We start from the raw sequence: 56797 nt of genomic DNA on the forward strand, positions 1-56797 counted from the left end.
GCACGCCGCTCGCCGGAACAGGAACTGCTGATGATGATGCCGAGTTCCAGTGGCGATCCCTGTTGCGAGGCATAGGCCCGTGCGCGCGAGCGAAGGCATTCGGTATAGGCCTGGCCCTCCGGGTAATCGTTCAGATCCTTGTGCGACCGGCTGCCGCCGGCCGTCTGGCAGCTGGCAAGGCAGGCAGAGCAGAGCATCAGCAGGACAAAGCGCTTCATTTCATTCCAGACATACGGAAAAAGGGTGTTGGCGTGCAATTTCAATCTGTGGTTTAAACGATTCCGTCCGTTTGGCAAGGGGGCGGCATTGGGCGACGATCCCGGAGGAGCAGGGCAGGGACGCATCGGGCGGGAACGCCGGGAGGGCCGGACGGAGCTTGCTGTCTGTGCGCGGCCCTGTCACACCGCTGTAAAACACCCCCAATAAGGAGGGGCATCACCATCCGAGGATACCTTCCATGAAAACTCTTGTTTCTGCCGCCGCACTGCTTGCAGCAAGCCTTCTCGCGATCCCGGCTTCCGCTGCCAACCTCGTTCTCTATACCAGCCAGCCGAACGAAGACGCGCAGGCGACCGTGGACGGCTTCATGGCCGCCAATCCCGATATCAAGGTCGACTGGGTGCGCGACGGCACGCCGAAGATCATGGCGAAGCTCCAGGCTGAAATCCAGGCCGGCAACCCGGTTGCCGACGTGCTGCTGATCGCCGATGTCGTGACGCTCGAGCGCCTCAAGGAAGACGGCAAGCTGCTCGCCTACAAGTCGCCGGAAGCCGCCCAGTATGACGCCGCCCTCTACGACGCCGACGGCTATTACTATTCGACGAAGCTGATCACGACCGGCATCATGTACAACACGTCGGCCGCCATGAAGCCGACGAGCTGGAAGGACCTGACCAAGCCGGAAGCCAAGGGCCTCGTCACCATGCCGAGCCCGCTTGCCTCGGGTGCTGCTCTCATCCACGCCCAGACGCTTGCCGCCGTTCCGGGCCTCGGCTGGGACTTCTACAAGTCGCTCGCCGATAATGCCGCCGTCGCTTCCGGCGGCAACGGCGTCGTGCTGAAGTCCGTCGCCTCGGGCGAAAAGGCTTACGGCATGGTCGTCGATTACCTGCCGATCCGCGAAAAGGCCAAGGGTGCCCCGGTCGAGTTCGTCTTCCCGAGCGAAGGCGTTTCGGCCGTGACCGAGCCGGTCGGCATTCTCGCCAGCGCCAAGAATGTCGATGCCGCCAAGAAGTTCGTCGATTACGTTCTCTCCGAAAAGGGCCAGGAAGGCTTCCTGAAGCTCGGCTACATTCCGGCCCGCAACGGCATGAAGCTGCCCGACGGTTTCCCGGCACGCGACACGATCAAGGTTCTGCCGGTCAACGCCGCCGAAGCCCTGAAGAACACCGACAAGGATCTGAAGACCTTTACGGATCTCTTCGGTTCGAAATAATAGACCCATGCAGGGCTATATACGTCCAGGAAACAGCCAGCCCGTCTGGCTGTTTCCTTTTATCGTTTGCGTGGTGCTTTTCCTGAGCGTGCTGCCTCTTGCGCGGCTCGCGATCGTCGGCATTGCCGCTTTCACCAATGGCGGCATCATGGTGGTTCTGTCCGACCCCATGGTCTGGTCGGCGGTCTATTACACCATCGTCACGGCGGTTCTCGGCACGGTGATCTCGCTCGCCATCGGCTGCGCTTTCGCCTATCTGCTGACGCTGACCGATATTCCGGCCAAGGGGCCGCTCAGCTTCTTCTTCGTGCTGCCGATGATGATCCCGCCGCAGGTCACGGCGCTCGCCTGGGTGCAGATGTCGGGGCCGTCGAGCCCGCTTCTGAAAGCGCTGCATATCGCGCCGCCGCTCGGCTCGCCGCAGCCGCTCTATTCGGTCGGCGGCATTGCGCTGCTTTACGGCGTGCAGCATGCGCCGCTCGTCTATCTGGCGCTGAGGGCAGGGCTGATGACCCTGCCGCGCGACGGGGTGGAGGCGGCGCGGCTTTCGGGGGCGTCGAGCCTGCGCGTCTTTCGCGATATCATCCTGCCGCTGTCGCTGCCGGGCGTGATTGCGGGGGCGGCGATCTCCTTCGTGTCCTGCACCGGCAATTTCGGCATTCCGGCGATCCTCGGCATTCCCGCCTCGATCTTCACGCTGCCGACGCTGATCTTTTCCAAGTTTACCGCCTTTACCGGCCGCACCTTCGGCGACGTGGCGCTGCTGTCCGCCATTATCGCGCTGATCTCGGTCGCCGGCCTTGCCATTCAGGATCGGGCGCTGCGCGGGCGCGACTATCGCGTCATCGGCCTTTCGGGCGCGACCGCCGCTTTCGAACTTGGCGGGTGGAAGCTTCTCTTCACGCCGCTCCTCTGGATCATCCTGTTCTTCATGCTGGCGGCACCCTTCTTCGCGCTGGTCGCCGGCGCGCTGGTGCCGGCCTATGGGGTGCCGCTCACCTTCAAGACGATGACCTTCCATGCCTTCGAGGAAATCCTCTTCCGGCAGGCGGTGACGCGCACGGCTTTCGTCAATTCGCTGTCGCTGGCGAGCGGGGCGGCCGTCGGGCTGCTGTTCGTGACGGTGCTGACGGCCTATGCGCTGACACGGCGCCGGGACAGGCTCTCGCGCATCGTCGCCAGCCTTGTCGAAATTCCCTATTCGCTGCCCGGCATCGTCATGGCGGTGTGTTTCATCCTCGTCTTTGCCGCCCCCGTTCCGGTGCTCAACGTGACGCTCTACGGCACGGTCTGGATCATTCTCATCGCCTATTTCTCCTCCTTCTTCGCCGTCAGCCTGAAGCCCGTGGTCAGCGCCTTTCACCAGCTCGATCCGGCGCTGGAGGAGGCGGCGCGACTTTCGGGGGCCGGCTTCTTCCGGCGGCTCAAGGATATCATCGTGCCGCTGGTCGCGCCGGCGGCCGGCGCCTCGGTCATCCTCGTCTTCCTGATTGCCTGCAACGAGCTGACGATTTCGGCGCTGCTCTGGTCGGCGGGCACGCAGACGCTCGGTGTCGCCATCTACAATCTCGACGACAGCGGCAGTTCCGACCTTGCTTCGGCGCTCTCCGTGCTTGTCGTCTTCATGGTCGTCGCCATGATGCTGCTTCTGGAGCTTCTGGCGAACCGTCTGCCCAAGGGAGTGGTGCCGTGGCGAAGCTGATCCTCAACCAGGTGGCCAAGGATTTCGGCACGGGCAGGGCGGCTGTCAGCGGCTTTTCGCTCGATGTGCGCGAGGGCGGGTTCCTGGCGCTGCTCGGCCCCTCCGGCTGCGGCAAGACGACGGTGCTGCGCATGATCGCCGGTTTCGAGACGCCGAGCGACGGTTCCATCCATCTCGGCGAGCGGCTGCTTGCGGACGCCTCGCAATCGCTGCCGCCGGAAAGGCGCAACATGGCGATGGTGTTCCAGTCCTATGCGCTCTGGCCGCATATGAGCGTCGCCGACAATGTCGGCTATCCCCTGAAGGTGCGCGGCATTTCGGGCGAGGCCTACAAGACCAGGGTGCGCGAGGCGCTGTCGACCGTTCGCCTCGTCGATTATGCCGAGCGGCGGCCGGCCGATCTCTCCGGCGGCCAGCGGCAGCGCGTGGCGCTCGCCCGCTGCCTCGTCACGTCGCCCGATGTCGTGCTGCTCGACGAGCCGCTTGCCAATCTCGACCGGCATCTCAAGCAGGAGATGGAAGAGACCTTCCGCGAGTTCCACCAGCGCTCGGGCGCGACGATGATCTATGTGACACATGACCAGAGCGAGGCGATGGCGCTGGCGACCGATATCGCCGTCATGTCCGAGGGGCGCCTGCTGCAGGTGGCGCCGCCGGCGGAAATCTATGCGCGGCCGGAAGGGCGCACGGTTGGCGGCCTGATCGGCCGCGGCGCGATCGTCACGCTGCCGGTCATGGGCCATGAACGCGATCTGGAATGGCACGAGCTGGAGGATGCACTGCACGCGGCGAATACGGACGGTGCCGATATTCTCGTGCGGCCGGAAGATGTGGTCATCGGGGTCGAGGGGGCTGCCGCAACGGTCGAATCGGCCCTTTACGAGGGCGAGCGTTACGCGGTGAAGCTGATGCTCGGCAACGGCCAGGTGCTGCGCGCCTTCAGCCGCGTGGCCGTCGTGCCCGGCGAGGCCGTGCGCGTCATCATCCGGGCCGGCTGGCGGCTTTGAGGGACAGGCGGCTTCATCTGCCGCGCAAAACCGCTGCACACTTTTGCTGGAATTGCTTTACTAATGGCCTGATGCCAACCGGGAATGCCTGATGTCGCTTCGCCTTGCCACATTCAATGTCGAGAACCTGCTTACCCGTTTCGATTTTACCGGTTATCGCAACCAGCTCCGGCAGGACCGCGTCATCAAGCTGTTCGAGGTCAATAGCGAAGGTGTCTACCAGCAGCTGGAACAGGCGCGGGTGATCGCTTCCACCGACGACACGCGGCAGATGACGGCGCTGGCGATCGCGGACGCGGATGCCGATATTCTGTGCCTGCAGGAGATCGACAACATGGCCGCCCTGCAGGCCTTCGAATATGGCTATCTCTACCGCATGGTCGGCAACGGCTACCGGCAGAAATACCTGGTCGAGGGCAATGACAGCCGCGGCATCGACGTGGCGGTGCTGATGCGCGAGGAAACGCGCGACGGGCAGAAGATCGAGCTTCGGGACATCAAGAGCCATGCGATGGCAACCTACCGCGATTTCGATCTCTTCGACGAGGAACTCGCCACGACCAACCGGCCGGACGACAAGATCTTCAAGCGCGACTGCCTGGAACTGGACCTGCGGATCGGCGGCGTGCCGATGACGCTCTATGTCGTGCATTTCAAATCGATGGGCAGCCCGCGCGAAGGGCTGGACGGCCGGCAATCGACCCTGCCGATCCGCCGGGCCGAGGCGCGGGCGGTGCGCCGCATCATCGAGGACAGGTTCGGCGCAGGCCACACCGCCAGGAAGAATTTCGTCATCTGCGGCGACATGAACGACTATCAGGAGCGCGTCGACGTGATCGGCCGGCGCGGCGCGGGCTACCGGTTCGAGCATCAGGACGAGGCCGAGAGCGCGCTTGACGTTTTCAGCCATGACGGCTTTGCCGAAAATGTCGTGCGCCGGCGCGATCCGCTCGACCGCTGGACGCTCTATCATTCGCGCGGGCCGGAGGAGCAGTGGCTCTGCCAGCTCGATTATCTCTGGCTGTCGCCGGCGCTTGCCGCTTCCAATGCCACGCGCATCCCGGAAATCATCCGCCACGGACAGCCCTATCGCACCATCTTCCCGCCGGGGCAGGAGGTGGAGCGCTATCCGCGCACCGGCTGGGACAGGCCGAAAGCATCCGACCATTGCCCCGTCGTCATGACCCTGGATCTCTTATGACCGCATATTTTTCAGAAGACCTTTCCGCCTTTCCGCCGGAGCAGACGGTTTTTCCGATCGCCGGCACCAATCTGCGCGTGCTTGACGGCGAGCATCCGCTGCTTGTCGCCAACCGGGCGGCGATCCGTGAGAACTGGGAGCGCGAAATCGCCGCCAACCCGGCGCTCTTCGACGGCCGCATGGTGCTGCAGCACCGGCTGAAGCTTTCCGAGGAGGGCATTGCCAGCGAGGCGCATACCGTTCCCTTCTCGACCTTCATGTGGTGGCGCAGGCAGCCGCAGCGAGAGGGCGCCATCCATCTCTTCGCCTATCCGGTGCTGGAATCGTCCGACGGCGCGCTGGTCGCCATCCGCATGGGCGCGCATACGGCCAATCCCGGCCAGGTTTATTTCGCCGCCGGCTCGCTGGAGCCCGAGGATGTCGTCGACGGGCGTTGCGACATCGACGGCAACATGGCCCGCGAAGTGATGGAGGAGACGGGGCTGGATCTTGCCGATGCGGTGGCGGGCGAGGGGCTTCATGCCAGCCATATCCGCCGCTCGGTCTCGATTTTCCGGCTGTTCCGCTTCGGCATGACGGCCGACGAGATGGTGGATTTCATTGGCCGTCATATGCTTGTCGCCGAGGATAAGGAAATCGCCGGTGCGGTCGCGATCCGCTCGGCCGATCCGCACGCGCATCCCTACAATGCCTCGATGCTGCCGATCATCGACTGGTATTTTGGAGGCAAGCGGGTCTGAAGCTTGCACTTGTGCCGTCTGTCGGGCAGTTTGACGGTTCGATGACCGATTCAGGGAGGCCGATGTGGCGTTAAGCTACAGCGTCTATGACGTGTTCACCGACACCAAGCTTGCCGGCAATCCGCTGGCCGTGATCTTTGACGGCGAAGGGCTCGAGGACGAGGCGATGCAGGCGATTGCCCGCGAAACCAACCTCTCCGAGACGGTTTTCGTGCAGCCCGCCGACAATCCCGCCTATACGGCGCGCATCCGTATCTTCACCCCCGGCCGGGAGCTGCCCTTTGCCGGGCACCCGACCGTCGGCACGGCGATCGCTCTGGCGGAGCGCGCGCACGGGGCCGCGCGGCTCGATCTGGTTTCGGTGCTGGAGGAAAATGTCGGGCCGGTGCGCTGCGCCGTCAGGTTGCGCGAAGGCGAGGCGAGCTTTGCCGAATTCGACCTGCCGCGCAAATCCCAGCAGATATCGCTGCCGCTCGACAAGGCCGGCATCGCCGACGCGCTTTCCCTGAAGACGACCGAGATCGGCTTCGAGAATCATGTGCCGTCGATCTGGAGCGCCGGCGTGCCCTTCCTGATGGTGCCGGTCCACGACGTCGGCGCGGCCGAGCGGCTGGAGTTCGACCCGCAGCTCTGGGAGAAGACGGTGCCCTTCGTCGACGGCGCGCTCGCCTCGGCCTATATCTACTGCCGCGGCGGCGTGAACCATGTCGCAAAGTTCCACGCGCGCATGTTTGCAAGCGGCATGGGCATTTCCGAGGACCCGGCCACCGGTTCGGCAGCCGCTGCCCTGTCGGGCGCGATCAACCATTTCGACCGGCTGACGGACGGGCATCATCCCGTGCTTATCGAACAGGGCGTGGAGATGGGCCGCCCGTCCTTCATCCACCTGCATATGGACATCGAAGGCGGGGCCATTTCGAACGCCCGGATCGGCGGTCAGGCGGTGCGGATTGCGAGCGGCACGCTCGACCTTTGATTTCATTGGATTTCCAGCGCCTGACAAAAAAACTTCGCAATTAACCAAAGAAATTTCGAGAGGGCGCTAGACAAGCCGGACGATCCTATTTATATGCCCCGTCACACCGCGCAGCCAAGCTCGGTACGGGTGATTAGCTCAGTTGGTAGAGCAGCTGACTCTTAATCAGCGGGTCGTAGGTTCGAGCCCTACATCACCCACCACTTCTCCTTTCCAGACGAGATGAAGGCGATATTCGCCACCGGATTGCCGGTCGCGATCCGCGATAAGCCACCGAAGTTCAAGCCGCCGGGTTATCGCCCGGCAGATCGTTCGAAGCTGCAGGTGGCGCGGGAGAAAGCGCTCCGCTCCCACGCCCGCGAAAGAATTCGCATCAAGGCACTCCCTGGAATGGCCGGGTGAATGTCGGCCGCAGCCGGCATGCATCTGTTTTTCCCAAGATTGTTGCAGAGGGGGGGCTCTTTGCTTTGCGGCAGAGAGATCAAACCAACGTTTAATTGCTGCTCCGGCGGGATTTCCGTAGTTTAATCCGCGGAACATCGATGTATAAATCAATTATACATTGGGTTTTTCTGATTTTATTATTTCAATACTCGGATTCCAACCTCAACGGGAAGCGGAAAAATGTTAAATGTTCGGATGAGCAACTTGACGTCGGCTATTCTACTTTCGAGCCTGATGGCTTTTATGGCCCCCGGCACCCCCTCGAATGCGCAGCCGGCCGCTGATCCGTACATGGACCCGGCCAAGCCGGCACTCACCAAGGGCAACATGAAACTGGACGTTTCAAAAGCTGCGCTCGTGGTCATCGATCCCCAGAACGACTTCATGAGCCCGAAGGGGCTTGCCTGGCCGGTCGTGGGCGAAAGCGTAACGGAGCACCAGGTTGTTCCGCATCTCGGCCAGCTTTTTGCCGCGGCGAAGCGGGCGGGGATGGTCGTCGCCATTTCGCCTCACCACTATTACAAGTGGGACCATACCTGGAAGGTGCAGGGTCCTCTTGAGATTTTCCAGCACGAGGTCGGTATCTTCGACCGGGAAGGGCCTTATACGCTGGACGGATTCGAGGGGTCGGGCGCGGATTTCCTGCCGGATTTCAAGACGTATATCGAGGACGGCAAGACAATCATCGCCTCGCCGCACAAGCTTTACGGTCCGCAGGTGAACGATCTTTCGTTCCAGCTCCGCAAGCAGGGCGTGACGCAGATCATTCTCGCGGGAATGCTGGCGAACATGTGTGTCGAATCCCATCTGCGCGAATTCCTCGAAGAGGGATTTGAAGTCGCGGTCGTGCGGGATGCGGTCGCCGCTCCCAAATTGCCCGAGGGCGACGGGTATCAGGCGGCACTGATCAATTTCCGCTACATGGCGAACGGGCTCTGGACCACCGACGATGCGGTCAGGATGATGCTGACGCATTAGGCAGCGCGCGGACAAGAAAGAGAGGGCGGCCCCGTGCCGCCCTCTTGCTGTTGCGCATCACGATGCCATTCCCGGAGGAGGCAATTTCTGCCCTTGTGCGAAATTGCCCGCGGTATTTAACTCCTGAACCGGCAAAGCCGTTGCCGCGGTATCCGGTGCCGCCGGCGAGCGCAGGAGGACATGCCGATGAGCGACAATCAACAGGATCGTGCCGCCCTGGTCGGGGAGAGCAGGCTGGATGACAAGGTGCTCGATGTGCTCGGCGCCTATCACCGGCGGATGGACGAAGAGCGCCGGGCGCCGCGCCAGGAGGCGCCGGGCGGGCGCGACGGCGGGCAGGACCAGCGGATGCGGGCAGTGGGGCCGCAGACGGGGCGCTTTCTCAATATTCTCGTGCGCAGCCTGACGGCGCCGACGATTCTCGAACTCGGCACGTCCTTCGGCTATTCCGGCATCTGGCTTGCGGAGGCGGCGCGCGCCACCGGCGGCAAACTCGTCACCATGGAAGTGCATGGCTATAAATCCGCCTATGCGCAGGCCATGGCGGAAAAGGCCGGGCTTGCCGAACATATCGATTTCCGGGTGGGCGATGCGGTCGCCATGATCCGCGAATTGCGGGGCAAGGTGGATTTCGTGCTCGTCGATCTCTGGAAGGATCTCTACCTGCCGTGCCTCGAAGCCTTCTATCCGAAGCTCAATGCCGGCGCGATCGTCGTTGCCGACAACATGATCTATCCCGCCACCGAGGACGTGAAGATCTATGCGCGGGCGATCCGCGCCAAAGCGGGAATATCGAGCGTGCTCCTGCCGGTCGGTTCGGGGCTGGAGGTCAGCCGGTACGAGCCGGAGTGAAAATCGAGAGCGGAGTTCACCATAGGCCCGCAAACAGCCGGTATCTCACCTTGCGGCAATAATCCTCGTAGCCCGGCAGGTCCCGGCGCAGGTGGCGCTCCTCGTCGATAAGGCGAAGGATCAGGCCGAGGAAGATCAGCGGCACGACGATCAGCCCCCACAGGGAGGAGAGCGCCAGCGGAATGCCTGAGGCGAGCGGCAGGACGGCGGCATACATGGGGTGGCGCACAAGCGCATAGGGGCCGGTTGAGACGACGTGCTGGTCCGGCGCGACTTCGATGGTGGCGGAGGCGAAGCTGTTTTCCTTCAGGACGAAGAAGACGAAGAGGAAGCCTGCCGAAATCAGCAGGTTGCCGAGGACGATTGCCCAGACCGGAACGGCCGACCAGCCGAAGCGGTAATCGAGCGCCGAGGGGATGACGAGCGCGATCATCACCACGCTGGTGAAAAGCTGGATGCGCTTCTGCAGCGGTTCCGTTTCGGCGGACGGGCCGGCGCGCATGCGCTTTTCCAGAAGCGCGGGGTCGCGATAGTAGAAATAGACCGAGGTGCCGGCCGACCAGGCGGCGAAGGTCGCCAGGAACAGCCAGCCCTGCCAATAGGCAAGCGTGCCCGCCGCCAGGAAGACCATGACGGCGAGGGCGACGAGGAACTTGGCGTTGGCTTCGGCGGCCCTGCGGCCGAGATCGGGTGCTTTCTCCTGCATGACGCCTCCCTGCGGCCATGCCCCGCAATCCATTTTGCGGCCGGGCCTTTAGAATATGCAAAGCAAGGCCATGATATCAAACCCCTTGCCGGCGGCGCAGGTTCCGGCCCTTCGGGGGCGAGGGGCTCTGTTCCAAGTGCCTTCCGGCAGTTGGTCATGCCGGTCTGGGGCGGCGAGGAGCTTGATGGATATGGGCAAATCCTTTGGTGGCGTCGATGTGCAGACGAAGCTTTCCATCGTCGCGCCCTGCTACAACGAAGCCGAGGGGCTGGACGAATTCTGCCGGCGGGCGAGGGCGGCGGCCGAGGCCGTTGCCGGCCAGTCCTTCGAGATCATTCTCGTCGACGACGGCTCCAGCGACGATACGTGGGGTGTGATATCGCGGCTTGCGGCCGCCATCCCGCAGGTGCTCGGCGTCAAGCTTCTGCGCAATCACGGCCACCAGCTTGCGGCCACCTCCGGCCTTGCCGTGGCGCGCGGCGAGCGCGTGCTGCTCATCGATGCCGATCTGCAGGACCCGCCGGAACTGCTTGCCGAGATGATGGCGATCATGGACCGGGGCGCCGATGTCGTTTACGGGCAGCGCAGCGAGCGCAAGGGCGAGACGAGGTTCAAGCTCATCACCGCCTCCGTCTTCTACCGGCTGCTGACGCGGCTTACCTCCATCTCGATCCCGCAGGATACCGGCGATTTCCGGCTGATGAAGGCGCGCATCGTGCATATCCTGCTCAACATGCCGGAGCGGCACCGCTTCATCCGCGGCATGGTGAGCTGGATCGGCGGCAGGCAGGTGGCGCTGCGGTATACGCGCGATGCCCGTTATGCCGGTTCGACGAAATATCCGCTGAAGAAGATGATCCGCTTCGCGATCGACGCGATCACCAGTTTCTCGATCATTCCGCTGCGGGTCAGCGCATGGATGGGGCTGATTGCCGCCGTCTTTGCGGTGGGGCTCTTGATCTACACGCTGGTGCAATGGTTCGAGGGCAACGTCATCACCGGCTGGTCGAGCATCATGGCCGCCATTTCGGCGCTCAGCGCCATCCAGCTGATTGCGCTCGGCACGCTTGGCGAATATGTCGGCCGGCTGGTGCAGGAGCACAAGCGCCGGCCGATGTTCATGATCGACTGCGTGGTGCAGGGCGAGGTCATGTCCGAATTGCCCGACGATTTTTCCGAACTCGATACGGCCAGCCGCAGATCGGAACTCGGCAAGCTTTCGGCCGCAGGCCTCGGCGCGCAGCCGGCCGGGAGCGCCGCCGGCCGCTGAGCGCGGATTGTTGCCGAACATGTTGACAAAAAATTCCGCTGCGACGGCATTTGACCTTTCCGATCCGGGCCAAGGGGCGTATGCAGGTTGCTTATCCCTCCGCGCGGCTTGCCTGTCGGTCTTCCCGCCCTTTCCCGCGCACCCGAAATTCGCATTGGCAGATCGATGACGGCAGTTCAGACGAGTGAGAAGGCAGACGAGGCGGCAGGCGCCCGCCAGGCGAAGATCGTGGCACTCGTCGTTGCCGTTTCCTTCTTCATGCAGATCCTCGACGGTACGATCGTCACCACGTCGCTGCCGCAGATGGCGGCAAGTTTCGGCGTGCAGCCGGTCGCCATGAGCATCGGCATCACCGTCTACATGCTCACCATGTCGGCCTTCATTCCGCTTTCGGGCTGGCTTGGCGACCGGTTCGGGGCGCGGCGCGTCTTTCTCCTGTCCATCGCCGTGTTTACCGGCGCCTCGCTGTTTTGCGGCCTGTCGGGAAGCCTTGCCGAATTCGTCATCGCGCGCGCGGTGCAGGGTATCGGCAGCGCGCTGATGACGCCGGTCGGGCGCATCATCGTCTTGAAGAACGCCCGCAAGTCCGAACTGGTGCAGGCGATCGCGCTGATCACCTGGCCGGCGCTGACCGCACCCGTCGTCGGCCCCGTGCTCGGCAGCTTCATCACCACCTATGCCAGCTGGCACTGGAATTTCCTCATCAATATCCCGATCGGCATGATCGGCATCGCGCTGGTGCTGCGTTTCGTGCCGGAGCAGCGCGAGGAGCGCGTCGGGCCGCTCGACGTCAGGGGCTTTTTCCTGAGCGCGGCGGGCCTGACCTTCCTGCTTGCCGGGCTCGAACTGTCCGTCAAATGGCAGGGCGGTTTTCTGCCGCTCGTTGCGCTGCTTGCCGCCGGCATCGCGTTTTCGGTCATGGCGACGCGGCATTTCCTGCGGGTCGACAATCCGCTGCTCGATCTCTCCGCCTTCAAGGTGCAGACCTTCTCGATGACGACGCTTTCGGCGGGCACGGCCTGCCGGGTGGCGATCAATGCCACGCCCTTCCTGCTGCCGCTGCTCTTCCAGCTGGGATTCGGCCTGAGTTCGATTGCCGCCGGCACCTATCTGCTGGTCTATTTCCTCGGCAATCTCGGCATGAAAGTCGTGACGACGCCGCTGCTCAAGGTGTTCGGCTTCCGCAACGTGCTCTTCTTCAACGGCGTCATCGCTGCCGGCTCGATCGTCGCCTGCGGTTTCGTGACGCCGGAGACGCCTGAAATGCTGATATCGGCGCTGCTCCTGGTTGCCGGGCTTTCGCGCTCGATGGAATTCACGGCGCTGAACACGCTGTCCTTTGCCGATATCGGCCCGGCGCAGAGAAGTTCTGCCTCGACGCTGTCGAGCATGCTGCAGCAGATATCGATGCTGCTTGGCGTTGCCGTTGCCGCGGCCGTGCTCAACATCTCCTCCGGGCTCCGGGGAGCGGCCGATCCGGTGCTTGCCGATTTCCGCTGGGCCTTTTTCGTGGTCGGCATGATCGGCTTCCTGTCCTGCCTGCGCTTCCTGCAGCTTTCAGCCGATGCGGGTGCCGAAGTTTCCCACCACCGCCGCTTTCAAAAAAGCTGACCCGCCGCGGAACCATTTGCCCCAGCCGGCGTTAACGGCCTGGTTTTCAGTATGTGCCTGGCAATTTTCACGGGGCTTCCGGCCGCGGCCGGGCAGGGATCGACATTATCGATGGCATTTTCCTTCGATCCGCCTGGCATCAGGCGTCATATCATACCAAAGGCTATGGGCTGTTTACGTGCGCCGGCCGATGCAATACGACAGTCTCGTGCAGAAAGACTCGGCGGCCTCACAGCCGATATCGCTGCGGGAAAACGCCCGGAGGCAGAATGAGCGAGTCCAACGGCGATACGGGCGAACCGATCCGTATCCTCTATATCGACGACGACGAAGCGCTGGCTCTGCTGATGCAGAAGAATCTCGGCCGCCGCGGCTTTGCGCTCGAATGGGCAAGCGACGGCGAGAGCGGCCTTGCGCGGCTTGCCGAAGGCGGCATCGAGGCCATCGTTCTCGACCACTTCCTGAAGGCCGAAACCGGGCTCGATATCCTGCCGCGCATCACGGCGATGGCGGATCACCCGCCCGTCATCTATGCCACCGGTTCCGGCGATACGAGCATTGCGGTGGCGGCCCTGAAGGCGGGGGCGGACGATTATGTGCTGAAGGGCATTTCGCCCGATTATTTCGATCTTCTGGCCGCGGCCCTCGAACAGGGGCTGGAGCGGGCACGCTTCCGCCGCGATACGGCGCAGGCGCAGGAGGTGATCCGCCAGCAGCGCGACCATGCCGAAATGCTGCTGGCCGAAGTCAATCACCGCATCGCCAACAGCCTCGGCCTCGTCGGCGCGCTGATCCGCATGCAGTCGTCGATGACCAGGGACCAGGTGGCGATCGACGCACTGCAGGAAACGCAGATGCGCATCAACGCCATTGCCAGTGTCCACCGCCGCCTCTACACCAACCGGCAGGTCGGCACGGTGCAGGTGGACGAATATCTGAGCAGCCTGCTGACCGAGCTCGAAGCCTCGATGCGCGACGAGAAGCGGCCGCATCGCGTGGTGCTGACCGCCCATCCGGTCAATCTTTCGACCGACAAGGTTATCACGCTCGGCCTGATCGTCAGCGAACTCGTCACCAACGCCTTCAAATATGCCTATCCGGACGGCAGTCCGGGCGAGATCAACGTCATCGTCGAGCAGGACGGCGAGCTGCTGCGGGTTGTCGTGGAGGATGCCGGCGGCGGTTTCGACCCGTCGGGTCCGGCCAAGGGAACCGGTCTCGGCACGAAAATATTGAACGCCATGGCCGCCAGCCTGAAGGCCGAGCTTGCCTATGACCGGCAGCATGCCGGCACGAGGGCCATTCTCGTCTTTTCCGCCAACTGAGCTGCCGGGGAGGGATGATGAACACGGATATCGTCTGCACGCCCAGCGAAGTCCATGACTTCTGGTTCGTCCGCTGCAGCCGCAAGGACTGGTTCAGCTCGAATGCGGAACTGGATGCGGAAATCCGGACGCGGTTTGCCGCAACCCATCTTGCGCTTGCCCGCAACGTGTCCGGGGAATGGCGCGCGAGCCCCGAAAGCCGGCTTGCCGCGGTGATCGTGCTCGACCAGTTTGCGCGCAATATCTACCGCGCGACGCCGCTTGCCTTTGCGACCGACGGCCTGGCGCTGCGCGAGGCGAAGATGGCGCTTGCCGCCGGTGCCGATCAGGCCGTCGAGCCTATCCGGCGCACCTTCTTCTACATGCCGTTCGAACATGCGGAAGACCTTGCCGAGCAGGACCGGTCGGTGGCGCTCTTTACCGCGCTCGGCGACGAGGAGTTCCACGATTATGCGCTTCGCCACCGCCAGGTGATCGCCACATACGGGCGCTTTCCGCATCGCAACGCCATTATCGGGCGGGAGTCGAGCGAGGCCGAACGCGCCTATCTGGCGCTTCCCGGCGCCGGTTTCTGAGGCTGCGGCGAGATATTCCGCCTTTCTGTCGCCTTTCTTTCCTATAAGAAGCGGTCCATTACCTCTGAGACGAATCCACGCGGGGATCTCTTGCGCTTGACACATTGGCTCTTACGCACCGTTCTTCTGCTGTCGCTGGCTGTCGCCGGCCTGCATCTCGATGGGAGGAGCGCTTTCGCGCAGGCCCCGCAGCCGGCGGCCGAGCCCCAGACGCAGATGCAGACGCAGGCAGCTCCGGCCGCCGAGGCGCCGCTTGCCAACGGCGCGCTCGATCAGGCGCTGAAGGATATCGACAAGGCCAAGAACGAGCTCGCCTCGCTGCAGGACCGCGTCAAGCAGAATGCCGACAATGACGACGCGCTGGTCGAGCTTGCCGGCAAGGCGGACGAACTCGGCCGCGGCGTGATCGCCACGTCCGTCAGCCTGCGCCCGCGCTTCGACCAGATCAAGAATCGCCTGGCCGAGCTTGGCGAGCCGCCGAAGGACGGGCAGCCGCCGGAGGCGCAGATCGTCACCGACGAGCGCAACGCGCTGACATCGGAACGTTCGCAGATCAATGCGGTCACGGGCGACGCCGAGAACCTGTCGATCGCCATCACCAAGCTTTCCAACGAGATCACCACGACGCGGCGCCAGCTTTTTGCCGATACGCTGCTGCGGCGAACCGATATTTCCATCTCGGTTCTCGACGATGCGGGCAGCGCCTTCGTGCATGAGGTGGACCAGTTCTCGCAGGCGCTGTCGAGCTGGATCACCTTTGTGTGGAAGTTCAAGCGCTTTCCGCTGTTTGCGGCGATCTTCCTGTCGCTTGGAACGGCATTGATCCTGCTTTCCGGCAGCTACCGGGTCTTCGGCCAGTATCTGCGGCGCAACGAAAGCGTCGAGCAGCCGTCCTACATCAGCCGCCTTGCCTTCGCCTTCTGGTCGACGCTGATCCGGACCGCGGCGCTCGACGTGCTGCTCGTCACATCCTTCATCTTCCTCGACGGTTTCAACGTGCTGCGGCCGGACATTACGCCGGTCATTGCCGCGCTCTTCGGCTCGATCGGCCTCGTCTATTTCGTCGGCCGCTTCGTCAACGCCGTCTTTGCGCCGAACGATCCGCCGTGGCGCCTGGTGCGCCTGTCGAACCTCGGGGCGCGCTCGGTCGGCTACTGCCTGATCGCCATGGCCGTGGTCAACGCGCTCGACTATCTGTTCGGCACCGTCAGCGAGGCGATGGGATCGCCGCTTGTCGTGACCGTGGTGCGCAGCCTGTTTGCGGCGCTGATTATCGGCCTCATCCTGATTGCCGTTTCCTTCGGAAAGCCGATGCTGGCGAAGAACGGCGATCCGGATGCGCCGGGCCGCCACTGGCCGCGGGGCATGGGCATCCTGCTGCGCGTGTTCGGCGCCGGGCTGATCCTGATGGCGCTTTCCGGCTATGTCGGGCTTGCCCGCTTCATCGCCACGCAGCTCATCATCACCAGCGCCATCATCGTCACCACCTATATCGGCCTGCTGCTCGGCAAGGCGATCTCGCGGCAGGACAATTTCGGCGATACGTTGCTCGGCCGCTTCCTGGAAACCCGCTTCAAGCTCGGGCCGGTGGCGATCGATCAGGTGGGGCTGGTGGTCGGCCTGCTGATCTATGCGGTGGCGCTTTTGACCGGCATTCCGCTGATCCTGCTGCTCTGGGGCTTCCATGTGCAGGACCTGCAGCTGCTTGCCTATCGGCTGTTTACCGAAGTGCGGCTTGGCGGCATCAGCATTTCGCTCGTCGGCATCTTCACCGGCATCCTGCTTTTTGCCGGCGGTTATCTGGCGACCCGCTGGGTGCAGAAGTGGCTGGACAGCAATGTCATGGCGCGCAGCCATGTCGATCTCGGCGTGCGCAATTCGGTCAAGACCGGCATCGGCTATCTCGGCGTCGGCGTGGCGGCGATCTTCGGCGTTTCGGCGGCGGGCATCGACCTTTCCAACCTCGCGCTCGTCGCCTCGGCGCTATCGGTCGGTATCGGTTTCGGCCTGCAGAATATCGTCTCGAACTTCGTCTCGGGCCTCATCCTTTTGGTCGAGCGCCCCTTCAAGGTGGGCGACCATGTGGTTTCCGGCACGGCCGAAGGCATCGTCAAGCGCATCTCGGTGCGCGCCACCGAAATCGAGACCTTCCGCAAGCAGTCGATCATCGTGCCGAATTCGGAGCTTATCAACGGGCTCGTCGGCAACTGGACGCACCGCAACAAGCTCGGGCGTTCGGAAATCCCCGTTTCCGTGAGCTACGAGGCCGATCCGCGCAAGGTGATGGACATCCTGCTGGAGCTGGCGGCGGCCGTGCCGCTGATCCTGCGCAACCCGGAACCGCATGTCGAATTCCTGCGCTTCGGTCCCTATTCGCTCGATTTCGAGCTGCGCTTCTTCCTTGCCGACATGGGCGACGGGCTTGCTGTGCGCAACGATCTGAGGATCGAGATCCTCAGGCGCTTCAAGGCCGAAGGCATCGAGATCCCGCTGCCGCAGAGCGACCTGACCATCCACCGGCAGGCCAATGCGGAGGTGGAGAAGGTGCTTGTCGAAAAGCCGGCCAGGCCCGAGGCCGCCGAACCCGAAGCCGAAATCGACGAGGCGGAGGAAGAGGAACAGCCGGTCCGCCAGCTGCGCGGCAAGACGGCGGACGGCAAGCTCAAAGGCTGAACGGGGCATTCAGCGCTCGTTCACGGGTCTGCGCTATAAGCTGGAGCATCCGATCGCCGCCTTTGCGGCGACGAGCGCTCCAGGGGAGGGCGTGCAGCCTATGTCGCATGTCGTGGCACGATCCGCAGTCGCATTTCTTCTTCTCCTTTCCGCTGCCGCTCCGGCGCTTGCCGCCTCCGTCACCAACAAGGATGACGCGCCGGTGGTGCTGACCGTCACCGAAGGCGGCAACCGCGTGGAGGTCGTCGTGGATGCCGGCGCATCCGAGCGGATCTGCCCCTCCGGATGTTTCATGACGACGCCCGACGGCGACCGGATCGGGCTTTCCGGCGACGAGACGATCGAGATCGTCAAGGGCTCGGCCGTCGTCAAGTAACGGCGGTTCCGGCTGCGGCACCGCTCGTTTTGCGATTTTTCGAGGCTTGCGGCTTTTGACGCTTGTCTATTTGCGCCTCGTCGCGGCAAGCTTTTCCCATGTCGTAAACAGGCCTCTTGCGGCGCATGCCTCGCGGCATAGTTCGCGACATGGTTCGTCCGGGCCGGGCTCGGACATTCGGTTGAAGAGGGTATTTCTCCATGAAGTCACATGCGCGGGCAGTGGTCATCGGCGGCGGCGTGGTCGGCGTTTCGACGCTCTATCACCTTGCGAAGAAGGGGTGGGGCGACAGCGTGCTCATCGAGCGCAAGGAGCTGACGTCAGGCTCGACCTGGCACGCGGCGGGCCTGCTGCCGCTCTTCAACATGAGCTATTCGGTTGGCCAGATCCATAAATATTCCGTGCGCTTCTATCAGGAACTGCAGGAAGAGACCGGCATGAATGTCGGTTTCAGCCAGGTCTCCAATATCCGTCTCGCCCGCACCAAGGACCGCTGGGACGAATATATGTACTACGCCGGCATTGCCGAGACGATCGGCGTCAAGGTCAATATCCTGACCCCGGAGCAGGTGAAGGAAATCTGGCCGCTCTGCGAGACCGACGGGCTTCTCGGCGCCATCCAGCATCCCGATGACGGCTATATCCAGCCGGCCGATCTCACCCAGGCGCTTGCCAAGGGTGCGCGCGACCGGGGTGCTGCGATCTACCGCAACACGACCGTCACCGCCATCGAACAGCAGCCCGACGGGCTCTGGAAGGTGACGACGGACAAGGGCGAGATCACCGCCGAACACGTCATCTCCTGCACCGGCAACTTTGCCCGCAAGACCGGCGAGATGGTGGGCATCAACATTCCGGTCATCCCGGTCGAGCACCAGTATATCGTCACCGAGCCGCATCCCGACATTCTGGCGCGCAAGGCCAAGGGCCTGCCGGAAATGGGTGTCCTGCGCGAATCCGACAGCGCCTGGTACATGCGCGAGGAAAACGGCGGCCTGCTGCTCGGCCCCTACGAACACGGCGCGCCGGCCTGTTATGTCAACGGTCCGTCCGACGACAGCGAATACGAGCTGTTCCAGGAGGACCTGGAGCGGCTGATGCCGCATATCGAAACGGCGATCGCCCGCGTGCCGGCCTTCGGCGAAGTCGGCATCAAGAAGGTCTATAACGGCGCCATCGCCTATACGCCCGACGGCAACCCGATCGTCGGCCCCGCGCCGGGGCTGAAGAACTTCTGGCTGAACGAAGGCCATTCCTTCGGCATTACGGCTGCCGGCGGCGCCGGCTGGCAGCTGGCCGAATGGATCGTCGACGGCGAGCCGACCGTCGACATGATGGGTGTGGACCCGCGCCGCTTCGGCCCCTATGCCAAGGAAGGCTATCTCATCGCCAAGAACGAGGAGGCCTATGCCAACGTCTTCACCATGCATTATCCGGACGAGGAGCGCGCGGCTGCCCGTCCGCTGAAGACGACGCCGGTCTACGACCGGCTGAAGAAGCTCGGCGCCGTCTTCGGCTCCGTCTACGGCTGGGAACGCGCCAACTGGTTTGCGCCCGAAGGCTACGACCTGCCGAAGGACCAGATCGGCGTCGGCGCCGACGTGCTGACCAACCACAATCACTCGGCGCCGACCGAAGACGGCCGCATTCTGGAAAGATGGTCCTTCCGCCGCTCGAACTATTTCGAGCATGTCGGCAACGAGGTCCTGAACGTTCACAGACATGTCGGCGTGCTCGACATGTCGGCCTTCGCCAAGGCGCTGGTGACCGGCCCCGGCGCACGCGAATGGCTGGAATCGATCTTCGCCAATGCGATCCCGAAGAAGCGCGGGCGCATCGCGCTCTGCCACATGCTGACCAAGGAAGGCGGCGTGCGCGCAGAGTTCACCGTCTATGAAAGCGCCCCCGGCACCTTCTACCTCGTCTCGGCCGGCGCCTACGAGGCGCATGACCACGACTATATGCGCAAGCTCCTGCCGGCTGACGGCAGCGTCAAGTTCACGCCGATCACCCAGGCCTGGGGCGTGCTGGTGCTTGCCGGCCCGAAATCGCGCGACGTCTTGAAGAAGCTGACGCGCACCAGCCTCGACAACAAGGATTTCCCCTGGCTGTCCGGCAAGGAGATCTCGGTCGGCGCGGCGAGCGCCCATGCGCTGCGCGTCAATTTCGTCGGCGAGCTCGGCTGGGAACTGCATCACCCGATCGAGATGCAGAACTATATTTTCGACAAGCTGATGGAAGCCGGCGCCGAATTCGGCATCAAGCCTTTCGGCATCCGCGCCATGCTGTCCATGTCGGTGGAGAAATCCTACCGCCTGATCCCGCGCGAAATGTCGATCGAGTACAATGCCTATGAATCCGGCCTCGACCGCTTCATCAAGCCGGAGAAGCAGTTCCTCGGCCGCGACGGCCTGCTGGCCTACAAGGAGAAGGGCCTGAAGTGGAACTTCGCGACGCTCGTCGTCGAGACCGGCAACGATGTCGATGCGCGCGGTTCCGAGGCGATCTACAACGAGGCGGGCGAGCTTGTCGGGCGCGCCACCAACGGCACGTTCGGCTTCCGCATCAACCGGTCGCTCGCACTTGCCATGCTGCGGCCCGACTATGCCAAGGAAGGCACGAGGCTGAAGATCAAGATCCTCGGCACGACCTATAATGCCACCGTCGTTGGCGAGAGCCCGTTCGACGCCGAGAATGCGGCCCTTAGAAGCTGAATTATTAAGCATATGAAGAAGAAATGGGCGGCCGATGCTTCGGCCGCCTTTTTCATAGCTGGCTATGGCTCGCCGATTAACAATTACTCAAACGAATTCATGTAACCGTTCCGTTCGGGGACAGAATTTCCACTTTAAAGGTTTGCCATGGCGTTTCTAGGTATTTCGGGAATGCAATATTCCGGAGAAATGTTTGCCGGCGCGCGTATTATCCTCGCTGAAGATTCGAACGTCTTCACCTCGATGATCGGAAAGCGCCTGAAGGAGCTCTTCGATATCGAAGTCGAGATCTGCCGCACCTTTGAGGAACTGCAGCTCTCCTACGACAAATCTTCCGAGCCGATCACGCTCGCGATCTCCAACATCAACCTGCCGGGCGCCGAAAACGGCGAGGCGCTGGAATATCTGGTCGATCTGTCGATCCCGACGATCGTCTTCACCGGCACTTTCCAGGAAGGCATGCGCGACAAGCTGCTGGCCAAGGATATCGTCGACTATATCCTCAAGGACAATGTCTTTGCCGTCGACCTGCTGGCGGAATCGATCTGCCGCTTCCTGACCAACCACCGCCACCACGTGCTGATCGTCGACGACAGCGCCACTGCGCGCGCGCTGCTGTCGAGCCGCCTGAAGCGCTATAATTTCCGCGTCAGCACCGCCGAGAACGGCGCCAAGGCGCTGGAGATCCTCAAGGCCAACCGCGATATCGGCCTGATGGTGACCGACTACAACATGCCCGACATCGACGGCTTCGAGCTGACGCGCCGCATCCGCGCTTCGATCGGTTCGCACGAGCTGCGCATCATCGGCGTTTCCTCCTCTTCCAACCGCCTGCTGTCGGCACGGTTCCTGAAGGCCGGCGGCAACGATTTCATGCTGCGCCCGTTCATCGACGAGGAGTTCTACTGCCGCGTCAACCAGAACCTGGACACGCTCCTGCAGATCCAGTCCATGCGCAAGGTGCGCGCCGTTGCCTGACCCGGCCGCACAGATGAGCGACAGGAGTGCCGCCCGATGATCGGCCTGCACCGGGGCGGCGCAAGGGCGGCGCATATTTATGCAATCACAAGTGTTGCCGTCGCCATTTGTCCCCTTCACGGAAGATGGGCTCTCGGTTATCGTCCCGCGCGTTACGAGAAAGGGCGAGTCGAGCCCTTCGGGCGTGTGGGGGGATAGGCTGCTGTGACGTTCCAGGGGGAGTTTCAGCGAGATGTTTCGGGTCCTCGGTTCGGGGGCGTTCGCATACTGCTGGTTGAAGATTCCCGGATGTTCTCGGCCGTGCTGTGCCATCGGTTCCAGACCGAGCTCAACCTCAACGTCAAATGCTGCCCTTCGCTGAAGGCGCTGCGCGAGGAGCTTTCGCAGGAAGGCCATGACTACAGCATGGCCGTGGTCGATCTGAACCTGCCGGATTCGCCCTATGGCGAGGCGCTGGACTGCGCGATCGAACACCATATTCCGACCATCGTCTTTACCGCCACGTTCGATCTCAACACGCGCGCCCGCATCCTGGAGCGCAACGTCATCGACTATGTGCTGAAGGACAACGAATTCGCGCTCGACAATCTGGTCGCGACGGTGCGCCGGGCGCTCATGAACCGCAAGACGCGCGTGCTCGTGGTCGACGACGTCGCTTCGGCGCGCCAGGCGCTGGTGGATCTGCTCAAGGCCCAGCAATATCTGGTCGTTGAGGCGAGTTCCGGGCTCGAGGCGCTCGCGACGCTGGAAACCTATAGCGACATCGAACTCGTCGTCACCGACCACCACATGCCCGACATGAGCGGCTACGAGCTGACGCGGCGCATCCGCCACCGGTTCGGCTCGGACAAGATGCGGGTGATCGGCGTATCTTCCTCGAACGACCGCATGCTCTCGGCGAGTTTCCTGAAGGCCGGGGCCAGCGATTTCGTCTACCGGCCGTTCGTGGCCGAAGAGCTGCAGTGCCGCATCGCCAACAATGTCGAAACGCTGACGCAGATGAAGCAGCTGCGCGCGGCCGCCGCCTGCGATTACCTGACCGGCCTCTACAACAGGCGCTACTTCTACGACAACGGCCCGAAGCTGGTGAACGAGTGCCTGCGCCTGAAATTGCCAAGCTCGGTCGCCATTCTCGATATCGACCATTTCAAGCGGCTGAACGACACCTACGGCCACGAGATCGGCGACAGGGTGCTGAAGGCCGTCGCAGACAGGTTGCATGCGATTTTCGAAGGCAGCGACAATCTTCTCTCACGCCTTGGCGGGGAGGAATTCGCCATCCTCTTCCCGCAGATGGATTCGCTGGCCGCCACCAAGCTCTGCGACGAGATCCGTTCGGATATTTCCCGCCTCAGGGTGACGGCCGACGACGAGGACCTTGGCGTGACGGTATCGATCGGGGTCGCCGAGATCGCAGGCTACGAGACTTTCGAAAATCATCTGAATGCGGCCGACCAGTTTCTCTACATGGCCAAGCACAAGGGGCGCAACCTTGTCTATTCCGATGCCAGGATGACGGAAGAGGCGGCGCAGTAGAACCGCTGCCGTCTTGTCGTCATTGCCACGGTCGCCGGTGCCTGTCGCCGTGCCCGGGCTTGTCCCGAACATGAGGGAGGAGGGGGCGCCCTCGCAAACCAAAGAGATGCCCAGAAAAAAGGCGGCCGCGACGCCGCCTTTCATGTTCAGTTATTGTCTCAGGCCGCAACCGCCTGCTGGCGGGCCGTTGCCATGGTCATCTTGCGGTCGGCGCGCTCCTGCTGCGGGGAGCGCTGGTAGAGTTCGCGATAACACTTGGAGAAGTGCGAGGCGGAGACGAAGCCGCAGGCGACGGCGACTTCGACGACCGGCATGGAGGACTGCACCAGCAGATGGCGGGCGCGGTCGAGGCGGATTTCCAGATAGTAGCGGGCGGGGGACCGGCCCATTTCCTGGCGGAACAGGCGCTCGATCTGGCGGCGCGACAGGCCCGCACCTTCGGCGATCTCCAGCAGCGACAGCGGCTCGGCGAGATTGCCTTCCATCAGTTCGATGATCGACAGCACCTTGGCGTTCTGGACGCCGAGGCGGGCGCGCAGCGGCAGGCGCTGGCGGTCGTGCGGGTTGCGCACGCGGTCGGTCAGGTGCTGCTCGCAGATGCGGTTGACGAGGCTTTCGCCGAAATCCTCGCCGACGAGGTTCAGCATCATGTCGAGCGAGGCGGTGCCGCCGGCGCAGGTATAGAGATTGTTGTCGATCTCGTAGAGATCGGCATAGACCTCGGCCTGCGGGAAGGCCTCGGAGAAGCCCGGCAGGTTTTCCCAGTGGATGGCGCAGCGCTTGCCGTTCAGCAGACCCGCCTGGGCAAGCACATGCGCGCCCGTACAGAGCGACCCGACGGCCACGCCGCGATTGTAGGATTCGCGCAGCCAGGCGTTGACGGACTTGTTGTTGAAGGTTTCGACATCGATGCCGGAACAGACGAGCACCATGCCCGGACGGTTTTCACCGGCAAGATGGCGGCGCTCTTCGGCGAGCGAGGAATTGGCCTCCACGCCGATGCCGCAGGAGGAATAGACCTTTTCGCCGTCGACGGAACTCAGACGCCACGTATAGGCGGGATAACCGAGCATGCGGTTTGCGATGCGCAGCGTATCGACCGCCGCCGAAAAGGGCAGCATGGTGAATTGCGGCACCATGAAGAAGACTATGGAACGTTTCTTGAGCTGCATCTTGTTCATTGGAAAATCCATGCTCGAGGGCGACTGCATATTGGTCGCGTGGAATGCGTCGTTCCGATGTTCTAAAAGCGACACTGGCATGGATAAATGCGGCTAGGAAGAGCAAATCTGCGACATCGCCGGTGATCGGCGGCGTGAGCCGGGCAAGTAGTGCGGCTGCGGCGCGGCAGCGCCATGAAATCGGGCGGGAAAATGCGGGCTGCGGATATGAAGAAGGCGGTGCTGCTTGGGACAGGCACCGCCTTTAGCTTGGGAGGTATGTCGCATTCATTGCATGGTCTTGCATTCACGAGCCCTGTCGTTAGTGAGCCCTGTTCTTGCCGGTTTCATCGGCGCTCGGCCAGCCGATATCCTTGCGGATGTCGAAGGGCATGGATTCGATCTGGCGCTCCGTCTGCCAGCGGCGCCATGCGCGCACGAGCTTGTTGGCATAGGAACCGAGCGAAGAATATCTGCCAAAGGATGACAGGCTCTTGCCGCCATCTCTGAAGGTTATCGTGGTCATTGCCGTTTCCTTTCCTTTGGGGACACGGGTCTGCCGTATCCTTGAGATGAAATATGGGGCCGCGGCACTCATCATTCAAACGAATAGATTTTATGAGTACCATAAGCGGTTTTGAACTATCGCTGCTGCTCGTCGAGGGCGGGCAGGGCGCGGATATCGGCCGCGAGATGCGGCGGATAGTGCTTCATTTCCTGCCTGATCCGCTCGCGGGGCACCACCCGAAACAGGCGCGCGCGGAATGCGAAGAAAGCCTGGAGGATGTTGAAGCAAGCTGTTTGCGACATGATCGGCCTCCTTTTTCATCAGCCTCATCGTCACAAGCTAAAATATAGGTATCGGGATCGATTCAAACAAATGAAATGATCTGGCTTTTAAATTCAGATAAATTGAAAGCTGAAGGCGCGTGCGGAACCGCCGCGGCGGCTTGCCGCCGGCCCCGCTTCCGCCTGTCCGGGAGCATGGCGGCGAAGGGACGGGCGCGGACGATCCACGCCGGTCCCGTCAGATCACCATCTGCTCTCCAAGCTCGACCACGCGGTTGCTGGGGAGCTGGAAATAATCGGAAGGGTCGATGGCGAAGCCGGCCATGGCGATGAAGAGCCGGTCCTGCCAGGCCGGCAGGCCGGTATTCGGGTCGCCGACGAGCTTGCGCCTGCCGACATAGAAGGAGGTCGACATGATCTCGAAATCGAAGCCGGCCTTGCGGCAGAGCGGCAAGGCCCTGGAAACGTCCTGATCTTCCATGAAGCCGAACAGGAGCTGGATCTTGATGAACCGCTCCGAGAGCTTTTCGATCGTCACCCGCTCCGCCTCCGGCACATAGGGGCGAGGGGCGGTCTTGATGTTGAGGATCACGTTGCGGGCGTGCAGGACGCGGTTGTGTTTCAGGTTGTGCAGCAGCACGCCCGGCGCCATGTCGGTCAGGCTTGTCAGGAAGATCGCGGTTCCCGGCACCTGGACGGGCGAATGGTCCGACTTGCGTTCGATCGAGGCGATGAACGGCATCAGCGGTATTTCGCTGCGCGCCGCCTTCTCGCGCACCAGCAGCGTGCCTTTCTTCCAGGTCCACATCATGACCATCAGCGCGCCGGCGATGAGCACGGGGACATAACCGCCGTCGTGAACCTTCAGCAGGTTGGCGCCGAGGAAGACGCTTTCGAGCACGAAGAGCGGCAGCAGGACGGCGGCGGCCGACAGCATCGTCCAGCCCCAGACGACACGCAGGAACTGGAAGGAGAGGACCGTCGTCACGACCATCGCGCCCGTGACGGAAATGCCGTAGGCGGTGGCAAGCGCCTCGGACGAGCCGAAGGCGAAGATCAGGGCGAGCACGCCGAAGAGCAGCGCGATATTGACGGCCGGCACGTAGATCTGGCCGGTATTGGCGGCCGAGGTGAAGCAGATCTCCAGCCGCGGCAGGAAGCCGAGATGGATTGCCTGGCGCGCCAGCGAAAAGGCCCCGGTAATGACCGCCTGGCTGGCGATGATGGTGGCGGCGGTCGCGAGGATGACGACTGGCAGCAGCGCCCATTCCGGAAACATCAGGAAGAACGGATCGGAGACGGCCTGCGGATTGGCGAGCACCAGCCCGCCCTGGCCGAGATAGTTCAGCGCCAGCGACGGGAAGACCACGGCGAACCAGGCAGCCTGGATCGGCTTGCGGCCGAAATGGCCGAGATCGGCATAGAGCGCTTCCGCGCCCGTCACCGTCAGGAAGACGGCGCCGAGAACGACGAGACCGACAAGGCCCGCATGGGTGATGAAGTCGAAGGCGTAGAGCGGATTGAGCGCTGCGAAGATGGCGGGATCGTCGGCGAGATGGATGAGGCCGCCGAGCCCCATGACGACGAACCAGAGCAGGGTGATCGGGCCGAAAAGCTTCGAAACGGAAGCGGTGCCGACGGACTGCACCAGGAAGAGCAGCAGCATGATGGCGATGGCGACCGGCAGGATATAGGGCGTGAAGACCGGGGTCACGAGTTTCAGGCCCTCCAGCGCCGAGAGCACCGACAAGGCCGGCGTAATCATGGCGTCGCCGATGAAGAGGGCCGCGCCGATAATGCCCGCGAAGAAGAAGACCGTCGCATGCCGGCTGCTCTTCTTCATGAGCAGCGCCAGCAGCGAAAGGGTTCCGCCTTCGCCCTCGTTGTCGGCCCGCAGGAGAAACAGCACATATTTGAAGGTGACGATGATCGTCAGCGTCCAGATCATCAGCGAGATCAGGCCGATGACCTCGCTCGGCGTCACGCCGTCATGGGAAAAGGGCCGCAGCGCCTCGCGGAAGGCATAAAGCGGGCTCGTGCCGATATCGCCATAGACGACGCCGACGGCGCCGAGCAGAAGGGCCGCAAACTTCTGCTGGCCGTGATGGAACCGATCTGCATCCTGGGTCGTCGTGGCGGACATGGAGCTTCCCCTGATTGGCCGGATTAAGATATGGGGCCGGGCGATGAGAATGGCAGACCGAAATGCGCGCGCCGGGTGCGAAACTTACGCAGATTGCATTGGGACCGGCGACGCGCCGGTCATAGTTCCGCCCGCGCTTCGTCCCTGGCCAGGGCGCTGACGAGAACCTTGTCGACGCGCCGGCCGTCGAGGTCGATCACTTCGAATTTCCAGTCGTTCTTGACGAAGGTTTCCCCAAGTTCGGGCAGGTGCTTCAGTTCCTCCAGGACGAGGCCGGCGACGGTCTGATATTCGACGTCGTCGTCGAGCGGGAAGTTCATGAATTCCGAAAACTCGTCGATCGGCGTCCATCCGGAGACGAGGTAGGAGCCGTCGTCGCGCCGCTTGATCGCCGGCTCCTCGCCGGAGGCCGCATCGCCGAAAACGCCCATGATCGATTCCAGGATGTCGCCCGAGGTGATGACGCCCTCGAAGTGGCCGTATTCGTCGTAGACGAGAACCATATGCTGCGACGACCGCCGGATCGCTTCGATCACCGAGGAGGCGGGGGCGAGGTCCGAAATGATCGGGACGTCGCGCACCAGCGTCATGATGTCGACCGACCGGCTGGTGGCAAGCGCGTCGTAATAATCCTTGACGGCGAGAACGCCGAGAACCTCGTCGGAGCTGCCCTTGCGGGCCGGCAGCCGGGTCCGCGAGGTCGACTGGATGGCCTTGCGGATCTCCTCGGCGGAATCCTCGATATCGACCAGCTCGACATCGCGGCGCGGCGTCATCAGCGCGCGCGCCGTCCTGTCGGCAAGGCGCATGACGCCGGTGATCATGGCGGATTCGCCGCTTTCGATGACGCCGGCGCTCTGGGCCTCGGCGAGAACCGTCTTGATCTCCTCGTCGGTGACGCCGTCGGCGTTCTTTCCGGACTGGCCGAGCAGGGCGAGAACGAGCTTGCCCGAGCCGTCGAGCAGCCAGACGAGGGGAAGGGCGGCCTTGGACAGGTAGGTCATGGTCGGCGCGACCCTGGCGGCAACCGCTTCCGGCGCGCGAAGCGCCATCTGCTTGGGCACCAGTTCGCCGATGATGAGGGAGAGATAGGTGATCGCCACGACGACGGTGCCGACGCCGAGCCCGTCCGCCCAGGCATCGGGAAGGCCCTGCGCCAAAAGCCAGGAGGAGAATCGCGTGCCGAGCGTGGCGCCCGAGAAGGCGCCGGACAGCACGCCGACGAGGGTGATGCCGATCTGGACCGTCGACAGGAAACGGCCGGGGTCTTCAGCCAGCCGCAGGGCCAGTCGCGCTCCCCGGCTTCCCTGGTCCGACAGGACCTTGAGGCGGGCCGGGCGGGCGGAGACGATCGCAAGCTCCGACATTGCAAGGACGCCATTGAGAATGGTGAGAAGAACGACGATGGCTATTTCGGTATACAAACTCGGGCCTGTTCTGATGATAGTGATCCGTCGAAACTATTCGATCTCGCTCCGCTTTGCGAGGGTTCCGAGCGAAGATCATGGCGCCTGGAAGAGATAATTGTGGCCGAACTTGCCGCCGCCGGCGGGCCGGGCGCACCGCCCTGAAACGGCTCTCCACACAATCGGCGGCTCATAAACCCCCTCTTAAGGATCTGTTGACCATAATGAAGGCTTAACGCCGCCCGCCTGTGCGGTGCCTGTGATGTTTTCGTGTCTCGCACCAAGGACGAAGCCCGTGTTTCTTCACCACGCCATCGCCGCCATTCCGACGACCGCTTCCGCATGGCTGCTGTCGGTCGTTGCCCATCGCATGGCGATCGCGGCGGCCTTCGTTCTGGCACTCGTTGCGGGCGCGGGCGAGGCGGCGGCCGAGGACCGGGCGCTGAAGCTCTACTTCACGCATACGGGCGAGCGGGCGACGATCGTCTTCAAGCGCAACGGCAAGTTCGACCAGCGCGGCCTCAACCAGATCAACCGCTTCCTGCGCGACTGGCGGCGCAACGAACCGGCCAGGATGGACCCGCGCCTGCTCGATCTCGTCTGGGAGGTCTATCGCAAGAGCGGGGCGAAGGAAGCGATCCACGTCGTCTCGGCCTATCGCTCGCCGGCAACCAACAACATGCTGCGCAACCGCTCGCGCAATACCGGCGTTGCCAAGCGCAGCCAGCACATGCTCGGCAAGGCGATGGATTTCTATATTCCGGGCGTCAAGCTGGCGACGCTGCGCGCGCTTGCCATGCAGATGCAGGTCGGCGGCGTCGGTTATTACCCGACATCGGGTTCGCCCTTCGTGCATCTCGACGTCGGCAATGTGCGCGCCTGGCCGCGCATGTCGCGCCAGGAGCTGGCGCGGCTGTTCCCGGACGGACGCACGATCCACCTGCCGGCGGACGGACGGCCGCTGCCGGGCTACCAGCTGGCGCTTGCCGAACGCAAGAAGGGCATCCGTTCCGCCCCGATCGAAATCGCCGCAAGCGAGGATGAGGATGACGATGCGCCGGCAAGGCCGAAGGCAGCCGCGCCGGCCCTGCTGACGGCGCGCGCCGCAGCCCCCGCCGGGGCGCCCGATCCCGTCGTGACCGGAAGCCTTGTCACCGCCATGCTGCCGACGCCGCAGAAGCGGGCCGAGGCCGGGCTGGCGCCGCAGCTTGCCACGCCAGGAGACAAGGCGATTGCCGACCGGGCCTTTGCCGATCTTGCTTCGCTGACCGTCCCGCTGCCGACGCTGCGGCCGGCGGAGAGCGAGGCGGTGACGGGCGGGATGCCGGTTCCGTCCCTTGCCGCGCCGTCTGCCCCGCCGGCTTTCCCCGCGCCTCTGCTTTCATCCGTCGAGCCGGCGCCTGCCGATTTCACGCGCTTCGTCGTCGGCCGCAAGCCCGCCAATGCCTCGGGCATTGCCGACCGGCTGGCCCATCCCGCACCGACGGCCGAGCAGATCGCGGTATTGCCGGTCTCCGCCTCCGGGCACGTCTCGGGCGGCGTCGGCAAGATGTCGGCGCGGGCGCTGATCGCCTGGGCGGTGCGCTCTCCGCAAACGTCGGTCGAGCTGACCGCGCCCGCCATGATCGGCAGGCACTATCCGAAGGGCGCTCGCGGCAGCACGGTGGCGGCGGGTGCGAGCGGCGAAAGGTTCAATGCCGGGCGTTTCGGCCGGGAAGGTTGAGGGCAGGCCGCATGGCGCCACAGCGCCTGAAAGGCGGGGGCAGGTTGACTTTCAATCAAATAGAATGATAATCCCTTGTCATTCAGAAAAATTGAAAGATGTGACGATGACCATCCCGTTTCGCCGTCCCATTCCTCTGCTTGACAACGACGTGCTGCGCACGTTCGTCGCCATTGCGGAGACCGGTAATTTTTCGACAGCGGCCGAAGCCGTGTTCCGCACGCCCTCGGCCGTTTCCATGCAGATCAAGAAGCTCGAAGAGCAGCTTGGCGCGACGCTGTTTCGCCGCGACGCGCGCTCGGTGACGCTGACGCAGCATGGCGAAATGCTGCTGTCCTACGCGCGCAACATCCTGGCGCTCTCCAACGAGGCGGTATCGCGCTTCATCATGCCCGAACTCAGCGGCGTGGTGCGGCTCGGCGCGCCCGAGGATATCGGCGAGCGTCTGCTGCCGCAGATCCTCAAGAGCTTCGCGCAGATCTATCCCGGCATCATGGTCGACGTGACGATCGACATGAGCATCGGCCTGAAAAAGCGGATGGAGGAGCAGCGCCTCGATCTGGCGCTCATCAACTGCGCCACGCGGCCTTTCCCGACCAATGGCGAGGTCGTCTTTCGCGAGCGGCTCGTCTGGGCGGGCGCCAAATGCGGCTCGGCGCACCGGCGCGATCCGCTGCCGATCTCGATCTGGGAAGACGGCTGCATCTGGCGGCAGGAGGCGATCACCCAGCTCGAGCGCAACAAGCGGCCCTATCGCGTCGCCTATCTCAGCGCCCACACGATGGCGCAGCGCGCCGCCGTGGTCTCCGATCTCGCCATTGCGCCGCTGCCGCTCTCCTATGTCGGCGAGGACATGGCGATCCTCGGCATTCAGGAAGGGCTGCCGGAACTGGGGTCTTTCGACATCCAGCTTCTGACCGCATCGCAGATGACAGGGCCGATCGAGACGGTGGCCGACAGTATCCGCGCATCCTTCGCCGAAAGGGCGAAAGCGGCCGCGGCCTGACCGTATCCGAGCCTGTCTGAAAGGCGGTTCCCGGCGGGAACCGGCATGTTCGTCGCATCATACAGGTTTCGATACTGCCTTGGAGGGAAGGTCAGGTCATGGATCAGCACATCCGGCTTTTTGGCGCCATCGCGGTCCGGCCCGCGGTGCTTGCCGTTCTGCCCCGGTTCGAAGCGGCCACGGGGTTGAAGGTCGCGGTCCGGTGGGAGCTCAATCCGGCCGTCCGGCGGCAGATCGAAGCCGGCGAGCCGTTCGATCTCGTCATCACCAATCCGAACCACGTTGCGGATCTGACCGCGCTCGGAAAGGTGCGGGCGGGAAGCCAGGTCGCCTTCGGCCGCATTGCAATGGGCGTGGCGGCCAGAGCGGGCAGCCGGCCGCTCGACATCGGCTCCGTCACCGCGTTCAAACAGGCGCTGACGGGCGCCCGGTCGATCGCCTATGCCTTTGACGGAACCAGCGGCGGCTATTTTTCCGGCCTCCTGGAGCGCCTGGGGATGGAAGACGAGGTGAAGCCCAAGCTGGTGCCGACCGAGGGAGGGCAGACGGTGGCGGCCGTCGGCCGCGGGCAGGCCGAACTCGGCGTGGTTCCGATAACGTCCATCCTCGCCGCCGCTCCCGAAGTCATGCTCGTCGGCAGGTTTCCGGCGGAACTGCAGAGCTATATCGACTTTGCCATCGGCATCGGCGCCGATGCGGGCGATGCGGAGGCCGCCGGGCGGCTGTCGGCATTTCTGGCGTCGGCCGCCATCGACGAGGCGCTGGCTGCGAAGGGCTTCGAGCGCGGCTGAACGGCAAGCGCCGGTGGCCTGGAGGAAAGGCTTTCAGCCGGTGAACTTTTCGCTCACGAATGCGTTATCCCGCCCGGGCGGCATCCGCCGTTCGGGTTGATTTAAAAAAGGGATTTCACACATGACGACCACGGGTAAAATCGCATCCGCCTTGATGATCCTTCTTGCGCTGTCTTCCTGCGCCAACACGATCCGCGGCATGGGCAGGGACACAGCCAATGCCGTCAATGCAACGCAGGATGCCGGCCGTAGCGTCGATCGCGCAGCGAAGAGGTAATTGTTTTCAGATTTTTGATGCCGGATAGGCTTTTTCGAGACCGCCGGATCGGGTCAGCCCGGTCCGGAACGCCGCATAGGCGGGGTGCTGGCTGGAACGGGCCGCCTCCATGAGCCTGATCTGCAGCCGGGCGGGCGCGGCTTCACCGATCCACTTGCCAAGCGTTTCGAGCTTCAGCGAATTGAGAAGACGCGAGGAGGAGGCGAGATCGAGATGGCGATGCAGGCCGTCGAGCAGGTTGTCGTCCTGAGCCGGATTTTCCATCAGCAGCGACAGGTAGGATTTGTCGGTTTGCGAAAGCGCCGCGAGTTTTTCCGCGACGGTATCGCGATCGGGGAAGGGCACCGTGCCAGTCATAGCGAATCGTCCAGTCCTTGTTGTCGGGACGGTTTATAGACTGGCCTTGACCTTCTCGGCTACATCGGCCGGGACCCAGCGGCTCCAGAGTTCCTCGTAATTCTCCAGGAAATAGAGGGCCGCGTCCTCGTCGTCCTCGCCGTTTTCATCCTTCCAGGCCAGGACCTGGCTGATCGTTTCGTTGTCCCAGCTGCGGATCTTCAGGTAGTTCATGACCGGGCCGGCGCGGTCGGCAAAAGCCCTGGTCGTCAGCGTGAAGGCCTGCGACACCGGATAGGCGTTCACCTTGGGATCGGCGCAATGCGGCACCGAGGTGCAGGCGTCCCATTCGGCCTGATCGTGCGGCACGCCGAAGCCCAGCTGCTTCATGTCGTATTTGCCGAGAACCGATGTCGGCGACCAGTAATAGCCCAGCCAGCCGACCTTGTTGTCGAAGGCGCGGGCAATGGAATCGTCGAAATCGTCGGGGCTGCGGCTGTTCACCAGCGTAAAGCCCAGCTTGTCGGCGCCGAGGGCCCGGAAAAGGTTGCTGGTCGAGATCTGGCAGGCCCATTCTCCCGGGCAATTATAGACCGCGGCATGCGAGGGATCGTCGGTATCGGGAAAGAGTTCGGGATGTTTGAGCGCGTCCTGCACGGAACGGATATCCGGGTTGGCGTCGGCGATGAATTTCGGGATGTACCAGCCCTCGACCGCGCCGTCGGCCAGAATTTCGGCGCCCTTGACCAGCCGCCCGGCGCTGATGGCGGCATCGAGCTGCGGCTTGACGGCCTTCACCCAGAATTCCGAGGCGATATCGGGCGTGCCGCTGTCGTTCATGGAGGCGAAGGTGGGCAGCGTATCGCCGTCGACGATGGTGACGGAGCAGCCGTAGCCCTTTTCCAGGATGAATTTGTCGAAGCTCGCGGCAATGGCGGCGGAGCCCCAGCGCATCTCGGCAATCGAAACCTTGCCGCATCCGGCGGCCTGCGCCTCCGACATTCCGGCATACAGGCAGACGGCAAGAATGAACGACGTGAAAAATGTCTTCATTATACTTCCCCGGAATTTTCATGTGATCGAACGCGCATGCACCGGGCAATCAGCCGACAAATCTCTCCGCCGCTTCAGGGTGCCAACCGCCCGGCCGGGACTGGCTTTGCCGGGCTTTCCTGTCTGCGGCGCCGTTCGTCTCGCTTTCCGGCGGCTCGTCGCTGGCCATTTCTATCGATGGCTGATTGTGAGCAAACCTATTGATTTGCGAGAAGAAATCAACTCTCTTTTCCGTGTACGTCACGAACTAAATTATTGAATCCGAAGAATTTATACAGGCGCTCGGACGGAGGCGGCCGCATGTGCCGCCAGGCGAAATTCCCCCTGCGCGGCGCCGGCCGAAAGCGGTTCCAGCAGCAGAAAATTCGAAAAAGTTCAAAAAAGGTCGAAATTCGCCTCCGGGCGGGCGTTCACTAACCATCCGGTAAGAATGTGCCGTTATCTGTTGATGCGCGGCGGGGGACAACCGCTGCTTTTCCGGATCAGGTATTGCGTCCCGGAAAAAGCGAGCTTCATTGCGTATTGGTGAAGGCGCCAGCGTTTTTCGGCAAACCGCGTAGGGCCATGGCCCGATCGCGGTTTTCGCATTTCAGGCCCTCTGTTGACCTGGGATCGGCCCGCATTGTAGGCCTGCCGGAAATGCTTCACGGACAGGGGCCAATGACCAGAGCCATCATGCTGCAGGGAACCGGCTCGGATGTCGGCAAGACGGTGCTGGTGGCGGGGCTTTGCCGGCTGGCGGCCAATCGCGGCCTGAAGGTCAGGCCCTTCAAGCCGCAGAACATGTCGAACAATGCGGCCGTTTCCGACGACGGCGGGGAGATCGGCCGGGCGCAATGGCTGCAGTCGCTCGCGGCCCGCACGCCGTCTTCCGTGCACATGAACCCGGTGCTGCTCAAGCCGCAATCCGAAAACGGCAGCCAGATCGTCGTGCAGGGCAAGGTGTTCGGGCAGGCGAGGGCGCGCGACTACCAGCGGCTGAAGCCGCAGCTCGTCGCTTCCGTGCTGGAAAGCTACGGCAAGGTCTGCGAAGGGGCCGAGCTCGTCATCGTCGAGGGGGCGGGTTCGCCGGCCGAAATCAATCTGCGGGCCGGCGATATCGCCAATATGGGCTTTGCGACGCGCGCAAACGTGCCCGTCGTGCTTGTCGGCGATATCGACCGCGGCGGCGTGATCGCCTCGCTCGTCGGCACCCATGCGATCCTTCCGGAAGAGGATCGCCGGATGATTTCGGGCTATATCATCAACAAGTTCCGCGGCGATGTGAGCCTGTTCGACGACGGGATCGCCTCGATCGGGCAATTCACCGGCTGGCCCTGTTTCGGCGTCGTGCCCTGGCTGACGGCGGCCGGCAGGCTGCCGGCGGAGGATTCCGTCGTGCTGGAGCGGCTGGCAAGGGGACGCGCCGGAGCGCTGAAGATTGCCGTGCCGGTGCTGCCGCGCATTGCCAATTTCGACGATCTCGACCCGCTGCGCGCCGAGCCCGATCTCGAACTCGTCTTCGTGCGGTCGGGCGAGCGGCTGCCTGCCGATGCGGGGCTCGTCATCCTGCCGGGCTCGAAATCGACCATCGCCGATCTGGCCGATCTCAGGGCGCAGGGATGGGACCGCGAGATCGGCGCCCATGTCCGGCGCGGCGGAAGGGTGATCGGCATCTGCGGCGGCTACCAGATGCTGGGCCGGCGGGTGCGCGATCCGCTCGGCATCGAGGGAGCGGCGAGCGAGATCGAGGGACTTGGGCTGCTCGATGTCGAAACGGACATGGCGCCGGAAAAGACGGTGCGCAACAGCCGCGCGCATTCGGCCGAATATGACGTGCCGCTGTCGGGCTATCAGATCCATCTCGGCGTAACGTCCGGGGCCGATTGCGAGCGGCCGGCGGCCATCGTCGACGACGAGCCGGATGGCGCGGTTTCGGCGGACGGGCGCATCATGGGCACCTATCTGCACGGGCTGTTCGGCTCCGATGCCTACCGGGCGCGGCTGCTGGCAAGCTTCGGGCTTTCGGGCGAGCGGACCAATTATCGCGAAAGCGTCGACCGGGCGCTGGACGAGGTTGCCGCCGAACTGGAGCGACATCTCGACGCCGGTTTTCTTTCGGATCTCGTTGGCAGCTAGATCTCGCCCGAGACCTCGCGGCGGCGGCGGTCGAGCTCTTCGCTGTAGCGGCGCAGCGTATGGCTTTCGCTGAGCTGGCCGATCACCTTGCGCTCGATGAGGTTGTTGACGACGGCGAGCGCTTCGCTTTCCGTCTTGTCGAAGATCGCGGCGGCCTGTTTGGCGTTCATCTGCGGCTGCAGGAAATCGTTCCTGTAGCGGATGAAATCGGCAAGCTTCTGGCCCTCGTCCTGCGTGCTCGTCGGATTGGCGTAAACCTCCGGAACCAGCACGAGGCCGGCATATTTGTCGTGGTCGTCGACGAGGATGACGCGCTGCGTCGAGCCGATCGGGAAGGCCTGCCTGAACTCGTCGAGGGTGAGGCTGTTTTTCGCTTTCTTCACGTCCGAGCGCATCAGCCTGTCGACGGTGAGGTTGCGGATCCAGCCGACGTCGTGGGCGCTGCGGATGCTTTCGCCGCGCAGATGGAAGCGCCACGTGGCGAAGGAATAGCCGAAGGTGGTGCGCACCACGAGCGAGGAGGTGATGACGGCGGCGAGCACCAGGGCGGTGATCGGAAAGTCGCCGGTGATTTCCAGCGCCAGGAAGGTCATGGTCAGCGGCCCGCCGATGACGGCAACGGCAAGCGAACTCATGCCGACCACGGCATAGATGACGGGCGTCAGCGTCGCATCGGCGAAATAGGGGGCGCAATAGGCAAAGAGCTTGCCGAGCAGCGCGCCCATGAAGAGCGAGGCGAAGAACAGGCCGCCCCTGAAGCCGGAGCCGATGGAGACGGCGGAGGCCACCGATTTCAGCAGGAAGAGGCCGATGAGGGCCGGGATCGTCACCTCATGGGCAAGGTTGAGGTGCAGCGCCCCGTGGCCGGCGGCAAGCACCTGCGGCGAGACCAGCGCCAGCAGGCCGACGATGATGCCGCCGAGCGCCGGGCGGAAGGGCAGCGCGATGGAACTCTTGCGCGCCAGTTCCTCGACGAAGGAGACGCCCTGCATGATGAGAATGCCGATGCCGGCGCAGAAGGCGCCAAGCGCGATGGCCGGCACGTAATCGGCCGGCTGGACGGCGCCGAAGCTGCCGACATCGATGACGAAATCGCTGCCGGCCAGCAGCCGCGCGACCAGCGTGGCGACGAGGGCCGCGACAACGACGGGTGTCAGCGAGACGATCGTGTAGGTGCCGACGATCAGCTCGAAGGCGTAGAAGGCGCCCGTCAGCGGCGCGTTGAAGGCGGCGGCGATGGCGCCGGCCGCGCCGCAGCCGACGAGAACGCGCAGATCGGCGCGGCGCAGCTGCAGCTTCAGGCCGAATTTCGAGGCGATGCCGGCGGCAAGCTGCGTATAGCCGGCCTCCAGCCCCACGGACGCGCCGAAGCCGTTGGACACGAGATTCTGGACGGCGACGAGGATGCTGTCGGTCAGCGACAGGCGGCCGCCATGCAGCGCGTTGGCCTCGACCGGATCGACCATCGGTTTCTTGCGCCATCTGGCGAGGATGAAGATCAGCAGGCCGAGCAGGGCGCCGCCGGCAATCGGGGCGGTCATCAGCAGGAACTTGCTGTCGATCTGCGAGGCGCTGAGCCTTGCCGTCCCGTCAATGCCGAAGATCAGCCTGTGCATCTGTTCCGAGACATAGCTCATGGCCGTGACCGCAAGCCCCGAGGCGATGCCGACGAGCGCGCCGGCAAAGACCATGCCCATTTCGCTGTGGCGCACGAGCGCCCGCAGGCGTCCCAAATCGAAAATGGTGGTGAGGGGCCGGAAACGGCGGATATCCATTCGGGAGAGCATCATGGGAAAACTAGGCGGCATGAGTGGGGGTCAAGGGCGGAGCCGGCATCCGCATGAGCGGCAATTGCGGCAAAATACCGGCTGGGCGGTAAAGTTTTTATGACGTAAGTTTTTGAATAAACTCGATAATCTTGGTAGTGTAAGTCGAGATGAGCGGCTTTGGCACATCGGCCGGCAATTGACACGGGGGTTGCGCGCGCCTAACCATGAAACCACATAATGGATGGTTCCGGATCGGCTTGCGCCTTCCGGATGAAAAGGGAATGTGACGGGGCGGACCCAAGCCGGGCGCCTTCATCACAGCCGACCCCGCGACTGTAGAGCAGTCAGGGTCTTCCGTCCGGCATGTGCGCCGCTGCGCCGACGGCCTCGCATTCCGCGGGCGGGCAAGGCGGAGCAGGTGCCGGAAAAGCCACTGGAAATGCATCGTGATCAGCCGGGGCAGGACGCCTCTATTTCTACGAATCGTCCGCCTTTTCACGACAGGCAGCCGGGAAGGCGAGGCGGATCCGCTGGCACGATCAGGGGCGACCGGAAAGGTCGCCCCGGTCGGGGCCGATAGCTGCGAGCCAGGAGACCTGCCATCCGTGCCGGGCATAATGCCCAATCTGGGTATCTTGCCCGCTGCCAGCACGGAGGTTGTCTTGGCTGAAGAATGCGATTCGGCGCTGCCTCGTGTGGTGCGATGTGGGGGTGGTGTTTCGACGCCCGTCGGTAATGGGGTTCTGGCGCCTGATGGTGGTAGGCCCCTGGCGCGCGCTTTCCTCTCCTCCCTCATTCCTGTGCTTGTCACAGGAATCCAGCCACGGCGCGTCTGCGCCGTGAATGAATCTATGCCATCGTTGAACGAGTCTCTCGTGCCCAAGGACTTGGGCACGCTGGATTCCTGTGACAAGCACAGGAATGAGGGAAGCAGAGAGGGCCGCGCCCATTCTCGACAGGCCGCATTGTCATGACCACAACCTTCATCCTCGGCGGCGCCCGTTCCGGCAAATCTCGCTTCGCCGAAAACCTCGTCACCGAAAGCGGCCTCGAACGCCATTACGTCGCCACCGGCCGGGCCTGGGACGACGAGATGCAGGCGCGTATCGACCAGCACAGGGCCGATCGCGGCCCCGCCTGGACCACGCATGAGGAGCCGCTCGATCTTGCCGAGCGGCTTGCCGCCATCGACGGCGAGGGCCGGGCAATCCTCGTTGATTGCCTGACGCTGTGGCTGACCAACCTGATGATGGAGGGGGGCGATATCGCCGCCCGGTCGGCCGCGCTTGCCGCCTTCCTGCCGCGGGCAAAGGCGCGGCTCGTCATCGTTTCCAATGAAGTCGGCCTCGGCATCGTGCCGGAGAACCGCATGGCGCGCGAGTTTCGCGACCATGCCGGACGGCTGCACCAGATGATCGCGGCGCAAGCCGACGACGTGTATTTCATCGCGGCCGGACTGCCGCTGAAAATGAAGGGTTAGACCATGCAGCAGAAAATTCCCGCAACCGTCATTACCGGCTTTCTCGGCGCCGGCAAGACGACCATGATCCGCAACCTGCTCACCAATGCCGGCGGCAGGAAGATCGCGCTCATCATCAACGAGTTCGGCGATCTCGGCGTCGACGGCGACGTGCTGAAGGGCTGCGGGGCGGAGAATTGCACCGAGGACGACATTATCGAGCTGACCAACGGCTGCATCTGCTGCACGGTGGCCGACGATTTCATCCCGACCATGACGAAGCTTCTGGAGCGCGACCAGCGCCCGGACCATATCGTCATCGAAACCTCGGGCCTTGCCCTGCCGCAGCCGCTCGTCGCCGCCTTCAACTGGCCTGACATCCGCAGCGAAGTGACCGTCGACGGCGTCATCACCGTGGTCGATAGCGCGGCTGTTGCCGCCGGGCGTTTTGCCGACGACCACGATGCCGTCGATGCGCGCCGCGCGGCGGACGAATCGCTCGATCACGAAAGCCCGATCGAGGAACTGTTCGAGGACCAGCTGACCTGCGCCGACCTGATCGTGCTCAACAAGACCGATCTGATCGATGCCGACGGGCTTGGCCGCGTGAAGAGCGAAGTCGCCTCGCGCATCGCCCGCAAGCCCGTGATGATCGAGGCCAGGAACGGCGAGGTGCCGGCCGGCGTGCTGCTCGGCCTCGGCATCGGCACGGAAGACGATATCGGCAACCGCAAGTCCCATCACGAGCTGGAGCATGAGGACGGCGAGCCGCACGACCATGACGAATTCGACAGTTTCGTCGTCGAACTCGGTGCCGTCCCGGATGCGGCCGGCTTCGTCGAGAAGCTGAAGGGCATCATCGCCGAACATGACGTGCTGCGCCTGAAGGGCTTCGTCGATGTTTCCGGCAAGCCGATGCGCCTGCAGCTGCAGGCCGTGGGGGCGCGCGTCGACCAGTATTTCGACCGCGCCTGGGCGCCGGGTGAAACGCGCAATACACGCCTCGTCGTCATCGGCCTGCACGAGATGGACCAGGACGCGGTGCGCAAGGCGATCGAAGCGCTCGTCTGAGGATATTGAATGCATCTGCTTCTCGCCCAGCAGGGAACGATCAGCGACGGGGACGAGGCGATCGACCTCGGCCAGTCGCCGGGCGATATCCTGTTCCTGTCGGCCGCCGATACCGAGCTTGCGGCGATTGCCGCGGCACATGCCGGCGCGGCGGGCTATTCCCTGCGGCTTGCGAGCCTGATGAGCCTGAAACATCCGATGTCGGTCGATACCTATGTGGAACGCACGGCGCGGCATGCGAAACTCATCATCGTGCGGGCGCTCGGCGGGGCGAGCTATTTTCACTATGCGCTGGAGGCGCTGCATGCGGCCGCCGCGCGCAGCGGGGCGCTGATTGCGGTGCTGCCGGGCGACAGCAAGCCGGATGCGGGGCTGACGCCGTTTTCGAATGTGGCGCTGGAGGATCTGAACGCGCTCTGGGCCTATCTGATCGAGGGCGGGGATGCCAATGCGCGGGGCTTTCTCGCCTATGCGGCGGCGATGCTCTCCGGCGAGGAGAAGCCGGCGCCATCAGCGCCGCTGATGAAGGCGGGGATCTGGTGGCCGGGGCGGGGGCTGGTTGGGGTTGAGGAGTGGAAGGAGTTTGCCGGTTCGGTCTTCGCCCCAGCGGCGAGAAGATGCCCGACAGGGCAGATGAGGGGGGCGAGCGACGCAAGGAGTGAGCAACAGGAACACGATGCAGACGTTTGTGGGGTGGCCCCCTCATCCGACCCTTCGGGCCACCGACCGGGGTCGAGCCGCGGGTCTCGACCCGTCCTTCGGACCCCCGACGGGGAGAAGGGACGGTCGTTGCCCATCGTCGCCATCGCCTTCTACCGCGCCCTCGTGCAGAGCGGCGAAACCCGCCCCGTCGAAGCCCTGATCGAAGCCCTGCAGGCGCAGGGCCTGCGGCCGCTGCCGGTCTTTGCCTACAGCCTCAAGGACCCCATCTCCAAAGGTATCCTCGAATCTATCTTCGCCGAGCTCAAACCCGACGTCGTCATCAACACGACAGGCTTTGCCGTCTCTGCACCCGGCGCCGATCGCGAGCCGACGGTGCTGGAGGCCAATGACGCCGTCGTGCTGCAGGCGATCTTTTCCGCCTCGTCGCGGGAGGCCTGGGCCGGTTCCTCGCAGGGGCTGTCGGCCCGCGATCTCGGCATGAATGTGGCGCTGCCGGAGGTGGATGGCCGCGTGCTGTCGCGCGCCGTCTCCTTCAAGGCCGCCGCCCGCTACGATGCTGATGTCGAGGCCAATATCGTGTCCAGCGAGCCGGATGGCGGGCGCATGGCCTATGTCGCGGCCCTTGCCGCCAGCTGGGCGCGGCTGCGGCAGCGGCCAGTTTCGGAGCGGCGGATTGCGCTTGTCATGGCGAACTATCCGAACCGGGACGGACGGCTCGGCAACGGCGTCGGGCTCGATACGCCGGCCGGGACGATCGAGGTGATGCGGGCGATGGCGCAGGCGGGTTATCCGCTTGCCGATATTCCCGCCGATGGCGACGCGCTGATGCGACATCTGATGGCGGGGCCGACCAATTCCGGCTTCGACGGCAAGGTGGTGCGCGAGACGCTTTCCTTGAGTCGATACAAGGGCTTCTTTGGCTCTCTTCCCAATCAGATTCAGGATGAGGTGACGGCGCGCTGGGGGGATCCGGAGGCCGATCCCTATCTGCGTGACGGTGCTTTCGCTCTGCCATTCGCGCGTTTCGGCGGGCTGCTTGTCGGCATCCAGCCGGCGCGCGGCTACAATATCGATCCCAAGGAAAGTTATCATTCGCCGGATCTCGTGCCGCCACACGGCTATTTCGCCTTCTATGCCTTCCTGCGCGAAGAGTTCGGCGCCGATGCGATCATTCACATGGGCAAGCACGGCAATCTGGAATGGCTGCCGGGCAAGGCGCTGGCGTTGTCGGAAACCTGCTACCCGGAAGCGATCCTCGGGCCGCTGCCGCATCTTTATCCCTTCATCGTCAACGATCCCGGCGAGGGCACGCAGGCCAAGCGCCGCACGGCCGCCGTCATCATCGATCACCTGACGCCGCCGCTGACGCGGGCCGAGAGCTACGGGCCGCTGAAGGATCTGGAGGCGCTGGTGGATGAATATTACGAGGCTTCGGGTGGCGATCCCAGGCGTATCCGGCTCCTGTCGCGGCAGATCCTCGAGCTTGTTGCCGATATCGGGCTCGACCGGGATGCGGGGATAACCAAGGGCGAGAGCGAAGGCGAGGCGCTGAAGAAGCTCGATGCCTATCTCTGCGATCTCAAGGAGATGCAGATCCGCGATGGCTTGCATGTGTTCGGGGTATCGCCGGAAGGACGGTTGCTGACGGATCTCACCGTGGCGCTGGCGCGGGTGCCACGCGGGCTGGGCGAGGGCGGCGATGCGAGCCTGCAGCGGGCGATTGCGGGGGATGTGTTGCAAAACCCCTCCCCAACCCCTCCCCACAAGGGGGAGGGGCTTGCTGGGCGCGCCGTCTCCGCGTCGTCTGGGACCGCTGAGGTTGCCGCGAGCGCGACGCTAAGTCCCTCCCCCTTGTGGGGAGGGGTTGGGGAGGGGCCGTCTTTCGACCCTCTCGACTGCGATATGGCCGCCCCTTGGGCCGGCCCGCGCCCGGCAATTCTCGCCGAGATCACCGACGCTCCCTGGCGCACCAACGGCGACACGGTCGAGCGCATCGAACTGCTCGCCGCCAGGCTCGTTTCCGGCGAACTCGCCTGTCCAAGCCTCTGGTCGCGAACCGGAGCCGTGCTCGCCGAAATCGAGGCCCGCCTCAAGCCCTCCATCCTCGCCTGCGGCCCGGCTGAAATCGCCGGCCTGCTCCGCGGCCTCGACGGCCGTTTCGTCGCTCCCGGCCCATCCGGCGCGCCGACGCGCGGGCGGCCGGATGTGTTGCCGACGGGGCGGAATTTCTACTCGGTGGACAGCCGCGCGGTGCCGACGCCCGCCGCCTACGAACTCGGCAGGAAATCCGCCGAACTGCTGATCCGCCGTTACGTGCAGGATCACGGCGAATGGCCCGTCTCCTTCGGGCTGACGGCCTGGGGCACGTCGAACATGCGCACCGGCGGTGACGATATCGCCCAGGCGCTGGCGCTGATCGGCGTCAAGCCGGTCTGGGACATGGCCTCGCGGCGTGTCACCGGCTACGAGATCATTCCGCCGGCCATGCTGCGGCGGCCGCGGGTGGATGTGACATTGCGCATTTCCGGTTTCTTCCGTGATGCTTTTCCCGAGCAGATCGCACTGTTCGACAAGGCGATCCGCGCGGTCGGCGCGCTGGAGGAGGATGTGGCCGACAACCCGATTGCCGGGCGCATGCGCGGCGAGGCGGCGCGGCTGACCGCCGCCGGGCTCGACGGGAAGGCGGCGGCCAGGCGGGCGGGCTACCGTGTCTTCGGCTCGAAGCCGGGGGCCTATGGCGCGGGCCTGCAGGCGCTGATCGACGAGAAGGGCTGGGAGCGGCGGGCCGATCTTGCCGAGGCCTATCTCGTCTGGGGCAGTTATGCCTATGGCGCGGGCGAGGAGGGGCAGGCCGAGCGCGACCTCTTCGAGGAGCGGCTGCGCTCCGTTCAGGCCGTGGTGCAGAACCAGGACAATCGCGAGCACGACCTGCTCGACAGCGACGACTATTACCAGTTCGAGGGCGGCATGGCGGCGGCGGCGGAAGCGCTGGGCGGCGTGCGGCCGGCGATCTACCACAACGACCATTCGCGGCCGGAAAAGCCCGTGATCCGCTCGCTGGAAGAGGAAATCGGGCGCGTGGTGCGCGGGCGCGTCGTCAATCCGAAATGGATCGAGGGCGTCATGCGCCACGGCTACAAGGGCGCTTTCGAGATAGCAGCGACGGTCGATTATCTCTTTGCCTTCGCGGCGACGACGGGCGCTGTCGGCAACCACCATTTCGAGGCGGTCTACCGGGCCTTCGTCGCCGATCCCCGGGTGCGCGACTTCATGGAAGAGAAGAACCCGGCCGCCCTTTCCGAAATGAAGGAGCGGCTGCTGGAGGCGATCGAGCGCGGGCTGTGGACGCCGCGCAGCAACTCGGCGCAATTTGATCTTACAGACCACAACGAAACCAGGAAAAGAGCAGGCAGCCAGCCATGAGCGAAGAGCCAGTAGACTCCACCGAAAAGGACGACGCCCGTCACAACGAGAAGATGGCGAAGAAGAAGGCCGCGCGTGACAAGATCATGGCGACCAAGACGGACGAGAAGGGGCTCGTCATCGTCCATACCGGCAAGGGCAAGGGCAAGTCGTCTGCCGCCTTCGGCATGATCTTCCGCCACATCGCCCACGGCAAGCCGTCGGCCGTCGTGCAGTTCATCAAGGGCGCGATGTGGACGGGCGAGCGCGACCTGATCGAGAAGCATTTCTCCGATGTCTGCCAGTTCTACACGATGGGCGAGGGCTTTACCTGGGAAACGCAGGACCGGGCGCGCGATGTGGCGGCGGCTGCCGCCGCCTGGGAAAAGGCCAAGGAACTGATCCGCGACGAGCGCAATTCCATGGTGCTGCTCGACGAGATCAATATCGCGCTGCGCTACGACTATCTCGATATCAACGAGGTGGTGGAGTTCCTGAAGACCGAGAAGCCCTACATGACGCATGTCGTGCTGACGGGGCGCAACGCCAAGGACGAGCTGATCGAGATCGCCGATCTCGTGACCGAGATGGAGCTCGTCAAACATCCCTTCCGCTCCGGCATCAAGGGGCAGCCGGGCGTGGAGTTCTAGTTCAGCGACAGGCTGCGCAGGACCGCCGCCGTTTCCTCATCGGCCGGGAAGAGCGTTTCGATGGCGAGTTCCGACAGGGTGATATCGACGGGCGTGCCGAAGACGGTGGTGGTCGAGATGAAGGAGAGCAGGCCGGCTTTGGTCGAAAGCTGCAGGGGAACGGCGATGCCGGCAAAGTCGGCGTGCGGCTCGACCGCGTCTTCGGGGGCGGGATAGGAGAGCAGGTCTTTCAGCAGCTTTTCCAGAACGGGATCGCCCGAGACCGAAATCTGCTGGCGCAGCCGGTCGAGAAGGTGGGCGCGCCATTCGGCGAGGTTGGCGATATGCTGCGCCATGCCCCGCGGATGCAGGCTGAGGCGCAGCACGTTGACGGGTGGCTCCAGCAAGGCCGGATCAGCAACGGTTTCGAGCAGCGGCGCCAGGGCGGCGTTGGCGGCGATCAGCGTCCAGTGGCGGTCGATGGCGATGGCGGGGTAGGGCTCGTGTCCCTTCAGAATCCGGTCGATGGCGCGGCGTGCGGGAAGAAGGGCGGGATCGTCCAGCCTGCGCTCGGCAAAGACGGGGGCGTAACCGGCGGCCAGCAGCAGCGGATTGCGGTCACGCAGGGGAACGCCGAGGCGTTCGGCCAGATGCAGCAGCATTTCGCGGCTCGGGGTCGAACGCCCGCTCTCGATGAAGCTCAGGTGCCGTTGCGAAATATCGGCCTCCAGCGCGAGGTCCAGCTGGCTCATGCGGCGGCGCTGGCGCCATTCGCGCAGGTGGTCTCCGAGAGAGCGGGCGGTCGGGTTCATCAGGCGGCTTCCGGCAGCTGATCGATGAAGCCGCGGACGGATTTCAGCTTGCCGTCTTCGAGCTCGGCAAAATCCGTGCCCTTGATCAGCGCTTCGCCATTCTCGGGGCCGAGGCCCCAGGAGAAGCGCAGGTTGTTGCCGTAGCCGTCGGCCGTGCCGATCAGTTCGAAGCGGAAGCCGGGGAAGCGGCTCTGGACGGCCTCGACCAGCGCGTTGATCTGCTCATGGCCTTCGCCGCGCATCAGCGGGTCGGTATAGGTTGCGGCCTCCGTCCAGCTTTCGGCGATCAGAGCGCGGCGGCGGGCGGCATCCGTTTCGTTCCAGATGGCGAGGTAGCGCTCGGCTTTGGTCTTTGCGTCGGTCATCTTGTCATCTCCTTTTGATCGCCTGTCACGTTCAGGCAGGGCGATCATCGGTCAAAGCGGTGCAGCCTATCAATTACGCCTGACGTAATGGAAGCAGGATCAAATTCAGGTCTCGGCTTGGTGATTTGACAGGCGGGCGGGGAGTTCGGAGATTTGCCGCGACCCCTTTTGCCCGGAGGAGACCTGCCCATGAAAGCCCGTTCCCGCAAAGCCTTGGCCGCATTCGCCATAACTATTTTCGGCACCTCCGCCGCCCATGCGACCATTATCGACGACTGGAATACGATCAAGGCGCCGGCAGCGCCGCAGTTGAAGCCGGTTGATGTCGATACGTCCGATACGGCGCTGCTGCTGCTCGATTTCAACGGCGCGCAGGACCCGTCCAAGGGGCCGTGCAACACGAAGACCAAGCCGCGCTGCATCGCCTCGCTGCCGAAGGTGGCAAAGCTGACGGATGAGGCGCGCAAGAGCGGCGTGCCTGTGATCTACAGCATCACAGGCGGGGCGGCGAAGGGCGATATTGCCGAAGCGCTGGCGCCCGAGGCGGACGATCCGATCGTGCAGTCGGGCGCCAACAAGTTCATCAATACCGACCTCGAAAAGATCCTCTCCGACAGGCATATCAAGACGGTGATCGTGACCGGCACGGCCTCGGAAGGTGCGGTGCTGAACACGGCGGCCTATGCGGCGCTGAAGGGCATGAATGTCATCCTGCCAGTCGATGGCATGTCGTCGACCGACCCTTACGCCGAGCAATATGTCGCCTGGCATTTCGCCAATGCGCCGGGTGTCTCGGCCAAGACGGTGCTTACCGATATCGACGATATCAAGTTCGGGGATTAACCGCCAAGCCAGACACGCAGCGGGTTTGCCGGGTCGGCCAGAAGCTTGATCGCGAAGGCGATGCAGACGACGACGAGCAACGGCTTGATGAGCCTGGCGCCGATGCGCATGGCAAGCCGCGAGCCGAGCTGGGCGCCGAGGAACTGGCAGGCGCCCATCAGCAGGCCGATCTTCCAGAGTGTGGCGCCGAAGCTTGCGAAGACGATCAGCGCGCCGAAATTCGAGCCGAGATTGAGAAGCTTGGTGTGGGCGGTCGCCTTCAGCATGCCGAAGCCGGCGAGGGTGACGAAGGCCAGCATGAGGAAGGAGCCGGTGCCGGGGCCGAAGACGCCGTCGTAAAAGCCGATGACGGGAACCAGCGTCAGGCCGAAGAGGAAGGGCGTCATGCGGCGGTGCGTGTCGGAATCGTTGAGGTTCGGCTTGACGGCGAAGAAGATGGCGATCGCCACCAGAAGCACCGGCATGACGGCCTGCAGCACCTGGCCGGGCACCAGCGTGGCGAGGGCTGCGCCCAGCGCGCCGCCCATGACGGCCATCAGCGCCATCGGCAATTGTTCGGAAAGCTTCACATGGCCCTTGCGGGCATAGGCGATGGTTGCCGAGGCCGCGCCGAAGAGGGACTGAACCTTGTTGGTGCCGAGTGTCTGCAGCGGCGGGATGCCTGATATCAGCATGGCGGGAACGGTGATGAGGCCGCCGCCGCCGGCGATGGAATCGACGAAACCGGCAAAGAAGGCGGCCGCGCAGAGCAGCAGAAGCAGGTGGATGGCAATGTCAGGCAAGAGGCACTTCCGGGGAGGGTATTCTTGGATGGGCTTTCGGGCGGCCTTGTTGCATTTCCGGCCTCAAGCTGCAATGGCTCGGCGCACGCAATGAGGCGCAATCGGCTGACGGGAATGGGCGAAATCATCATCGACGCGGCAAGGCGGCATGTGCTCGGGCTCGGTTGCGAGCGCGGGACGCCCGATCGCGAGGTGATGGCGCTTGCGATGGACGCGCTTGACAGGGCCGGGATCGGCGGGGCGCAGCTTGCCGCCGTGGCCTCGATCGACAGCCGCAGCGAAGAGACGGCGATCCTTGCCGTTGCCGCGCGTTTTTCCGTGCCGGCCCTGTTCTTCGGCGCGGCGCGGCTGGAGGAAGAGACGCCGCGGCTCCAAAACCCGTCCAGGATCGTCTTTGCCCGTGTCGGCTGCCACGGCGTGGCGGAAGCGGCGGCGCTTGCGGCGCTCGGCGCGGAGGCGCAGCTGATCCTCGGCAAGATCAAATCTGCCCATGCGACAGCGGCCGTCGCCCGGATCGGGTTGCACAAAGCCTGACGGGCGTTATGGTGGCGGCACTTCGCGGCGCCGTCCGGCCGCCGGCGATTCAATCTTGTTTCAACGCAAGGGCGGAGGCAAAGGCGCGACGCATTGCGCTGGAATTGCTTCTAGAGGATACACATGCACAAGGTCATTTATGACACGGATCCGGGCGTCGACGATGCAATGGCGCTGCTTTTCCTGCACCGCCATCCCGAGATCGACCTGATCGGCATCACCACCGTCTTCGGCAATGCCTCGGTCGAGACGACGACGCGCAACGCGCTGTTCCTGAAGCGGGAATGGGATATTCCGGCGCCGGTCGCCAAGGGCGCCAGCGTCACCATCGATCCCGCCCGCCGGGAGCGGCCCTGGCCGACCATGGTGCATGGCGAAAACGGCCTCGGCGACATGCCGGTGCCGGAGACGATCGACCTGCCGGTCGATCCGCGCCCGGCGCATCGTTTCATCATCGAGACCGTGCGCGCCAATCCGGGCGAGGTGACGCTGGTGGCCGTCGGCCGCATGACGAACCTCGCGCTGGCGCTGAAGGAAGACCCCGAGATTGCCAGCCTCGTGAAGGGCGTCGTCATTATGGGCGGTAACTTCTACGTGCCGGGCAATGTCTCGCCGGTGGCCGAAGCCAATATTCACGGCGATCCGGAAGCGGCCGATATCGTCATGACCGCGCCGTGGAAAGTGGTCGTCATCGGCCTCGATGTGACCGCGATCACGACGATGAGCCGCTCCTATCTGCGCGACATGGCGGCAAAGGGCGACAAGGCGGTCAGGCAGCTCGACGAGCTTTCGCAGTCCTATATCGATTTCTACAAGCATGCGGTCGAAGACGGCATGATGGTGCATGACAGCTGTGCGGCCGTCTATGTCGTGGCGCCGGACCTGTTTTCGACGATCACCGGTCCGGTGCGCGTCGTCTGCGGCGGCATTGCCGACGGGCAGACGGTCGTCAAGCCGGACGGCCGCCGCTTCCCGCCGGGCGACTGGGACGGCCTGCCGAGCCAGGTCGTGGCCACCGGCATCGAATCGGAAAAGGTGCTCGATCTGATCCGCGACACGCTTCTGCGCGCCTGAACGGCCTTGACCGGCCGGCCGCGTTCCGCGCCGCCGGCCGGTCCTTCATTCCGGAGCCCGATCAATCGCTTGGCCGGATTTCCTGCGGATTTGATTCCGCTTCCTGCGACGTTGATTCAACGGCGTTTCGTCAACTTGCGGTGCGCGACTTCTGATTCCGTTGACCTCGCCATCCGGCGGGCCTAGATCAACGGGATGATCGATAGCGCATTCTCACATCTGCCGTCGCTGGAGCCGGGCAGCGTCTGGCTCGTCGGCGCCGGTCCGGGCGATCCGGGCCTGCTGACCCTGCTTGCCGCGCGGGGGCTCGCGCAGGCCGACGTGATCGTGCATGACGCGCTGGTCAACGAGGACTGTCTGAAGCTCGCCCGTTCCGGCGCCGAGCTGGAATATGCCGGCAAACGCGGCGGCAAGCCTTCGGCCCGGCAGCGGGACATTTCGCTGCGGCTGGTGGAACTGGCGCGCGCGGGCAAGCGGGTGCTGCGGCTGAAGGGCGGCGATCCCTTCGTCTTCGGGCGGGGCGGGGAAGAGGCGCTGACGCTGGTCGAGCACAATATCCCCTTCCGCATCGTGCCGGGCATCACCGCCGGCATCGGCGGCCTTGCCTATGCCGGCATTCCGGTGACGCATCGCGAGATCAACCATGCCGTGACGTTTCTGACCGGCCACGATTCCTCCGGCATCGTGCCGGACGCGATCGACTGGGAGGCGATCGGCAGGGGCTCGCCCGTCATCGTCATCTATATGGCGATGAAACATATCGCCCAGATCAGCGCCAATCTCATCGCGTCCGGCCGTTCCGCCTCCGAGCCCGTGGCCTTCGTCTGCAATGCGGCGACCGGCGCGCAGCAGGTGCTGGAGACGACGCTCGGGCAGGCGCCCGAAGCGGTCGCCGCCTCCGGGCTGGAGCCGCCGGCAATCGTCGTCGTCGGCGAGGTGGTGCGGCTGCGCGCCTCGCTCGACTGGCTCGGCGCGCTCGGCGGGCGCCGCCTGCAGCCCGATCCTTTCCGCCACGCCGACGGCCGGGGAAAGGAGACGGTATGAGCGGGCTTCTGATCGCGGCGCCTTCCTCCGGTTCCGGCAAGACGACGGTAACGCTCGGGCTGCTGCGGGCGCTGCGCAATCGCGGCGTGGCGGTGGCGCCCGGCAAGGCCGGGCCTGACTATATCGACCCGGCGTTCCACGCGGCGGCGAGCGGCGCGCACTGCCTGAATTTCGACCCCTGGGGCATGCGGCCGGAGCTGATTTCGGCCAATGCGACGCTGCACCGTTCCGGCGACCGGATCCTGCTCATCGAGGGCATGATGGGCCTTTTCGACGGGGCGGCGGACGGACACGGCACGGCGGCGGAGCTTGCCGCGCAGCTCGGGCTTTCGGTCGTGCTCGTCGTCGATGCCTCGCGCCTGTCGCAATCCGTGGCGCCGCTGGTCAGCGGTTTTGCCGGGTTCCGGGCCGACGTGCGCATTGCCGGCGTCATCCTCAACAAGGTCGGCAGCGACCGGCACGAGGCGATGCTGCGCCAGGCGCTGGACAAGATCCGCATGCCCGTCGTCGCCGTCATCCGCAAGGATGCGATGCTGGCGCTGCCGGAGCGGCATCTGGGGCTGGTGCAGGCGGGCGAACACGCCGCGCTTGAGGAATTCATCGACAACGCGGCCGCAGCCGTTTCGGAAGAGTGCAATTTCGAATTCCTGCTGCGCATCGCCCGCCAGGGGCTGAACCGGCCGTCGGCGGCCAATATTGCCCGGCTGATGCCCTTCGGCAGCCGCATTGCCGTTGCCCGCGATATCGCCTTCGCCTTCTGCTACGAGCATATGCTGCTCGGCTGGCGGCGGCGCGGGGCGGAGATTTCCTTCTTCTCGCCGCTGGCCGACGAGGCGCCGGCAGCCGATGCCGATGCGATCTACCTGCCGGGCGGCTATCCCGAGCTGCATGCGGGCAAGCTTGCGGGCGCGGGCAATTTTGCGGCTGCGATGAAGGCTGCGGCCGCGCGCGGCGTGCGCATCTACGGCGAATGCGGCGGCTATATGGTGCTCGGCGACGGGCTGATCGACGCGGCGGGCGGGCGCCATGAAATGCTCGGCCTGCTGCCTGTCGTGACCAGCTACGAGAAGCGCGAGCGGCATCTTGGCTACCGGCGGGTCACGCCGCTCGAAGGCGCGTTTTTCGACAGGCCGATGGCGGCGCATGAATTCCACTACTCGACCATCGTTTCCGAAGGCGAGGCCGACCGGCTGTTTGCGGCGCGGGATGCGCTCGGCAACGATCTCGGCCCGGCCGGTCTGAGGCGCGGGCAGGTGGCCGGCTCCTACATGCACCTCATCGATCTGGCGGGAGCTGCCGCATGAATGCGCCGATCGTGCATGGCGGCGGCATTACGGCCGCGGCGGCCAGCTTCGGCGGCCGGGTGGAGGACTGGCTCGACCTTTCGACCGGCATCAATCCCAATCCGGTGGCGCTGCCGCAGATTCCGCCGCGGGTCTGGCACCGGCTGCCGGACCGGCACCTCGTCGAGACGGCGCGCCATGCGGCGCGCGACCACTATCGCAGCGGCGCGATCCTGCCGCTGCCGGTTCCGGGCACGCAGTCGGTGATCCAGCTTCTGCCGCGCCTGGCGCCGGCGGGCCGGCGGGTGGCGATCCTTTCGCCGACCTACGGGGAATATGCGCGGGCTTTCGTCGATGCCGGTTTTGCGGTCGATACGGTCGGCGGGATCGACGAGATCGGGCCGGAGCACGGGCTGGCCGTCGTCGTCAACCCGAACAATCCGGACGGCCGGGTCCATGCCGCCGACAGGCTGGAACAACTGCACGACCGGCTGAAGGCGGGCGGCGGTTATCTCGTAATCGACGAAGCGTTCGGGGATACGAGCCCGGAAACGAGCCTTGCGCCGCGCGCGGCCGGTCTTGCAAACCTCATCATCTTCCGCTCCTTCGGGAAGTTCTTCGGGCTTGCGGGGCTCAGGCTCGGCTTTGCCATTGCGCGGGGCGACATTCTCATGCGCTTCGAGGACTGGCTCGGCCCCTGGGCCGTGTCGGGGCCGGCGCTTGCGCTTGCCGGTTCGCTGCTGAATTCGGACGTTTCGCCGATTGCCCGCTCGATCGGCGAGCGGCAGAAGGCCCTTCATGCCGTGCTTGCCGGGGCGGGGCTTGCCGTTGCCGGCGGCACGCCGTTGTTTGCGCTCGTTGCCGATGCCAGGGCCGGCGACATTTACACCGAACTCTGCCGCCATCATATTCTCGTACGCCGATTCGACTACGCGCCGGACTGGCTGCGCTTCGGCCTGACGCCGGATGTTTCTGACGATGCAAGACTGGCTGCTGCCCTTCGGAGCTTTACCCGATGAATCTGGATGAACATTTCCTCGTGCTGGTTCTGGCGCTGCTGCTCGACCGCATTATCGGCGATCCGCAATGGCTGTGGATGCGCGTGCCGCATCCGGTCGCGATCTTCGGCCGGGCGATCGGCTATTTCGACCAGCATTTCAACCGCGAGATCCTGAGCAAGGCGCAGCGCAAGCAGAACGGCGTGGTGGCGATCCTGGCGCTCTCGGCGCTCGCCGTCGTCACCGGTGTCGTGCTGCACTGGTTCCTGATGCTCTTCGGCCCGATCGGCATCCTGGTCGAAATCTTCTGCGTGGCGATCTTCCTGGCGCAGAAGAGCCTGTCGGACCATGTCGCGGCGGTCGTCACCGCGCTCAGAAGCGAAGGGCTCGTGGGCGGGCGCAAGGCGGTGTCGCGCATCGTCGGGCGCGATCCGGAAACGCTGGACGAGCCTGCCGTCTGCCGCGCGGCGATCGAAAGCCTGGCGGAGAATTTCTCCGACGGCGTGGTGGCGCCGGCGCTCTGGTATGCGATCTTCGGCCTGCCCGGCCTGTTCTTCTACAAGATGCTGAACACGGCGGATTCGATGATCGGCCACCGCTCGGAAAAATACGTCGATTTCGGCTGGGCCTCGGCGCGGCTCGACGATATCGCCAACTGGCCGGCCGCGCGCCTCTCCATCCTGCTGATTGCCGTCGGCGCCGGCATCCGCCGCGGCACCTCGGCTTTCCGCGATGCCTTCAAGGTCGGTATCCGCGACGGCAAGCTGCACCGCTCGCCGAATTCCGGCCGCCCGGAAGCGGCCATGGCCGGCGCGCTCGATCTGCAGCTTGCCGGCCCGCGCGTCTATTCCGGCATGGTGGTGCGCGAGCCGATGATCAACGGCACGGGCCGCGACGTGGCGACGGCCGGCGACGTCGAGGACGGGATCTCCGTCTTCCAGGCAAGCTGCATGGCGCTGACGCTGCTTGTCTTCGTGGGTTTCGTCTGCCTGCTCTAGGCTTGCCGCCTGACGACCAGAAACACCGCCAGCACGCCGCTCAGCAGGCCGAGCGAGAGCGGCAGGCCGTGATGGCCGATCATCTGCATCGCCAGGCCCGTTGCGGGTGAACCTGCAATGCCGCCGAGGCCCCAGACGAGGGCGAAGGCGGCGTTGCCGGCGATCAGCGACTGGCCGGTGAAGCGCTCGCCGAGCTGGATCAGCGACAGGGTGTAGAGGCCGAAGGAGACGCCGCCCCAGAGGAAGAAGAGCGGCCAGATGAGCCATGTGCCGAAGGCGACCGGCAGGAGCAGGCAGCCGGTAAGCGAGGCGAGCGCGCAGAAGAGCAGGGTGGGGCGCGAGCCGAACTGTTCGGCGAGGCGGCCGAGCACGATCTGCAGCGCGGCATTGCCGGCGATGAAGCAGGTGATCAGCGCGGCGATACGCTGTTCCGGGCTGTCGAGGGCGGCGCCATAGACGGCGAAGAGGGCAAGCAGGATCTGCTCGAAGCCGGCGGCGACGAAGACGGCGAAGAGCAGGAGCGGCGCCAGCACGAAGACGGCGGCGACGGAGGTCGCTTCGCCTTCCTGCGGCATGTCGGGCAGGCGTCTTGAAACGGCCAGCACGATCAGGCCGCAGAGGAGGAAGGCTGCGATGCCGATCAGGAAGGGCGGCCAGCCCTCGGTGCCGGCAAGCCCGAGCGTGAGCGGGCCGATGGCGAAGCCGCCGGAGACGACCGACGAATAGAGGCCCATGATGCGGCCGCGGCGCCGGGCGGGCGTGACGGCGAGCAGCCAGGTTTCGCTGATGACGTAGAGCGGATTGGCGAAGGCGCCGAGCAGGAAGCGCAGCGGCATCCAGGCCCAGGCCTGCTGTATCGACGCGATGCCCGTCAGGCTGACGGCGGCGAGGATCGAGCACAGGATGGCGAGGCGCCCGCCGCCGATACGGCGCGAGAGCGCGGGAATGACGGGGGCGGAGACGATGAAGCCAAGCGGTGTCATCGCCGCCGACAGGCCGATCAGGCCGGAGACTACGCCCTGCCGCTCCAGGATGAAGCTCAGGAGCGGATAGGTCAGGCCCTGCGCCATCGCAAAGACCGTAACCGTGGCGATGATGCCGGCCATCGCCGCCGAGCGGACGCGGTCGCCGGTTGCTGCGGCAAGGGGCAGAAGGCGCTCGTCGGTCATCTTACACATGCCAGAAGAAGCCGGCGGTCTCGCAATCTGCCTGTTGCGGCGGCAGGCCGATATCGTCGAGCAGGGCGGGGCTGATTTTCGACCTCCGCTTCCATTCCCGGCGGATGCGGATGCGCCGGAGCCAGCGCGCGATTGCGCCTCGCAGGTTGGTGCGGTCGTGGTGGGGCGGGCATGTGAGGGTGCGGCAAGCGCTCATGATGACCTCCATCGGGCTTGAGGGCTCGCAAGCTTTCGGCTGCGAACGGGCCCGGAGTCTGGCGGGGGCGCGGCGCGGCGTCCTTAAGCCCTTCCAAATTGTTCGCAAAAACTTCCAAAGCGATTATAGATGCGCCCATGCAGGGAGCGCGTTTTGCCTTTGGTCCGTTCGTGCTTGATCCGGATGCGGGGACGCTTTTTCGGGGCGACGAACCCGTTGCCGTCGGGCATCGCGGGGTCGGGCTGCTGGCGGCTCTCGTCGGGCGGGCCGGCGAAATAGTCGCCAAGGCCGAGCTGATGGAGGCGGCCTGGCCGGGCATGGCGGTGGAGGAGGGCAATCTCACCGTCCAGATCGCGCAGCTGCGCAAGCTGCTCGGGCCGGCCGAAGGCGGCGGCGAGTGGATATCGACGGTTCCGCGCATCGGCTATCGCTTCCTGGGGGCCGTCAGGCCGCTTGCCGGCGCGAAGCAGAAATTCCTGCCGCTGCCCGACAAGCCTTCGATCGCCGTTCTGCCCTTCGTCCATGTCGGCAGCGAGCCGGATCAGGGCTTTTTCGCCGACGGCCTGACCGAAGACCTGATTACCGATCTCTCGCGCGTGCCGGGCCTGTTCGTCATCGCCCGCAACTCGTCCTTCGCCTACAAGGGAAAGGCGATGGATGTGCGTGACATCGCCGGGGAGCTGGGCGTGCGCTACCTGCTCAACGGCAGCGCAAGGCGCGCGGCCGGCCGTGTGCGCATCAATGCGCAGCTGGTGGATGCCGCCACCGGCGAGCATCTCTGGGCGGAGCGTTTCGATCGCGGTCTCGACGATATTTTTGCCGTTCAGGACGAGGTGACGGGCAAGATCGTCGAGGCGCTGCTCGGCCGGCTGCGGCCGCCATTGCCGCGCAACCGGCCGAAGAACCTCGAGGCCTACGATCTTTGCGTGCGGGCGCGCACGCTGATGGACGACGCGCCGCAGGCTGCCCGCGAAACGCAGCTGTTGCTCAGGCGGGCGATTGCGCTCGACCCCGGTTATGCCGAGGCGCACCGCTGGCTGGCGCTCAACCACTGGATGGGATGGGTGCATAGCGGCGGGCCGACCGAAGCCGATCGCGCCATCGCGCTCGAACTGGCGCGCAGGGCCGTGGCGCTCGATGCCAACGATGCCGGCTGCCGCTGGGTGCTGGCTTACCTGCTGGCCTATGAGCGCAGCTTTGCCGACGCGGATGCGGAATTCGAAAAGGCGCTCGCGCTCGACCCGAACGAGGCCGATACCTGGGCGGCGCTGTCGGATATCCGTGTTCTCGCCGGGCGCATCGACGAAGGCCTGGCCCATATCGGCAAGGCCTTCCGGCTGAACCCGTTTCCGGCCAGCTGGTACTATCTGACGCTCGGCCAGGCACAATATGCCGCCCGCGACTATGAGGCCGTCGTCGAGACGCTGAGGAAGGAAGAGACCTATCGCACCAGCTCCCGCCGCTTTCTGGCGGCAGGCCTTGCCCAGCTTGGCCGGCTGGAGGAGGCGCGTGCGGAGGTGGAGCTGTTCCTCGTCGCCAACCCGCAATTTACGATCAGCCATTGGGTCGCGATGGAACCGTTCCGCGACGAGGCGACGCTTGCGCATTTCATCGACGGATACCGCAAGGCCGGTTTTCCCGAGTGACGGTTTGGCTCGTGACTGATCCCGTCCTGTTAAAAATGTGATTACCATTCGAGTTAAAGCAAAATAGGCAGTATTGTTGTAGTCTCTTCTCCTGTTGGGCAGAAAGCCTTTGGAATTCGACAGAGGGATTACTATGAAGACGTTTTTCGC

General features: G+C 64.3%; 51 protein-coding genes, 1 tRNA gene and 1 riboswitch (2 of these 53 only partly in view). Of the genes, 37 read left to right on the plus strand and 15 right to left on the minus strand.

Annotation, left to right across the window (positions count from 1 at the left end):
• Window positions 1-218: the 5' portion of a hypothetical protein gene (locus ACU8HS_RS17285; protein WP_112753369.1), read on the minus strand. 124 nt of this gene lie to the left of the window's left edge; the window shows 218 of its 342 coding nt (coding positions 1-218); it begins with the start codon at window positions 216-218; the stop codon falls past the left edge of the window.
• A 239-nt stretch (window positions 219-457) separates the two neighbouring features.
• On the opposite strand from ACU8HS_RS17285, the gene ACU8HS_RS17290 reads away from it, so the two are divergent.
• From ACU8HS_RS17290 to ACU8HS_RS17330, 9 genes are all read left to right on the plus strand, one after another.
• Window positions 458-1435: an ABC transporter substrate-binding protein gene (locus ACU8HS_RS17290; RefSeq protein WP_112569605.1), complete on the plus strand. Its 978-nt coding sequence runs from the start codon at window positions 458-460 to the stop codon at window positions 1433-1435.
• Window positions 1436-1442: 7 nt separating this feature from the next.
• A complete protein-coding gene (locus ACU8HS_RS17295) occupies window positions 1443-3137 on the plus strand; it encodes an ABC transporter permease (RefSeq protein WP_447014767.1) in 1695 nt (564 codons plus the stop codon).
• Complete coding sequence (locus ACU8HS_RS17300; protein ID WP_113497386.1) at window positions 3125-4144, plus strand: ABC transporter ATP-binding protein; 1020 nt, start codon at window positions 3125-3127, stop codon at window positions 4142-4144. The genes ACU8HS_RS17295 and ACU8HS_RS17300 overlap by 13 nt, the downstream gene beginning before the upstream one ends.
• A gap of 91 nt (window positions 4145-4235) precedes the next feature.
• Window positions 4236-5345, plus strand: a complete 1110-nt coding sequence (locus ACU8HS_RS17305; protein ID WP_112753372.1) for an endonuclease/exonuclease/phosphatase family protein — start codon at window positions 4236-4238, stop codon at window positions 5343-5345.
• A complete protein-coding gene (locus tag ACU8HS_RS17310) occupies window positions 5342-6085 on the plus strand; it encodes an NUDIX hydrolase (RefSeq protein ID WP_112569613.1) in 744 nt (247 codons plus the stop codon). The genes ACU8HS_RS17305 and ACU8HS_RS17310 overlap by 4 nt, the downstream gene beginning before the upstream one ends.
• A 64-nt stretch (window positions 6086-6149) precedes the next feature.
• Window positions 6150-7061, plus strand: coding sequence for a PhzF family phenazine biosynthesis protein (locus tag ACU8HS_RS17315; protein WP_112569615.1), 912 nt, complete (start codon window positions 6150-6152; stop codon window positions 7059-7061).
• 127 nt (window positions 7062-7188) lie between these two features.
• Window positions 7189-7264, plus strand: a tRNA-Lys gene (locus ACU8HS_RS17320).
• Between the two features lie 484 nt (window positions 7265-7748).
• Window positions 7749-8483: an isochorismatase family cysteine hydrolase gene (locus ACU8HS_RS17325; RefSeq protein WP_447014768.1), complete on the plus strand. Its 735-nt coding sequence runs from the start codon at window positions 7749-7751 to the stop codon at window positions 8481-8483.
• Between the two features lie 234 nt (window positions 8484-8717).
• The gene (locus tag ACU8HS_RS17330) at window positions 8718-9335 is read left to right on the plus strand and encodes an O-methyltransferase (RefSeq protein WP_377311505.1); all 618 of its coding nucleotides are present in this window, start codon (window positions 8718-8720) and stop codon (window positions 9333-9335) included.
• Between the two features lie 16 nt (window positions 9336-9351).
• On the opposite strand, the gene ACU8HS_RS17335 is transcribed toward ACU8HS_RS17330, so the two are convergent.
• On the minus strand, window positions 9352-10041 hold the full coding sequence (locus ACU8HS_RS17335) for a methyltransferase family protein (protein WP_447014769.1): 690 nt from the start codon (window positions 10039-10041) through the stop codon (window positions 9352-9354).
• Between the two features lie 190 nt (window positions 10042-10231).
• Between ACU8HS_RS17335 and ACU8HS_RS17340 the strand changes: the two genes are divergently transcribed.
• The 9 genes from ACU8HS_RS17340 to ACU8HS_RS17380 all read left to right on the plus strand — a co-directional run bounded on the left by ACU8HS_RS17340 (window position 10232) and on the right by ACU8HS_RS17380 (window position 23099).
• The gene (locus tag ACU8HS_RS17340) at window positions 10232-11311 is read left to right on the plus strand and encodes a glycosyltransferase family 2 protein (protein ID WP_112757432.1); all 1080 of its coding nucleotides are present in this window, start codon (window positions 10232-10234) and stop codon (window positions 11309-11311) included.
• Between the two features lie 165 nt (window positions 11312-11476).
• Complete coding sequence (locus ACU8HS_RS17345) at window positions 11477-12922, plus strand: MFS transporter (RefSeq protein WP_112569627.1); 1446 nt, start codon at window positions 11477-11479, stop codon at window positions 12920-12922.
• 269 nt (window positions 12923-13191) lie between these two features.
• The gene (locus ACU8HS_RS17350) at window positions 13192-14247 is read left to right on the plus strand and encodes a histidine kinase dimerization/phosphoacceptor domain -containing protein (protein WP_113497565.1); all 1056 of its coding nucleotides are present in this window, start codon (window positions 13192-13194) and stop codon (window positions 14245-14247) included.
• Window positions 14248-14264: 17 nt separating this feature from the next.
• The gene (locus ACU8HS_RS17355) at window positions 14265-14822 is read left to right on the plus strand and encodes a DUF924 family protein (RefSeq protein WP_447015919.1); all 558 of its coding nucleotides are present in this window, start codon (window positions 14265-14267) and stop codon (window positions 14820-14822) included.
• 90 nt (window positions 14823-14912) lie between these two features.
• On the plus strand, window positions 14913-17495 hold the full coding sequence (locus tag ACU8HS_RS17360; RefSeq protein ID WP_447014770.1) for a mechanosensitive ion channel domain-containing protein: 2583 nt from the start codon (window positions 14913-14915) through the stop codon (window positions 17493-17495).
• A 100-nt stretch (window positions 17496-17595) separates the two neighbouring features.
• Complete coding sequence (locus ACU8HS_RS17365) at window positions 17596-17871, plus strand: hypothetical protein (RefSeq protein WP_112703258.1); 276 nt, start codon at window positions 17596-17598, stop codon at window positions 17869-17871.
• Window positions 17872-18071: 200 nt separating this feature from the next.
• Window positions 18072-20585 carry a GcvT family protein gene (locus ACU8HS_RS17370; RefSeq protein WP_447014771.1) on the plus strand — a complete coding sequence of 838 codons (2514 nt, stop codon included), beginning with the start codon at window positions 18072-18074 and terminating at the stop codon, window positions 20583-20585.
• 147 nt (window positions 20586-20732) lie between these two features.
• On the plus strand, window positions 20733-21563 hold the full coding sequence (locus ACU8HS_RS17375) for a response regulator (RefSeq protein ID WP_112569637.1): 831 nt from the start codon (window positions 20733-20735) through the stop codon (window positions 21561-21563).
• Between the two features lie 204 nt (window positions 21564-21767).
• Window positions 21768-23099 (plus strand): diguanylate cyclase, encoded by a 1332-nt coding sequence (locus ACU8HS_RS17380; protein ID WP_112569639.1) that lies wholly within the window; start codon window positions 21768-21770, stop codon window positions 23097-23099.
• Between the two features lie 158 nt (window positions 23100-23257).
• On the opposite strand, the gene ACU8HS_RS17385 is transcribed toward ACU8HS_RS17380, so the two are convergent.
• The 5 genes from ACU8HS_RS17385 to ACU8HS_RS17405 form a co-directional block, all read right to left on the minus strand.
• The gene (locus tag ACU8HS_RS17385; RefSeq protein ID WP_112703260.1) at window positions 23258-24280 is read right to left on the minus strand and encodes a GlxA family transcriptional regulator; all 1023 of its coding nucleotides are present in this window, start codon (window positions 24278-24280) and stop codon (window positions 23258-23260) included.
• Window positions 24281-24581: 301 nt separating this feature from the next.
• Entirely contained in the window at window positions 24582-24785 is a 204-nt protein-coding gene (locus tag ACU8HS_RS17390; protein WP_112569645.1) for a hypothetical protein, read from the minus strand.
• 116 nt (window positions 24786-24901) lie between these two features.
• Complete coding sequence (locus ACU8HS_RS17395; RefSeq protein ID WP_447014772.1) at window positions 24902-25069, minus strand: hypothetical protein; 168 nt, start codon at window positions 25067-25069, stop codon at window positions 24902-24904.
• Between the two features lie 217 nt (window positions 25070-25286).
• Window positions 25287-27191 (minus strand): potassium transporter Kup, encoded by a 1905-nt coding sequence (locus ACU8HS_RS17400; RefSeq protein WP_112569647.1) that lies wholly within the window; start codon window positions 27189-27191, stop codon window positions 25287-25289.
• A gap of 119 nt (window positions 27192-27310) precedes the next feature.
• Window positions 27311-28615 (minus strand): hemolysin family protein, encoded by a 1305-nt coding sequence (locus ACU8HS_RS17405; protein ID WP_112569649.1) that lies wholly within the window; start codon window positions 28613-28615, stop codon window positions 27311-27313.
• Between the two features lie 244 nt (window positions 28616-28859).
• On the opposite strand from ACU8HS_RS17405, the gene ACU8HS_RS17410 reads away from it, so the two are divergent.
• The 4 genes from ACU8HS_RS17410 to ACU8HS_RS17425 all read left to right on the plus strand — a co-directional run bounded on the left by ACU8HS_RS17410 (window position 28860) and on the right by ACU8HS_RS17425 (window position 32394).
• Window positions 28860-30320, plus strand: a complete 1461-nt coding sequence (locus ACU8HS_RS17410; RefSeq protein WP_447014773.1) for a DUF882 domain-containing protein — start codon at window positions 28860-28862, stop codon at window positions 30318-30320.
• Window positions 30321-30384: 64 nt separating this feature from the next.
• On the plus strand, window positions 30385-31326 hold the full coding sequence (locus ACU8HS_RS17415; protein WP_447014774.1) for a LysR family transcriptional regulator: 942 nt from the start codon (window positions 30385-30387) through the stop codon (window positions 31324-31326).
• A 98-nt stretch (window positions 31327-31424) separates the two neighbouring features.
• Window positions 31425-32117 (plus strand): molybdate ABC transporter substrate-binding protein, encoded by a 693-nt coding sequence (locus ACU8HS_RS17420; protein ID WP_447014775.1) that lies wholly within the window; start codon window positions 31425-31427, stop codon window positions 32115-32117.
• A 121-nt stretch (window positions 32118-32238) separates the two neighbouring features.
• On the plus strand, window positions 32239-32394 hold the full coding sequence (locus tag ACU8HS_RS17425) for an entericidin domain-containing protein (protein WP_112569658.1): 156 nt from the start codon (window positions 32239-32241) through the stop codon (window positions 32392-32394).
• A 6-nt stretch (window positions 32395-32400) separates the two neighbouring features.
• Here the strand turns inward: ACU8HS_RS17425 and ACU8HS_RS17430 are convergent, their stop codons facing one another.
• Together ACU8HS_RS17430 and ACU8HS_RS17435 are read right to left on the minus strand one after the other, a co-directional pair.
• Window positions 32401-32751, minus strand: coding sequence for a hypothetical protein (locus tag ACU8HS_RS17430; protein ID WP_112703263.1), 351 nt, complete (start codon window positions 32749-32751; stop codon window positions 32401-32403).
• 33 nt (window positions 32752-32784) lie between these two features.
• Window positions 32785-33783 carry a glycine betaine ABC transporter substrate-binding protein gene (locus ACU8HS_RS17435; protein ID WP_377311484.1) on the minus strand — a complete coding sequence of 333 codons (999 nt, stop codon included), beginning with the start codon at window positions 33781-33783 and terminating at the stop codon, window positions 32785-32787.
• Here ACU8HS_RS17435 and ACU8HS_RS17440 point away from each other — a divergent pair.
• Window positions 33758-34042, plus strand: coding sequence for a hypothetical protein (locus tag ACU8HS_RS17440; RefSeq protein WP_447014776.1), 285 nt, complete (start codon window positions 33758-33760; stop codon window positions 34040-34042). The two genes, ACU8HS_RS17435 and ACU8HS_RS17440, sit on opposite strands and share 26 nt — an antisense overlap.
• A 401-nt stretch (window positions 34043-34443) precedes the next feature.
• A complete protein-coding gene (locus ACU8HS_RS17445; RefSeq protein WP_112757238.1) occupies window positions 34444-35901 on the plus strand; it encodes a cobyric acid synthase in 1458 nt (485 codons plus the stop codon).
• Here the strand turns inward: ACU8HS_RS17445 and ACU8HS_RS17450 are convergent.
• Window positions 35898-37688 (minus strand): chloride channel protein, encoded by a 1791-nt coding sequence (locus ACU8HS_RS17450; protein ID WP_112757430.1) that lies wholly within the window; start codon window positions 37686-37688, stop codon window positions 35898-35900. The genes ACU8HS_RS17445 and ACU8HS_RS17450 overlap by 4 nt on opposite strands.
• A gap of 207 nt (window positions 37689-37895) precedes the next feature.
• Window positions 37896-38288, plus strand: a riboswitch (cobalamin riboswitch).
• A gap of 352 nt (window positions 38289-38640) precedes the next feature.
• On the opposite strand from ACU8HS_RS17450, the gene cobU reads away from it, so the two are divergent.
• From cobU to cobO, 4 genes are read left to right on the plus strand one after another with little or no spacing between them, the layout of a single operon-like run.
• The gene (gene cobU / locus ACU8HS_RS17455; protein ID WP_447014777.1) at window positions 38641-39150 is read left to right on the plus strand and encodes a bifunctional adenosylcobinamide kinase/adenosylcobinamide-phosphate guanylyltransferase; all 510 of its coding nucleotides are present in this window, start codon (window positions 38641-38643) and stop codon (window positions 39148-39150) included.
• 3 nt (window positions 39151-39153) lie between these two features.
• Window positions 39154-40200: a cobalamin biosynthesis protein CobW gene (gene cobW / locus ACU8HS_RS17460; protein WP_112703267.1), complete on the plus strand. Its 1047-nt coding sequence runs from the start codon at window positions 39154-39156 to the stop codon at window positions 40198-40200.
• A 9-nt stretch (window positions 40201-40209) separates the two neighbouring features.
• The gene (gene cobN / locus ACU8HS_RS17465; protein ID WP_447014778.1) at window positions 40210-44286 is read left to right on the plus strand and encodes a cobaltochelatase subunit CobN; all 4077 of its coding nucleotides are present in this window, start codon (window positions 40210-40212) and stop codon (window positions 44284-44286) included.
• The gene (gene cobO / locus ACU8HS_RS17470) at window positions 44283-44915 is read left to right on the plus strand and encodes a cob(I)yrinic acid a,c-diamide adenosyltransferase (RefSeq protein WP_112569672.1); all 633 of its coding nucleotides are present in this window, start codon (window positions 44283-44285) and stop codon (window positions 44913-44915) included. Before cobN ends, cobO begins: the two co-directional genes overlap by 4 nt.
• Here the strand turns inward: cobO and ACU8HS_RS17475 are convergent.
• Both ACU8HS_RS17475 and ACU8HS_RS17480 read right to left on the minus strand, forming a co-directional pair.
• Entirely contained in the window at window positions 44912-45706 is a 795-nt protein-coding gene (locus ACU8HS_RS17475) for a helix-turn-helix domain-containing protein (RefSeq protein ID WP_112755085.1), read from the minus strand. The genes cobO and ACU8HS_RS17475 overlap by 4 nt on opposite strands.
• Complete coding sequence (locus ACU8HS_RS17480; RefSeq protein WP_112703271.1) at window positions 45706-46071, minus strand: nuclear transport factor 2 family protein; 366 nt, start codon at window positions 46069-46071, stop codon at window positions 45706-45708. Before ACU8HS_RS17480 ends, ACU8HS_RS17475 begins: the two co-directional genes overlap by 1 nt.
• A gap of 189 nt (window positions 46072-46260) precedes the next feature.
• Between ACU8HS_RS17480 and ACU8HS_RS17485 the strand changes: the two genes are divergently transcribed.
• Window positions 46261-46914: a cysteine hydrolase family protein gene (locus tag ACU8HS_RS17485; RefSeq protein WP_112755083.1), complete on the plus strand. Its 654-nt coding sequence runs from the start codon at window positions 46261-46263 to the stop codon at window positions 46912-46914.
• On the opposite strand, the gene ACU8HS_RS17490 is transcribed toward ACU8HS_RS17485, so the two are convergent.
• Window positions 46911-47696 carry a TSUP family transporter gene (locus ACU8HS_RS17490; RefSeq protein WP_112703273.1) on the minus strand — a complete coding sequence of 262 codons (786 nt, stop codon included), beginning with the start codon at window positions 47694-47696 and terminating at the stop codon, window positions 46911-46913. The genes ACU8HS_RS17485 and ACU8HS_RS17490 overlap by 4 nt on opposite strands.
• A gap of 90 nt (window positions 47697-47786) precedes the next feature.
• On the opposite strand from ACU8HS_RS17490, the gene ACU8HS_RS17495 reads away from it, so the two are divergent.
• From ACU8HS_RS17495 to cbiB, 6 genes are all read left to right on the plus strand, one after another.
• Entirely contained in the window at window positions 47787-48230 is a 444-nt protein-coding gene (locus tag ACU8HS_RS17495) for a cobalamin biosynthesis protein (RefSeq protein WP_377311491.1), read from the plus strand.
• A gap of 123 nt (window positions 48231-48353) precedes the next feature.
• Window positions 48354-49304, plus strand: coding sequence for a nucleoside hydrolase (locus tag ACU8HS_RS17500; protein ID WP_112753390.1), 951 nt, complete (start codon window positions 48354-48356; stop codon window positions 49302-49304).
• Window positions 49305-49499: 195 nt separating this feature from the next.
• The gene (cobA, locus tag ACU8HS_RS17505) at window positions 49500-50348 is read left to right on the plus strand and encodes a uroporphyrinogen-III C-methyltransferase (RefSeq protein WP_447014779.1); all 849 of its coding nucleotides are present in this window, start codon (window positions 49500-49502) and stop codon (window positions 50346-50348) included.
• The gene (locus ACU8HS_RS17510) at window positions 50345-51652 is read left to right on the plus strand and encodes a cobyrinate a,c-diamide synthase (RefSeq protein WP_447014780.1); all 1308 of its coding nucleotides are present in this window, start codon (window positions 50345-50347) and stop codon (window positions 51650-51652) included. The genes cobA and ACU8HS_RS17510 overlap by 4 nt, the downstream gene beginning before the upstream one ends.
• Window positions 51649-52650: a threonine-phosphate decarboxylase CobD gene (gene cobD / locus ACU8HS_RS17515; RefSeq protein ID WP_447014781.1), complete on the plus strand. Its 1002-nt coding sequence runs from the start codon at window positions 51649-51651 to the stop codon at window positions 52648-52650. The genes ACU8HS_RS17510 and cobD overlap by 4 nt, the downstream gene beginning before the upstream one ends.
• Window positions 52647-53627: an adenosylcobinamide-phosphate synthase CbiB gene (gene cbiB, locus ACU8HS_RS17520; protein ID WP_112569692.1), complete on the plus strand. Its 981-nt coding sequence runs from the start codon at window positions 52647-52649 to the stop codon at window positions 53625-53627. The genes cobD and cbiB overlap by 4 nt, the downstream gene beginning before the upstream one ends.
• Here cbiB and ACU8HS_RS17525 read toward each other — a convergent pair.
• Together ACU8HS_RS17525 and ACU8HS_RS17530 are read right to left on the minus strand one after the other, a co-directional pair.
• Window positions 53624-54796: an MFS transporter gene (locus tag ACU8HS_RS17525; RefSeq protein ID WP_447014782.1), complete on the minus strand. Its 1173-nt coding sequence runs from the start codon at window positions 54794-54796 to the stop codon at window positions 53624-53626. The two genes, cbiB and ACU8HS_RS17525, sit on opposite strands and share 4 nt — an antisense overlap.
• Window position 54797: 1 nt before the next feature.
• Entirely contained in the window at window positions 54798-55001 is a 204-nt protein-coding gene (locus ACU8HS_RS17530; RefSeq protein ID WP_447014783.1) for a hypothetical protein, read from the minus strand.
• A gap of 137 nt (window positions 55002-55138) precedes the next feature.
• Here ACU8HS_RS17530 and ACU8HS_RS17535 point away from each other — a divergent pair, with 137 nt between their 5' ends.
• Window positions 55139-56647, plus strand: a complete 1509-nt coding sequence (locus ACU8HS_RS17535) for a winged helix-turn-helix domain-containing tetratricopeptide repeat protein (RefSeq protein ID WP_447014784.1) — start codon at window positions 55139-55141, stop codon at window positions 56645-56647.
• A 133-nt stretch (window positions 56648-56780) separates the two neighbouring features.
• Window positions 56781-56797, plus strand: partial view of a L,D-transpeptidase gene (locus tag ACU8HS_RS17540; RefSeq protein ID WP_112569698.1) — the 5' end (the start) only. Its footprint extends 412 nt past the window's final position; only the first 17 of its 429 coding nucleotides appear in the window; the start codon lies at window positions 56781-56783; its stop codon lies beyond the right edge, outside the window.

Source organism: Rhizobium sp. KDH_Rht_773_N, from assembly GCF_052946295.1.

Bases quoted from the DNA above. Each gene is read 5' to 3' on its own strand.
- ACU8HS_RS17290 (WP_112569605.1), top strand. From the start codon at position 458: ATGAAAACTCTTGTTTCTGCCGCCGCACTGCTTGCAGCAAGCCTTCTC.
- ACU8HS_RS17295 (WP_447014767.1), top strand. From the start codon at position 1,443: ATGCAGGGCTATATACGTCCAGGAAACAGCCAGCCCGTCTGGCTGTTT.
- ACU8HS_RS17305 (WP_112753372.1), top strand. From the start codon at position 4,236: ATGTCGCTTCGCCTTGCCACATTCAATGTCGAGAACCTGCTTACCCGT.
- ACU8HS_RS17310 (WP_112569613.1), top strand. From the start codon at position 5,342: ATGACCGCATATTTTTCAGAAGACCTTTCCGCCTTTCCGCCGGAGCAG.
- ACU8HS_RS17325 (WP_447014768.1), top strand. From the start codon at position 7,749: ATGGCCCCCGGCACCCCCTCGAATGCGCAGCCGGCCGCTGATCCGTAC.
- ACU8HS_RS17335 (WP_447014769.1), bottom strand. From the start codon at position 10,041: ATGCAGGAGAAAGCACCCGATCTCGGCCGCAGGGCCGCCGAAGCCAAC.
- ACU8HS_RS17340 (WP_112757432.1), top strand. From the start codon at position 10,232: ATGGGCAAATCCTTTGGTGGCGTCGATGTGCAGACGAAGCTTTCCATC.
- ACU8HS_RS17345 (WP_112569627.1), top strand. From the start codon at position 11,477: ATGACGGCAGTTCAGACGAGTGAGAAGGCAGACGAGGCGGCAGGCGCC.
- ACU8HS_RS17350 (WP_113497565.1), top strand. From the start codon at position 13,192: ATGAGCGAGTCCAACGGCGATACGGGCGAACCGATCCGTATCCTCTAT.
- ACU8HS_RS17355 (WP_447015919.1), top strand. From the start codon at position 14,265: ATGAACACGGATATCGTCTGCACGCCCAGCGAAGTCCATGACTTCTGG.
- ACU8HS_RS17365 (WP_112703258.1), top strand. From the start codon at position 17,596: ATGTCGCATGTCGTGGCACGATCCGCAGTCGCATTTCTTCTTCTCCTT.
- ACU8HS_RS17370 (WP_447014771.1), top strand. From the start codon at position 18,072: ATGAAGTCACATGCGCGGGCAGTGGTCATCGGCGGCGGCGTGGTCGGC.
- ACU8HS_RS17375 (WP_112569637.1), top strand. From the start codon at position 20,733: ATGGCGTTTCTAGGTATTTCGGGAATGCAATATTCCGGAGAAATGTTT.
- ACU8HS_RS17385 (WP_112703260.1), bottom strand. From the start codon at position 24,280: ATGAACAAGATGCAGCTCAAGAAACGTTCCATAGTCTTCTTCATGGTG.
- ACU8HS_RS17390 (WP_112569645.1), bottom strand. From the start codon at position 24,785: ATGACCACGATAACCTTCAGAGATGGCGGCAAGAGCCTGTCATCCTTT.
- ACU8HS_RS17395 (WP_447014772.1), bottom strand. From the start codon at position 25,069: ATGTCGCAAACAGCTTGCTTCAACATCCTCCAGGCTTTCTTCGCATTC.
- ACU8HS_RS17400 (WP_112569647.1), bottom strand. From the start codon at position 27,191: ATGTCCGCCACGACGACCCAGGATGCAGATCGGTTCCATCACGGCCAG.
- ACU8HS_RS17410 (WP_447014773.1), top strand. From the start codon at position 28,860: ATGTTTTCGTGTCTCGCACCAAGGACGAAGCCCGTGTTTCTTCACCAC.
- ACU8HS_RS17415 (WP_447014774.1), top strand. From the start codon at position 30,385: ATGATAATCCCTTGTCATTCAGAAAAATTGAAAGATGTGACGATGACC.
- ACU8HS_RS17420 (WP_447014775.1), top strand. From the start codon at position 31,425: ATGGATCAGCACATCCGGCTTTTTGGCGCCATCGCGGTCCGGCCCGCG.
- ACU8HS_RS17425 (WP_112569658.1), top strand. From the start codon at position 32,239: ATGACGACCACGGGTAAAATCGCATCCGCCTTGATGATCCTTCTTGCG.
- ACU8HS_RS17430 (WP_112703263.1), bottom strand. From the start codon at position 32,751: ATGACTGGCACGGTGCCCTTCCCCGATCGCGATACCGTCGCGGAAAAA.
- ACU8HS_RS17440 (WP_447014776.1), top strand. From the start codon at position 33,758: ATGAACGACGTGAAAAATGTCTTCATTATACTTCCCCGGAATTTTCAT.
- ACU8HS_RS17435 (WP_377311484.1), bottom strand. From the start codon at position 33,783: ATGAAGACATTTTTCACGTCGTTCATTCTTGCCGTCTGCCTGTATGCC.
- ACU8HS_RS17445 (WP_112757238.1), top strand. From the start codon at position 34,444: ATGACCAGAGCCATCATGCTGCAGGGAACCGGCTCGGATGTCGGCAAG.
- ACU8HS_RS17450 (WP_112757430.1), bottom strand. From the start codon at position 37,688: ATGCTCTCCCGAATGGATATCCGCCGTTTCCGGCCCCTCACCACCATT.
- cobU (WP_447014777.1), top strand. From the start codon at position 38,641: ATGACCACAACCTTCATCCTCGGCGGCGCCCGTTCCGGCAAATCTCGC.
- cobW (WP_112703267.1), top strand. From the start codon at position 39,154: ATGCAGCAGAAAATTCCCGCAACCGTCATTACCGGCTTTCTCGGCGCC.
- cobN (WP_447014778.1), top strand. From the start codon at position 40,210: ATGCATCTGCTTCTCGCCCAGCAGGGAACGATCAGCGACGGGGACGAG.
- cobO (WP_112569672.1), top strand. From the start codon at position 44,283: ATGAGCGAAGAGCCAGTAGACTCCACCGAAAAGGACGACGCCCGTCAC.
- ACU8HS_RS17475 (WP_112755085.1), bottom strand. From the start codon at position 45,706: ATGAACCCGACCGCCCGCTCTCTCGGAGACCACCTGCGCGAATGGCGC.
- ACU8HS_RS17480 (WP_112703271.1), bottom strand. From the start codon at position 46,071: ATGACCGACGCAAAGACCAAAGCCGAGCGCTACCTCGCCATCTGGAAC.
- ACU8HS_RS17485 (WP_112755083.1), top strand. From the start codon at position 46,261: ATGAAAGCCCGTTCCCGCAAAGCCTTGGCCGCATTCGCCATAACTATT.
- ACU8HS_RS17495 (WP_377311491.1), top strand. From the start codon at position 47,787: ATGAGGCGCAATCGGCTGACGGGAATGGGCGAAATCATCATCGACGCG.
- ACU8HS_RS17500 (WP_112753390.1), top strand. From the start codon at position 48,354: ATGCACAAGGTCATTTATGACACGGATCCGGGCGTCGACGATGCAATG.
- cobA (WP_447014779.1), top strand. From the start codon at position 49,500: ATGATCGATAGCGCATTCTCACATCTGCCGTCGCTGGAGCCGGGCAGC.
- ACU8HS_RS17510 (WP_447014780.1), top strand. From the start codon at position 50,345: ATGAGCGGGCTTCTGATCGCGGCGCCTTCCTCCGGTTCCGGCAAGACG.
- cobD (WP_447014781.1), top strand. From the start codon at position 51,649: ATGAATGCGCCGATCGTGCATGGCGGCGGCATTACGGCCGCGGCGGCC.
- cbiB (WP_112569692.1), top strand. From the start codon at position 52,647: ATGAATCTGGATGAACATTTCCTCGTGCTGGTTCTGGCGCTGCTGCTC.
- ACU8HS_RS17525 (WP_447014782.1), bottom strand. From the start codon at position 54,796: ATGACCGACGAGCGCCTTCTGCCCCTTGCCGCAGCAACCGGCGACCGC.
- ACU8HS_RS17530 (WP_447014783.1), bottom strand. From the start codon at position 55,001: ATGAGCGCTTGCCGCACCCTCACATGCCCGCCCCACCACGACCGCACC.
- ACU8HS_RS17535 (WP_447014784.1), top strand. From the start codon at position 55,139: ATGCAGGGAGCGCGTTTTGCCTTTGGTCCGTTCGTGCTTGATCCGGAT.